Origin of the sequence: Marichromatium purpuratum 984, from assembly GCF_000224005.2 — a bacterium.
Classification (GTDB): Bacteria; Pseudomonadota; Gammaproteobacteria; order Chromatiales; family Chromatiaceae; genus Marichromatium; species Marichromatium purpuratum.
Genome location: NZ_CP007031.1, coordinates 2947828 through 3003094, shown reverse-complemented (window position 1 = coordinate 3003094; position 55267 = coordinate 2947828). Strand labels below are relative to the sequence as shown.

At 66.1% G+C, this 55267-nt stretch carries 55 protein-coding genes and 4 pseudogenes (2 of these 59 running past the window's edge); 38 read left to right on the top strand and 21 right to left on the bottom strand.

Annotated features, from left to right (window positions below):
* The 19 genes from crtD to MARPU_RS12965 all read left to right on the top strand — a co-directional run.
* Positions 1-1126: the 3' portion of a 1-hydroxycarotenoid 3,4-desaturase CrtD gene (gene crtD, locus MARPU_RS13050; protein ID WP_005221481.1), read on the top strand. 395 nt of this gene lie to the left of the window's left edge; 1126 of the gene's 1521 nt are visible here — the last part of the coding sequence; the start codon falls outside the window, past its left edge; the stop codon is at positions 1124-1126.
* A 102-nt stretch (positions 1127-1228) separates the two neighbouring features.
* The gene (locus MARPU_RS13045; RefSeq protein ID WP_005221483.1) at positions 1229-2227 is read left to right on the top strand and encodes a hypothetical protein; all 999 of its coding nucleotides are present in this window, start codon (positions 1229-1231) and stop codon (positions 2225-2227) included.
* Between the two features lie 184 nt (positions 2228-2411).
* Positions 2412-3383 (top strand): chlorophyll synthesis pathway protein BchC, encoded by a 972-nt coding sequence (gene bchC / locus MARPU_RS13040; RefSeq protein WP_005221484.1) that lies wholly within the window; start codon positions 2412-2414, stop codon positions 3381-3383.
* A complete protein-coding gene (locus MARPU_RS13035; protein WP_005221486.1) occupies positions 3380-4336 on the top strand; it encodes a chlorophyllide a reductase iron protein subunit X in 957 nt (318 codons plus the stop codon). Before bchC ends, MARPU_RS13035 begins: the two co-directional genes overlap by 4 nt.
* Positions 4329-5810, top strand: coding sequence for a chlorophyllide a reductase subunit Y (gene bchY / locus MARPU_RS13030; protein ID WP_005221488.1), 1482 nt, complete (start codon positions 4329-4331; stop codon positions 5808-5810). The genes MARPU_RS13035 and bchY overlap by 8 nt, the downstream gene beginning before the upstream one ends.
* 13 nt (positions 5811-5823) lie before the next feature.
* Complete coding sequence (gene bchZ, locus MARPU_RS13025) at positions 5824-7272, top strand: chlorophyllide a reductase subunit Z (RefSeq protein ID WP_005221489.1); 1449 nt, start codon at positions 5824-5826, stop codon at positions 7270-7272.
* 570 nt (positions 7273-7842) lie between these two features.
* Positions 7843-7986 (top strand): light-harvesting antenna LH1, beta subunit, encoded by a 144-nt coding sequence (gene pufB / locus MARPU_RS13020; RefSeq protein WP_005221491.1) that lies wholly within the window; start codon positions 7843-7845, stop codon positions 7984-7986.
* A gap of 86 nt (positions 7987-8072) precedes the next feature.
* Positions 8073-8276, top strand: coding sequence for a light-harvesting antenna LH1, alpha subunit (gene pufA / locus MARPU_RS13015; protein ID WP_005221493.1), 204 nt, complete (start codon positions 8073-8075; stop codon positions 8274-8276).
* 115 nt (positions 8277-8391) lie between these two features.
* The gene (gene pufL / locus MARPU_RS13010; protein WP_005221495.1) at positions 8392-9228 is read left to right on the top strand and encodes a photosynthetic reaction center subunit L; all 837 of its coding nucleotides are present in this window, start codon (positions 8392-8394) and stop codon (positions 9226-9228) included.
* 16 nt (positions 9229-9244) lie between these two features.
* Complete coding sequence (gene pufM, locus MARPU_RS13005) at positions 9245-10219, top strand: photosynthetic reaction center subunit M (RefSeq protein WP_005221497.1); 975 nt, start codon at positions 9245-9247, stop codon at positions 10217-10219.
* A complete protein-coding gene (gene pufC, locus MARPU_RS13000; RefSeq protein ID WP_005221500.1) occupies positions 10216-11403 on the top strand; it encodes a photosynthetic reaction center cytochrome PufC in 1188 nt (395 codons plus the stop codon). Before pufM ends, pufC begins: the two co-directional genes overlap by 4 nt.
* Before the next feature lie 166 nt (positions 11404-11569).
* Complete coding sequence (pufB, locus tag MARPU_RS12995; protein WP_005221502.1) at positions 11570-11716, top strand: light-harvesting antenna LH1, beta subunit; 147 nt, start codon at positions 11570-11572, stop codon at positions 11714-11716.
* 81 nt (positions 11717-11797) lie between these two features.
* Positions 11798-11932 carry a light-harvesting antenna LH1, alpha subunit gene (gene pufA, locus MARPU_RS17310; RefSeq protein WP_005221503.1) on the top strand — a complete coding sequence of 45 codons (135 nt, stop codon included), beginning with the start codon at positions 11798-11800 and terminating at the stop codon, positions 11930-11932.
* A gap of 333 nt (positions 11933-12265) precedes the next feature.
* Complete coding sequence (gene pufA, locus MARPU_RS12990) at positions 12266-12460, top strand: light-harvesting antenna LH1, alpha subunit (protein WP_005221504.1); 195 nt, start codon at positions 12266-12268, stop codon at positions 12458-12460.
* A gap of 78 nt (positions 12461-12538) precedes the next feature.
* Positions 12539-12967, top strand: coding sequence for a secondary thiamine-phosphate synthase enzyme YjbQ (locus MARPU_RS12985; protein WP_005221507.1), 429 nt, complete (start codon positions 12539-12541; stop codon positions 12965-12967).
* Between the two features lie 4 nt (positions 12968-12971).
* Positions 12972-14273 carry a RuBisCO large subunit C-terminal-like domain-containing protein gene (locus MARPU_RS12980; RefSeq protein ID WP_005221509.1) on the top strand — a complete coding sequence of 434 codons (1302 nt, stop codon included), beginning with the start codon at positions 12972-12974 and terminating at the stop codon, positions 14271-14273.
* A 94-nt stretch (positions 14274-14367) separates the two neighbouring features.
* The gene (idi, locus tag MARPU_RS12975; RefSeq protein WP_005221510.1) at positions 14368-14946 is read left to right on the top strand and encodes an isopentenyl-diphosphate Delta-isomerase; all 579 of its coding nucleotides are present in this window, start codon (positions 14368-14370) and stop codon (positions 14944-14946) included.
* Positions 14947-15076: 130 nt separating this feature from the next.
* On the top strand, positions 15077-16042 hold the full coding sequence (gene lipA, locus MARPU_RS12970) for a lipoyl synthase (protein ID WP_005221512.1): 966 nt from the start codon (positions 15077-15079) through the stop codon (positions 16040-16042).
* On the top strand, positions 16017-16853 hold the full coding sequence (locus MARPU_RS12965; RefSeq protein ID WP_232229470.1) for a YdcF family protein: 837 nt from the start codon (positions 16017-16019) through the stop codon (positions 16851-16853). Before lipA ends, MARPU_RS12965 begins: the two co-directional genes overlap by 26 nt.
* A gap of 6 nt (positions 16854-16859) precedes the next feature.
* On the opposite strand, the gene MARPU_RS12960 is transcribed toward MARPU_RS12965, so the two are convergent.
* Both MARPU_RS12960 and MARPU_RS12955 read right to left on the bottom strand, forming a co-directional pair.
* Positions 16860-17897 carry a M14 family metallopeptidase gene (locus tag MARPU_RS12960; RefSeq protein WP_005221516.1) on the bottom strand — a complete coding sequence of 346 codons (1038 nt, stop codon included), beginning with the start codon at positions 17895-17897 and terminating at the stop codon, positions 16860-16862.
* A gap of 39 nt (positions 17898-17936) precedes the next feature.
* Positions 17937-19358: a glutamate-cysteine ligase family protein gene (locus MARPU_RS12955; RefSeq protein ID WP_005221517.1), complete on the bottom strand. Its 1422-nt coding sequence runs from the start codon at positions 19356-19358 to the stop codon at positions 17937-17939.
* Positions 19359-19517: 159 nt separating this feature from the next.
* Between MARPU_RS12955 and MARPU_RS12950 the strand changes: the two genes are divergently transcribed.
* Positions 19518-20255 (top strand): PP2C family protein-serine/threonine phosphatase, encoded by a 738-nt coding sequence (locus MARPU_RS12950; protein ID WP_005221518.1) that lies wholly within the window; start codon positions 19518-19520, stop codon positions 20253-20255.
* Here MARPU_RS12950 and tadA read toward each other — a convergent pair.
* On the bottom strand, positions 20245-20757 hold the full coding sequence (gene tadA, locus MARPU_RS12945; RefSeq protein WP_005221519.1) for a tRNA adenosine(34) deaminase TadA: 513 nt from the start codon (positions 20755-20757) through the stop codon (positions 20245-20247). The two genes, MARPU_RS12950 and tadA, sit on opposite strands and share 11 nt — an antisense overlap.
* Positions 20758-20855: 98 nt before the next feature.
* On the opposite strand from tadA, the gene MARPU_RS12940 reads away from it, so the two are divergent.
* Positions 20856-21518, top strand: a complete 663-nt coding sequence (locus MARPU_RS12940) for a potassium channel family protein (RefSeq protein ID WP_025275338.1) — start codon at positions 20856-20858, stop codon at positions 21516-21518.
* A 10-nt stretch (positions 21519-21528) separates the two neighbouring features.
* On the opposite strand, the gene MARPU_RS12935 is transcribed toward MARPU_RS12940, so the two are convergent.
* A complete protein-coding gene (locus tag MARPU_RS12935; protein WP_005221521.1) occupies positions 21529-22461 on the bottom strand; it encodes an AraC family transcriptional regulator in 933 nt (310 codons plus the stop codon).
* Between the two features lie 198 nt (positions 22462-22659).
* Here MARPU_RS12935 and MARPU_RS12930 point away from each other — a divergent pair, with 198 nt between their 5' ends.
* The 9 genes and pseudogenes from MARPU_RS12930 to dksA all read left to right on the top strand — a co-directional run bounded on the left by MARPU_RS12930 (position 22660) and on the right by dksA (position 29337).
* The gene (locus tag MARPU_RS12930) at positions 22660-23814 is read left to right on the top strand and encodes an iron-containing alcohol dehydrogenase (RefSeq protein WP_005221522.1); all 1155 of its coding nucleotides are present in this window, start codon (positions 22660-22662) and stop codon (positions 23812-23814) included.
* A 294-nt stretch (positions 23815-24108) separates the two neighbouring features.
* Positions 24109-24657: pseudogene (locus tag MARPU_RS12920) on the top strand (IS5 family transposase); the annotation flags it as partial.
* Positions 24638-25639: a DNA topoisomerase gene (locus MARPU_RS12915; RefSeq protein ID WP_025275335.1), complete on the top strand. Its 1002-nt coding sequence runs from the start codon at positions 24638-24640 to the stop codon at positions 25637-25639. The pseudogene MARPU_RS12920 and the gene MARPU_RS12915, both read left to right, overlap by 20 nt.
* Positions 25640-25679: 40 nt before the next feature.
* Positions 25680-26063 carry a hypothetical protein gene (locus MARPU_RS12910; protein ID WP_005221527.1) on the top strand — a complete coding sequence of 128 codons (384 nt, stop codon included), beginning with the start codon at positions 25680-25682 and terminating at the stop codon, positions 26061-26063.
* 3 nt (positions 26064-26066) lie between these two features.
* A complete protein-coding gene (locus MARPU_RS12905) occupies positions 26067-26294 on the top strand; it encodes a hypothetical protein (protein ID WP_005221529.1) in 228 nt (75 codons plus the stop codon).
* 264 nt (positions 26295-26558) lie between these two features.
* Positions 26559-27191 (top strand): DUF1826 domain-containing protein, encoded by a 633-nt coding sequence (locus MARPU_RS12900; RefSeq protein ID WP_232229469.1) that lies wholly within the window; start codon positions 26559-26561, stop codon positions 27189-27191.
* 136 nt (positions 27192-27327) lie between these two features.
* Positions 27328-28554, top strand: coding sequence for a zinc metallochaperone GTPase ZigA (gene zigA / locus MARPU_RS12895; RefSeq protein ID WP_005221536.1), 1227 nt, complete (start codon positions 27328-27330; stop codon positions 28552-28554).
* A 4-nt stretch (positions 28555-28558) separates the two neighbouring features.
* Positions 28559-28795, top strand: a complete 237-nt coding sequence (locus MARPU_RS12890) for a hypothetical protein (protein ID WP_005221538.1) — start codon at positions 28559-28561, stop codon at positions 28793-28795.
* Positions 28796-28950: 155 nt separating this feature from the next.
* Positions 28951-29337 carry an RNA polymerase-binding protein DksA gene (gene dksA / locus MARPU_RS12885; RefSeq protein ID WP_005221540.1) on the top strand — a complete coding sequence of 129 codons (387 nt, stop codon included), beginning with the start codon at positions 28951-28953 and terminating at the stop codon, positions 29335-29337.
* Between the two features lie 201 nt (positions 29338-29538).
* Here the strand turns inward: dksA and MARPU_RS17740 are convergent, their stop codons facing one another.
* A complete protein-coding gene (locus MARPU_RS17740; RefSeq protein WP_005221542.1) occupies positions 29539-29676 on the bottom strand; it encodes a hypothetical protein in 138 nt (45 codons plus the stop codon).
* A gap of 259 nt (positions 29677-29935) precedes the next feature.
* Complete coding sequence (locus tag MARPU_RS12880; RefSeq protein ID WP_005221544.1) at positions 29936-31096, bottom strand: IS701 family transposase; 1161 nt, start codon at positions 31094-31096, stop codon at positions 29936-29938.
* 151 nt (positions 31097-31247) lie between these two features.
* Here MARPU_RS12880 and MARPU_RS12875 point away from each other — a divergent pair, with 151 nt between their 5' ends.
* Positions 31248-32345, top strand: coding sequence for a transporter substrate-binding domain-containing protein (locus MARPU_RS12875; RefSeq protein ID WP_005221546.1), 1098 nt, complete (start codon positions 31248-31250; stop codon positions 32343-32345).
* A gap of 88 nt (positions 32346-32433) precedes the next feature.
* On the opposite strand, the gene MARPU_RS12870 is transcribed toward MARPU_RS12875, so the two are convergent.
* The 5 genes and pseudogenes from MARPU_RS12870 to MARPU_RS12850 all read right to left on the bottom strand — a co-directional run bounded on the left by MARPU_RS12870 (position 32434) and on the right by MARPU_RS12850 (position 36261).
* Entirely contained in the window at positions 32434-33582 is a 1149-nt protein-coding gene (locus MARPU_RS12870) for a transposase (RefSeq protein ID WP_005221548.1), read from the bottom strand.
* 104 nt (positions 33583-33686) lie between these two features.
* A pseudogene (locus tag MARPU_RS12865) lies at positions 33687-34604 on the bottom strand (transposase); the annotation flags it as partial.
* A 272-nt stretch (positions 34605-34876) separates the two neighbouring features.
* Positions 34877-35140 (bottom strand): annotated as a pseudogene (locus tag MARPU_RS12860) (hypothetical protein); the annotation flags it as partial.
* Between the two features lie 78 nt (positions 35141-35218).
* Entirely contained in the window at positions 35219-35962 is a 744-nt protein-coding gene (locus tag MARPU_RS12855; protein ID WP_005221552.1) for a type II toxin-antitoxin system HipA family toxin, read from the bottom strand.
* Positions 35959-36261: a helix-turn-helix domain-containing protein gene (locus tag MARPU_RS12850; protein WP_005221553.1), complete on the bottom strand. Its 303-nt coding sequence runs from the start codon at positions 36259-36261 to the stop codon at positions 35959-35961. Before MARPU_RS12850 ends, MARPU_RS12855 begins: the two co-directional genes overlap by 4 nt.
* Before the next feature lie 373 nt (positions 36262-36634).
* Here MARPU_RS12850 and MARPU_RS12845 point away from each other — a divergent pair, with 373 nt between their 5' ends.
* Positions 36635-36910: a type 2 periplasmic-binding domain-containing protein gene (locus MARPU_RS12845; RefSeq protein WP_005221554.1), complete on the top strand. Its 276-nt coding sequence runs from the start codon at positions 36635-36637 to the stop codon at positions 36908-36910.
* 88 nt (positions 36911-36998) lie between these two features.
* On the opposite strand, the gene MARPU_RS12840 is transcribed toward MARPU_RS12845, so the two are convergent.
* Both MARPU_RS12840 and MARPU_RS12835 read right to left on the bottom strand, forming a co-directional pair.
* Positions 36999-38195, bottom strand: coding sequence for a transposase (locus MARPU_RS12840; RefSeq protein ID WP_005221555.1), 1197 nt, complete (start codon positions 38193-38195; stop codon positions 36999-37001).
* A 29-nt stretch (positions 38196-38224) separates the two neighbouring features.
* Positions 38225-38473 (bottom strand): annotated as a pseudogene (locus MARPU_RS12835) (hypothetical protein); the annotation flags it as partial.
* A gap of 281 nt (positions 38474-38754) precedes the next feature.
* Between MARPU_RS12835 and MARPU_RS12830 the strand changes: the two are divergent.
* Entirely contained in the window at positions 38755-39045 is a 291-nt protein-coding gene (locus MARPU_RS12830) for an integrase core domain-containing protein (protein WP_005221559.1), read from the top strand.
* Between the two features lie 459 nt (positions 39046-39504).
* Here MARPU_RS12830 and MARPU_RS17735 read toward each other — a convergent pair whose 3' ends face one another.
* From MARPU_RS17735 to guaB, 3 genes are all read right to left on the bottom strand, one after another.
* Complete coding sequence (locus tag MARPU_RS17735; protein ID WP_005221561.1) at positions 39505-40443, bottom strand: hypothetical protein; 939 nt, start codon at positions 40441-40443, stop codon at positions 39505-39507.
* Between the two features lie 367 nt (positions 40444-40810).
* Positions 40811-42397, bottom strand: coding sequence for a glutamine-hydrolyzing GMP synthase (guaA, locus tag MARPU_RS12825; RefSeq protein WP_005221563.1), 1587 nt, complete (start codon positions 42395-42397; stop codon positions 40811-40813).
* Between the two features lie 123 nt (positions 42398-42520).
* Positions 42521-43987 carry an IMP dehydrogenase gene (gene guaB / locus MARPU_RS12820; RefSeq protein WP_005221565.1) on the bottom strand — a complete coding sequence of 489 codons (1467 nt, stop codon included), beginning with the start codon at positions 43985-43987 and terminating at the stop codon, positions 42521-42523.
* A gap of 108 nt (positions 43988-44095) precedes the next feature.
* Here guaB and xseA point away from each other — a divergent pair, with 108 nt between their 5' ends.
* A complete protein-coding gene (gene xseA / locus MARPU_RS12815; RefSeq protein ID WP_005221567.1) occupies positions 44096-45448 on the top strand; it encodes an exodeoxyribonuclease VII large subunit in 1353 nt (450 codons plus the stop codon).
* Between the two features lie 6 nt (positions 45449-45454).
* On the opposite strand, the gene MARPU_RS17300 is transcribed toward xseA, so the two are convergent.
* From MARPU_RS17300 to MARPU_RS12785, 5 genes are all read right to left on the bottom strand, one after another.
* Positions 45455-46852, bottom strand: a complete 1398-nt coding sequence (locus tag MARPU_RS17300) for a peptidoglycan-binding protein (protein WP_005221568.1) — start codon at positions 46850-46852, stop codon at positions 45455-45457.
* 65 nt (positions 46853-46917) lie between these two features.
* A complete protein-coding gene (locus MARPU_RS12800) occupies positions 46918-47814 on the bottom strand; it encodes a hypothetical protein (protein WP_005221577.1) in 897 nt (298 codons plus the stop codon).
* 153 nt (positions 47815-47967) lie between these two features.
* On the bottom strand, positions 47968-48261 hold the full coding sequence (locus tag MARPU_RS12795) for an ATP dependent RNA helicase (RefSeq protein WP_232229468.1): 294 nt from the start codon (positions 48259-48261) through the stop codon (positions 47968-47970).
* A 268-nt stretch (positions 48262-48529) separates the two neighbouring features.
* A complete protein-coding gene (gene hemP, locus MARPU_RS18025; protein WP_232229467.1) occupies positions 48530-48649 on the bottom strand; it encodes a hemin uptake protein HemP in 120 nt (39 codons plus the stop codon).
* Between the two features lie 182 nt (positions 48650-48831).
* Positions 48832-49584 carry a substrate-binding periplasmic protein gene (locus MARPU_RS12785; RefSeq protein ID WP_198015479.1) on the bottom strand — a complete coding sequence of 251 codons (753 nt, stop codon included), beginning with the start codon at positions 49582-49584 and terminating at the stop codon, positions 48832-48834.
* A 485-nt stretch (positions 49585-50069) separates the two neighbouring features.
* Between MARPU_RS12785 and MARPU_RS12780 the strand changes: the two genes are divergently transcribed.
* From MARPU_RS12780 to MARPU_RS12765, 4 genes are all read left to right on the top strand, one after another.
* Positions 50070-52622 carry a methyl-accepting chemotaxis protein gene (locus MARPU_RS12780; RefSeq protein ID WP_005221585.1) on the top strand — a complete coding sequence of 851 codons (2553 nt, stop codon included), beginning with the start codon at positions 50070-50072 and terminating at the stop codon, positions 52620-52622.
* 437 nt (positions 52623-53059) lie between these two features.
* Complete coding sequence (locus MARPU_RS12775) at positions 53060-53731, top strand: CerR family C-terminal domain-containing protein (protein ID WP_043763708.1); 672 nt, start codon at positions 53060-53062, stop codon at positions 53729-53731.
* A complete protein-coding gene (locus MARPU_RS12770; protein ID WP_005221589.1) occupies positions 53722-55041 on the top strand; it encodes an efflux RND transporter periplasmic adaptor subunit in 1320 nt (439 codons plus the stop codon). Before MARPU_RS12775 ends, MARPU_RS12770 begins: the two co-directional genes overlap by 10 nt.
* Positions 55038-55267: the start of an efflux RND transporter permease subunit gene (locus tag MARPU_RS12765; RefSeq protein WP_005221591.1), read on the top strand. It continues 2875 nt past the right edge of the window; 230 of the gene's 3105 nt are visible here — the first part of the coding sequence; it begins with the start codon at positions 55038-55040; its stop codon lies off the right edge, out of view. The genes MARPU_RS12770 and MARPU_RS12765 overlap by 4 nt, the downstream gene beginning before the upstream one ends.

Below are 55267 nucleotides of genomic sequence, written 5' to 3'. Positions count from 1 at the left end.
GCGTGTCTTCAGTGCGCTCTATGGTCCCTTCATGCGTTCCTCGCAGCCGACGCCGATCTCGATCTTCGGTCGCTTCGGTTGGCGGGGCATGGGTGAGCTGGCACGTATCAAGGCGGTGTTCACCCTGTGGCAGGCCCTCAGCAGTTACTTCAAGGACGAGCGCCTGCGTCAGCTGTTTGGCCGTTACTCCACCTATGTCGGGGCCTCGCCCTATCAGGCGCCGGCGACCCTGATGCTGGTGACCGACGTCGAGCGACGTGGTGTCTATGCCGTCGACGGTGGTATCCACAACCTGCCCGAGGCGGTGGCCAAGCTCGCCGAGGAGCGTGGGGTCAAGTTCCGCTTCGGCGAGAACGTCTCCGAGGTGCTGGTCGAGAACGGTCGCGCCCGTGGCGTGCTGCTCGACAACGGCGAGCGTCTGGAGGCCGATGCCGTGGTCTACAACGGCGATGCCGCGGCGCTGGGTGCCGGGATGTTCGGCAAGGCGGCGAGCAAGGCCGTGGCCAAGGTCGCGCCGCGCAAGCGTTCGCACTCGGTGGTCACCTGGAACCTGGTAGCCAAGCCCAAGGGCTTCCCGCTGCAGTACCACAACGTGTTCTTCCCGCGCGACTACAAGCTCGAGTTCCGTCAGGTCTTCGATGATCTGACCCTGCCCTCCGAGCCGAGCGTCTACATCTGCGCCCAGGATCGTGGCAACCCCGAGGCCCCCGAGCCGACCGATGCCGAGCGTCTGCTGGTGATGGTCAATGCACCGGCGCGCGGTGACACTCAGGTCCTGCCGGAGGCCGATATCCGCACCTGCGAGGCACGGGTGATGGAGCTGCTCGAGCATTGCGGCCTGACCTTCGAGGACAGCCAGGAAGTGGCGGTGACCACGCCGGCCTACTTCGATCGAACCTATCCGGGTTCCGGTGGCGCGGTGTTCGGCCGTGTGACCCACGGCCTGTTCGGCTCCTTCGACCGCGCCAAGGCCGAGACCCGGGTCCCGGGTCTGTTCATGGCCGGTGGCTCGGTGCATCCGGGCGCGGGGATTCCGATGGCCTCGATCTCCGGGCGACTGGCGGCGTTCTCGTTGCTCCAGGACCTGGAGATCCAGCAGCCGCGCTCGGTCGTCGTTCCGCGCTGACCCCGTCCGATCCGGTGCTCTCCATCGGGTCGGATATCCGACGGCGGGGTGGGGCGGTGTGCCGCCATTCTCAATTCCATTGATGCTGGAGATTTGCGCAAGATGCGAGCAGCAGAGCCACGGGGCGCCGACGCGGCGCAGCCCATCGAGACCCAGGGGCCGGCACCTGATTTCAACATCGACGTACCGCCGCGTGGCTACGCCTGGTGGTATGTCGATGCACTCAGCGACGACGGACGTCATGGGCTGACGATCATCGCCTTCATCGGCAGCGTCTTCTCGCCCTACTACTTCAAGGGTCGCCATCGCGGCAAGCTCGATCCGCGCGAGTACTGCGCGGTCAACGCCTGCCTGTACGGCGAGCAGCGGCGCTGGGCGATGACCGAGCGTGGCGCCGACGCGTTGACCCAGAGCGACGACGCCCTGACCATCGGGCCGAGCTCGGTGCGCTGGAACCCGGACCAGACCCTGACCGTCGAACTCGATGAAATGGGCATGCCCTTCCCGCAGCGGGTGGTGCCGCAGCGCATCCGCGGACGCATCCACGTCAAGCCCAACTTCATCAATCAGCGGGTGTTCACACTCGATGCCAATGGTCGCCACCACTGGCGTCCGATCGCGCCGACCGCGCGTGTCGAGGTCGAGCTGGACCGTCCCGATCTGAAGTGGAGCGGCCACGCCTACCTCGATCGCAACTGGGGCGCCGAGCCGCTCGAGGACGCCTTCGCCTATTGGGACTGGTGTCGTGCCACGCTGGGCGAGGACGAGTCTGCGGTGCTCTACAACATGGATCGTCGCGACGGCACGCCGTTCTCGCTGGCGCTCAATTTCGCCGCCGACGGCACCATCAGCGAGTTCGATCCGCCGCCCAACCACAAGTTGCCGCGCGGCACCGTCTGGCGCTCGCCGCGCAGCATGCAGGCCGACGAGCCGCCGCGGATCGTCGAGACCCTGGAAGACACGCCCTTCTACACCCGCTCGGTGGTCTCCGCCAAGCTGCAGGGGCGTCAGGCCGAAGCGGTGCACGAGAGCGTCTCGCTCGATCGCTTCACCTCGCCCTGGGTCCAGCCACTGCTTCCCTACCGGATGCCCAAGCGCTGATCGAGCGCCCTGTCAGCAACGTCGGCCCCATGTCGTGACTCCAGTCGCGACCCGGTGGCGACGCTGCTGGCGGACCGGGATTCCCCTTTACCGCAGAGGTTTTACCGGGTTCCCCCCGCCTGGACGGGTCGGTAACTTTGGTTAAACTGACGCACCCATCAATATTCATCGTCCGAGTCGCGCCTTGAATTCCGATACATCGAAACTCGATACCCTCGCCGTGGTGCTCGAGCAGCCCAAGCAGCTCTCGCTGCAGCGCCTGCCGCTCACTCCGCCGGGAGATGCCGACGCCGTCGTCGAGATCGACTGGAGCGGTATCAGCACGGGCACCGAACGCCTGCTGTGGTCCGGGCGGATGCCGCCTTTCCCGGGCATGGGTTACCCCCTGGTGCCCGGCTACGAGTCGGTTGGCCGTGTCGTCCACGCCGGACCCGACGCCGGTGTCGCCGTCGGCGACTATGTCTTCGTGCCCGGTGCCCTGTGCTATGGCGAGGTGCGCGGCCTGTTCGGCGGCGCCTCTGCCCGGGTGGTGGTTCCAGGCGCGCGCCTGACCGTGGTCGACGAGGCGCTCGGCGAGCAGACGGTGCTGTTCGCGCTGGCGGCGACCGCCTATCACGCCATCGCCACGCCCGACGGTGGTGCCCATGCCGAGCTGATCATCGGTCACGGTGTACTGGGGCGCTTGCTCGCGCGCATCGCTGCGCTCGGTGAGGGCGACGCCCCGGTGGTGTGGGAGGTCAACCCCGACCGCGCCGCGGGTGCCGAGGGCTTCGGCTACAGTGTGGTGGCGCCGGACGATGATCCACGCCGCGACTATCGCCGGATCTGTGATGTCAGCGGCGATCCGGCGATCCTCGACACCCTGGTCGGGCGGCTTGCGCCGCAGGGCGAGATCGTGCTCGCCGGCTTCTACAGCCAGCCGCTGTCGTTCGACTTCCCGCCGGCGTTCATGCGCGAGGCGCGGTTCAAGGTGGCGGCGCAGTGGCATCCCGCCGACCTGGTCGCGGTCAAGGAACTGGTCGAGTCCGGCCGGTTGTCCCTGGACGGGCTCATTACGCATCGGGAGCCGGCCACCGAGGCCGATCGTGCCTACCGCACCGCCTTCGGTGACCCGATGTGCCTGAAGATGATTCTGGATTGGAGAGCGATTTCGTGAGCGTATCCGTCAATACCCCCGCGCCGGTCTGCGCGGCATCCGCGGCCAAGGAGACGCAGATCATCGCCATCTACGGCAAGGGTGGCATCGGCAAGAGCTTCACGCTGGCCAACCTGTCGTACATGCTGGCACAGCAGGGCAAAAAGGTGCTGCTGATCGGCTGCGACCCGAAGAGCGATACCGCCACGCTGCTGTTCGGTGGGCGCTCCTGCCCGACCATTCTCGGGACCTCGGCGGCGAAGAAGCGCGCCGGCGAGGAGGTCGTGATCAGTGATGTCTGCTTCAAGCGCGACGGCGTGTTCGCGATGGAACTCGGCGGTCCCGAGGTCGGGCGTGGCTGTGGTGGGCGCGGCATCATCCACGGCTTCGAGCTGCTCGAGCGTCTCGGCTTCAATGACTGGGACTTCGACTACGTGCTGCTCGACTTCCTCGGTGACGTGGTCTGCGGCGGCTTCGGTCTGCCGATCGCCCGCGACCTCTGTCAGAAGGTGATCGTGGTCGGCTCCAACGACCTGCAGTCGCTCTACGTCGCCAACAACGTCTGCTCGGCGGTCGAGTACTTCGCCGGGCTCGGTGGCAACGTCGGCGTCGCCGGCATGGTGATCAACAAGGACGACGGCACCGGCGAGGCCCAGGCCTTTGCCAGCTCGGTCGACATCCCGATCCTCGCCACCATCCCGGCGCACGAGGAGATCCGCCGCAAGAGCGCCAATTACGAGATCATCGGTCGTCCCGGCGAACGTTGGGGGCCGCTGTTCGAGGAGCTGGCGAGCAATGTCGCCGAGGCACCGCCGCGCCGTCCCAAGCCGCTCGATCACGAGGGGCTGCTCGGTCTGTTCAAGGGCGATGAGGTGGGTCGCAACGTGGTGCTCGATCCGGCACAGCCGACCGACATGTGCAGCACCGCCGCGATCGAGCGGCCCTCGCTCGAGGTGGTCTACGACGATGTCTGATCAGCACCAGGACGGCCCCCGCGGCTCGCAGCTCGTCGCCGCTCCTGGCGATGGTGTCTGTCAGCACCGCGACGTGCTGCGTCACGCCGCCGAGACCGCCGGCGACAGCGCGCTGATCGCGCGGCTCGACGCCAACGCGGTCGCCGCCCCGCACGACCAGCCGCAGACCATGTGTCCCTCGTTCGGCGCGCTGCGCGTCGGGTTGCGGATGCGTCGTACCGCGATGCTGATGGTCGGCTCCGGCTGCTGTGTCTACGGTCTGAGCTTCACCGCTCACTTCTATGGCGCGCGTCGCTCGATCGGCTACATCCCGTTCGACTCCGAGAGCCTGGTCTCCGGCCAGCTCTACGAGGATGTGCGCGAGGCCGTCGACACGCTTGCCGATCCCGAGCGTTACGACACCATCGTGGTGATCAATCTGTGCGTGCCGACCGCCTCCGGTGTGCCGCTGCGGCTGCTGCCCAAGGAGCACAACGGGGTGCGTGTGCTCGGCATCGACATCCCCGGCTTCGGTGTGCCGACCCATGCCGAGGCCAAGGACGTGCTCGCCGGGGCGATGCTCAACTACGCCCGCCGCGAGGCCGAGCAGGGGCCGGTACAGGCGCCGCGCGGTGGTCGCAGCGAGCGTCCCACGGTCACCCTGCTCGGCGAGATGTTCCCGGCCGATCCGGTCGGCATCGGCATGTTGCTCGAGCCGCTCGGGCTGGCCGCCGGTCCGGTGATTCCGACCCGCGAGTGGCGTGAACTCTATGCCGCGCTCGATTGCGCTGCCGCCGCCGCGATCCATCCGCATTACGCCGACAGCGCGCGCGAGTTCATCGCCGCCGGACGCTCGGTGGTGGGATCGGCCCCGGTCGGGGTCGAGGGCACCGCCGCCTGGCTCGACGCCATCGGCGAGGCTTGCGGGGTTGCGCGTGATGCGGTCGACGCGGCGAAGAACCGTTTCCTGCCGGCGATCAAGGGCGCGCTCTCCGGTGCGCCGATCAAGGGGCGGGTGCTGGTCTCCGGTTACGAGGGTTCGGAGCTGCTGGTCGCGCGCCTGTTGATCGAATCCGGTGCCGAGGTGCCCTATGTCGGCACCGCCTGTCCGCGTACGCCTTGGTCGGAGGCCGATCTGGCCTGGCTCGAGGAGCGCGGCGTGCCGGTGCAGTTCCGCGCCTCGCTGGAGCAGGACCTGGCTGCGGTGAAGGCACTCGAGCCGGATCTGGCCATCGGCACCACGCCGGTGGTGCAGGCGGCCAAGGAGATGACCATCCCCGCGCTCTATTTCACCAATCTGATCTCGGCACGCCCGCTGATGGGGCCTGCCGGGGCCGGCTCGTTGGCGCAGGTGATCAACGCTGCGCTGGGCAACCGTGCCCGCTTCGACACCATGAAGGCGTTCTTCGCCGGGGTCGGGGAGGGGGCCACGAGCGGGGTCTGGCCCGTGGCGCCCGGCACGCGTCGCGCTAAGTCGGCCCGAGCCGCGCACTGAGGACGTCCTACCGATGCTGATCAACGACCTCGACCGCGCTGGCGGTTACTGGGGCTCTGTCTACGTCTTCACCGCCGTCAAGGGTCTGCAGGTGATCATCGACGGCCCGGTGGGCTGCGAGAACCTGCCGGTGACGGCGGTGCTGCACTACACCGACGGTCTGCCGCCGCACGAGCTGCCGGTGGCGGTGACCGGGCTGGGTGAGGAGGAGCTGGGGCAGGAGGGGACCGAGCAGGCGATGCGCCGAGCCTTCGAGAGCCTCGATCCGAAACTGCCGACAGTGGTGGTGACCGGTTCGATCGCCGAGATGATCGGCGGTGGCGTGACCCCCGCAGGCACCAATATCCAGCGCTTCCTGCCGCGCACCATCGACGAGGACCAGTGGCAGAGCGCCAATCGCGCGATGTACTGGTTGTGGACCCAGTACGGACCGAAGAAGGGCAAGGCGGCGAAGCGCCGCGAGCGCGGCCCGGACGAGAAGCCGAAGGTGAACATCATCGGTCCGATGTATGGCACCTTCAACATGCCCTCGGATCTGGCCGAGATCCAGCGGCTGATCGAGGGGATCGGCGCCGAGGTCAACCTGACCTTTCCGCTCGGCTGCGAACTCTCGGAGATCCCCAGGCTCGCCGACGCCGACGTCAACGTGTGCCTGTATCGCGAGAGCGGTCGGGCGCTGTGCGAGGCGCTGGATCGACCCTATTTGCAGGCGCCGATCGGGCTGCACAGCACCACCAAGTTCCTGCGTACTCTCGGTGAGCTGCTCGGGCTCGACCCCGAGCCCTTCATCGAGCGCGAGAAGCACACCACCATCAAGCCGATCTGGGATCTGTGGCGCTCGGTCACCCAGGACTTCTTCGGTACCGCGAGTTTCGGCATCTCGGCCAGCGAGACCTATGCCCGTGGAGTGCGCCACTTCCTCGAGGACGAGCTGGGGCTGCCGTGCAACTTCGCCTTCTCGCGCCGCGCCGGGGTGAAGATCGACAACGATGCGATCCGCACCGCGGTGCAGGAGAAGACCCCGCTGATCGTCTTCGGCAGCTACAACGAGCGCATGTATCTCGCCGAGATCGGTGCCCGCGCGACCTATATCCCGGCCTCCTTCCCGGGGACCGTGATCCGGCGTCATACCGGCACCCCCTTCATGGGCTATGCCGGGGCGACCTATCTGGTCCAGGAGGTGTGCAACGCACTGTTCGACACGCTGTTCAACATCCTGCCGCTGGGCAGTGATCTCGATCGCGTCGATCCGACGCCGGCGCGGATGCACCGCGAGCTGCCCTGGGCGCCCGAGGCGCGCGCGCTGTTCGACCAGATCGTCGAGGCGCAGCCGGTGTTGGTGCGCATCTCGGCGGCCAAGCGGTTGCGTGACGCCGCCGAGCGTGCCGCACGTACCGCCGGCCTCGAGCAGGTCGAAGTCGCGCAGGTGGAGCAGTCGCGCACGGTCGTCTCCAGCGCTTGAGTCCTGCTCCAGAGGCGCCGAGGCGGGGTGACTGGCCTCGTCTCGGTGTCTGTGTCCGACCCTGTCGTTCGCGCTCCGCCCGCCTTGGGGCGCGACTTCTCTCTCCTCCCGTGGCGCGTCCGTCGCCGTCATTTCAATGCTTACACCACGCCTCGTCGTCCCGGGGTGGATCGAATCCTGATCCGGGGCATGGTTGGGCGAAAAACTGGTGTAAATGTAGATTGACATCTGTGTCAGTCAAGCTAGACTGACACCCAAAATCCAGCCAGCCCGTAGGGCCATCGTACTTTCGAGTCCGCGCTGTTGTGAGTCATCCGTGAGCCATGCGCACGACGCCAACCTCGATCGATCTCCGAGCAAGGAGCGAACGGAATCGGGGTACAAGAGGTATCCGGGGGTGGTGTATCGGATTGCCAATCGCCCTCCAGGGGGAGATCGGCACGATGGGACTTCGCCCGACTGGCCTTGGGTGCCTTATCAGCCGTGGCGGACAGTCTCACGGCCCCCGTCGCCGCACGGGGCAAGTGCGGCGTAATTGAGGTTTAGCTCCAAATTCGGAGGATTTATCCAATGGCTGACAACCCCAGCCTGAGCGGTCTGACCGAGCAGGAAGCGCAGGAGTTCCACGGCATCTTCGTACAGAGCATGATGGCCTTTTTCGGCATCGTGGTCGTGGCGCACATCCTCGCTTGGCTGTGGCGTCCCTGGCTCTGATCCGAGTGTAGGTGCACAGGCATCGCCTGGGCGGCCTGCGCGGCAACTGCTGCACGACCCTTACGATTTTTTGAGGAGAATTGACTATGTTCCCGACTGAAACCATGTGGAAGATCTGGATGCTCATCGATCCGCGTCGTGTCCTGATCGCCATCTTCGCCTTCCTGCTCGTGCTGGCTCTCGCCATCCACATGATTCTGCTGAGCACCACTGAGTTCAACTGGCTCGAGGACGGTATCCCGGCCTCGCCGGTCCAGCAGGTGACGCCGGTTGTGCCCCAGAACCAGTAAGGTTTTCAACGGGGGCGACGGGCGTGACCCGACCCTGGTGGTCGAGTCCACCTGTCGTGCGACAGGCTAAGAGGAGGCAACCGGCTCGGGGCCTCCCCAGCAGAGGATTTTTACGATGGCCATGCTCAGTTTTGAGAGAAAATACCGCGTCCGTGGCGGGACGCTGATAGGGGGAGACCTATTCGACTTCTGGGTGGGGCCGTTCTATGTCGGCTTCTTCGGAGTGACGGGCTTCTTCTTCGCATTGTTGGGTGTGCTCCTGATCGTCTGGGGCGCCACCATCGGTCCCAACGCCGAACTTCAGACTTACAACCTCTGGCAGATCAGCATCGCGCCGCCGGACCTGAGTTATGGTCTAGGCATGGCACCGCTGACCGAAGGTGGGTTGTGGCAAATCATCACCATCTGCGCCATCGGCGCCTTCGTGTCCTGGGCGCTACGCGAGGTGGAGATCTGCCGCAAGCTCGGTATCGGGTTCCACATTCCCTTCGCATTCGCGTTCGCGATCGGTGCCTACCTGACGCTGGTGGTCGTTCGTCCGGTGCTGATGGGTGCCTGGGGGCACGGCTTCCCCTACGGGATCCTGAGTCACCTCGACTGGGTGTCGAACGTGGGGTACCAGTTCCTCCACTTCCACTACAACCCGGCGCACATGCTCGGCATCACCTTCTTCTTCACCACCTGCTTGGCGCTGTCGATGCACGGCTCGCTGATCCTGTCGGTGACCAATCCTCAGAAGGGTGAGCCGGTCAAGACCGGTGAGCACGAGAACACCTTCTTCCGTGATCTCGTCGGCTACTCCATCGGCGCACTCGGCATCCACCGCCTGGGTCTGTTCCTGGCGCTGGCCGCCGTCTTCTGGAGCGCGGTGTGTATCGTCATCAGTGGCCCCTTCTGGACCCGCGGTTGGCCGGAATGGTGGAACTGGTGGCTCGAGCTTCCGCTCTGGTAGGATCTAGGAGACTACAATGCCTGAATATCAGAACATCTTTACGAGCGTGCAAGTGCGCTGCCCGGCCTATCCGGGTGTGCCGCTGCCGAAGGGTAAGCTACCACGTCTCGGAAAGCCTATTTTCTCCTACTGGCTCGGGAAGATCGGTGACGCACAGTTCGGTCCCATCTATCTCGGATTCACCGGCACTCTGTCGCTGATCTTCGGCACCATCGCGCTGCTGATCATCGGCTTCAACATGCTGGCCAGCGTCGACTGGAGCCCGATCGAGTTCGTCAAGAACTTCTTCTGGCTCGCACTCGAGCCGCCGGCTCCGGAGTACGGTCTGACCATTCCGCCGCTCACCGAAGGTGGCTGGTGGCTGGCGACCGGGTTCTTCCTGACCACCTCGATCATCCTGTGGTGGATTCGCACCTACAAGCGTGCGGCCGACCTGGGTATGAGCCAGTACCTCTCCTGGGCGTTCGCGGCGGCCATCTTCTTCTATCTCAGCCTGGGCTTCATTCGCCCGGTGATGATGGGAAGTTGGGCCGAGGCCGTGCCCTTCGGCATCTTCCCCCACCTGGACTGGACGGCTGCCTTCTCGATCCGTTACGGGAACCTGTACTACAACCCGTTCCACATGGTCTCGATCGCCTTCCTCTACGGTTCGGCGCTGCTCTTCGCCATGCACGGCGCGACCATCCTGGCGGTGAGCCGCTTCGGTGGCGACCGTGAGATCGACCAGGTGGTGGATCGTGGTACCGCCGCCGAGCGTGCCGCACTGTTCTGGCGTTGGACCATGGGCTTCAACGCGACCATGGAGTCGATCCACCGCTGGGCCTGGTGGTGTGCGGTCCTGACCGTGATCACCGCTGGTATCGGCATCCTGCTCACCGGCACCGTTGTCGACAACTGGTACCTCTGGGCGGTCAAGCACGGCGTCGCGCCGAGCTATCCGATCGAAACCACCGTGCAAGACCCGTTGATGCTGCAGGGGGTGTCGCAATGAATATTGGCAAGCAAGCATCCATCCCAGCTGTAGCACTGGTTGCTTCGGTGGTGTTGCTCGGGTGCGAGCGTCCGCCACCAGAGGTCGTGCAGGGCGGCTACCGCGGTCTGGCCATGGAGCACGTCAAGAATCCTCGGCTGCTCGAGGCCAGCATCAAGGAGAACCTGCCTCCCCAGGTGATCCCGGCGGCGGCTCCCGGTGGCCCGATGGCGACCGATATCTACCAGAACGTGCAGGTGCTCGACGACCTCACCATGGCCGAGTTCACTCGCACCATGGTGGCGGTGACCATGTGGGTCTCTCCGGAAGAGGGCTGTAACTACTGCCACGTCCCCGGTGACTTCGCCTCCGACGACATCTACACCAAGGTGGTGTCGCGGCGGATGTTCGAGCTGACCCGTCGTGCCAACAGCGCCTGGAAGGACCACGTCGCCGACACGGGTGTGACTTGCTACACCTGTCACCGCGGCAACCCGGTGCCGGAGTACGTCTGGACCAGCGATCCGGGTCCGGATCAGCCCTCGGGCGTGGTGCCGACCGGTCAGAACATCTCCGGGGTGTCGACCGTCGCCTACTCGTCGCTGCCGTTTGATCCGCTGACCCCGTTCCTCGATCAGGAGAACGAGATCCGCGTCATCGGCAACACCGCCCTGCCGTCGGGGAACGCCAACTCGATCAAGCAGGCCGAGTGGACCTATGGTCTGATGATGCACATCTCGGATGCGCTGGGCGTGAACTGCACCTACTGCCACAACAGCCGGTCGTTCTTCGCCTGGGATCAGAGCACGCCCAAGCGGACCACCGCCTGGTATGCGATCCGCCATGTGCGCGAGATCAACCAGGACTACCTGTGGCCGCTCAACGAGGCGCTGCCCGATTCGCGCCGGGGCCCTTATGGCGACCCCTACCGCGTCAGCTGTAAGACTTGTCACCAGGGCGCTTACAAGCCGCTCTATGGTGCGAAGATGCTGAAGGACTATCCGGGTCTCATCCCGCAGGCCGACCTCGTCGCCCAGGCCGAGCAAGAGGCCGCCGCCGCTGCCGAGCAGGAGACCGTCGTGGTCGCCGAGCAGGAAGCTGCACCGGTCGAGGAGCAGGAGACTGCACCGGCTGAGGAGCAGGAGACTGCACCGGTCGAGGAGCAGGAGACTGCGCCTGTCGAGGCGGATACTCAGCAGCTGTAACGGGCGGACTCGGACTTCGCTCGTGATCGGGGCAGGGACGCCCTAGACGGCACCGGAGTGTGCGCACTTCGGTAACGTCGCAGCCCAGGGAGCCATGCGCCCCCCCGGGACGTTGAGCACCGGCGAAGTCGATCGCTTAAGGTGACGATCGAGAGGAAAGCATTCAATGGCTCATGAAAACCGCTCGATGTCTGGACTGACCGAAGACGAAGCCAGGGAATTTCACGGCATCTTCGTGTCCAGTTTCGTCGCGTTCACGGGGATCGTCGTCGTTGCACACATCCTCGTGTGGTTGTGGCGTCCCTGGCTGTAACAGTCCAGGGGTTTTTGGTCGAAGACCGATCGGGTGCCCGAAGATCCGGATCCACCCACCTGTAAGACACTGGAGAGAACCATGCATAAGATTTGGCAGATCTTTGATCCGCGTAGAACCCTGGTCGCACTGCTCGGCTTCCTGTTCGTGCTGGCCCTGCTGATCCACTTCATCCTGCTCAGCAGCCCGGCATTCAACTGGGTGAGCGGCGCGTAATCGTTCGCGTGGTACGGAGTGCGCTCCGCTGGTTGCCTGGCGGCCAGCGGAGCGCCTCGAAACCCTTATCGATGTGGGGGAAAACACGTCGATGGCGGATCGGTCTCTACATGAAGTCGCCGTCTTTGCTCCCGGTAAAGTTCCATACGGTCTTTATGTCTGTCGTGAGCCGTCGCTGCTCATCCGATCTCGGCAGGGGACAGTCTTCGTCCATTCTCGTGCGTAGTTGCGGTGTCCTCGACCCAGAACGAAGGGTTCAACCGCATGGCGGATATTGACGGGAGATGGCCCGCGACTTGGAGCCCTTCCAGTCATGTCTCATGGAGATACTCAATGAACAAGATTTGGCAGATCTGGCAGATCGTTGATCCGCGCATGATCATCATCGCCGTGGTCGGGTCCTTCGCGACTTGTGCGCTGGTGTTCCATCTGCTGCTGCTCAGTGTTCCGGATTACAGCTGGTTCAAGGGAGAGGCAATCGGCTACTCGGCCGTCGGCGACATGTCGCCCCTGCCGACCCTGCGCTGATTCCCGGTTGCGGACGAGGGGACCCCGGTCTCCCTCGCTCCGTCACGCCTCATTTCCCGAGCTACGTCAGCCTTCCCAATGCATTTCCACAGCCGCCGCCTGTCGCTGCGGACCACCGCCCCTATCGAAATCATCGATATCACCGCCGAGGTTCAAGCAACCTTCGCGCGCGAATCGATCCGGGCGGGTACGGTCACCCTTCATTCTCCGCACACCACTGCCTTCGTCTCCCTCAACGAGCGTGAGACCATGCTGCAGCAGGACATGCTGGAATTTCTCACCCGTCTGGCGCCCAAGGGTGCGGGATATGGGCACGACCGGGCGCCGGTCGACGGTCGCGAGAATGCCCATGCCCATCTCATCGGGTTGTTCATGAATGCCTCCGAGAGTATCCCCGTCGACAACGGCGAGCTGCTGCTCGGTCGCTGGCAGTCGATCTTCTTCGTCGAACTCGACGGTCCGCGCGAGGCGCGCACCCTCAATATCCAGATCTCCGGAGTCCGCTGATCCCATGACCCCTGCCGATTGCGAGGGCTTCTTCGCCACGCTCGACGAGCTGGTGGCCGACGACTACATCCTGCTCGACTACTACCTCGAATGCAGCGGCGATCCGCGCGAGGCGGTCGCGCACTTCTGCGCTGAGCAGTCCACCGCGCAGTGGCGCCGCGTCGGCAGCGACGAGGACCTGCGCCCGCGCTTCGGCGCGCGCGCGGTCGAACTCGAGGTGCTGGAGCGAGACCGTCCGGGCTTCAGCTATGGCCTCGAACCCGAGGTCACCGCCGGCGTCTCCGCCTGCCGGGTGCGCATCGCCCATCCCCATCGCAACTTCGGCCCGCGCATCCCCAACCTGCTGAGCGCGGTGTGCGGCGAGGGCACCTTCTTCTCGCCCGGCGCGCCGGTGGTCAAGCTGCTCGACATCCATTTCCCGGCGGCCTATCTGGCCCAGTTCCCCGGACCCAAGTTCGGCGTCCAGGGGCTGCGCGATCGGCTCCAGGCCTATGATCGGCCGATCTTCTTCGGTGTCATCAAACCCAACATCGGTCTGCCGCCCGAGGCCTTCAGCGAACTCGGCTACCAGGGCTGGCTCGGTGGGCTCGACATCGCCAAGGACGACGAGATGCTCGCCGACACCGACTGGTGTCCGCTCGAGCGTCGCGCCGAGCTGCTCGGCACCGCGCGGCGTCGCGCCGAGGCCGAGACCGGCACCCCCAAGATCTATCTCGCCAATGTCACCGACGAGGTCGAGAACCTGATCGAGCTGCACGATCGTGCCGTTGCCCGCGGCGCCAACGCGCTGCTGGTCAACGCCATGCCGGTGGGCCTGAGCGCGGTGCGTATGCTGCGCGAGCACACCCAGGTGCCGCTGGTTGCCCACTTCCCCTTCATCGCGCCCTTCAGTCGCATGGAGCGCTTCGGCATCCACTCGCGGGTGTTTGCCAAGCTGCAGCGTCTGGCCGGGTTCGACGTCGTCATCATGCCCGGCTTCGGTTCGCGCATGTTCACCTCCGACGACGAGGTGCGCGCCAACGCCGCTGCCTGTCTCGAGCCCATGGGCGAGCTGTTGCCAAGTCTGCCGGTCCCGGGCGGCAGCGACAACGCGCTCACCCTTGCAAGGGTCCACGACAAGCTCGGCACCGTCGACTTCGGCTTCGTGCCGGGGCGCGGCGTGTTCGGCCATCCGCATGGCCCGCGTGGTGGTGCGGCGAGCATTCGTCAGGCCTGGGAGGCGATCGCCCAGGGCGTTCCCCTGCTAGACTATGCCGCCGAGCACGTCGAGCTGCGCGCGGCCATCGACGCCTTCGGGACGCGCTGAGTCGTCGGCGCCCCGATCCGACCCTGAATCCGAACGACGTCTCCCGCACCCCGTCGCGCGCCTGGTGGGGCGGGAGCGCGCTGGAGGTGAGACCTTGACCGCCCAAGTCCTTCCGCCCCTGAATGCCGCCGAACTCGAGCAGGTCGCCCGACGCGACGCCAGCGAGCAGCTGATCGTCGTCGACCGCGAGGATCGCGAGATCGGTCCGGCCGGCAAGCTGGAGGTGCACGTCGACGGCCGACTCCATCGCGCCTTCTCGATCCTGGTGTTCAACGCCCGTGGCGAGCTGTTGCTGCAGCGCCGCGCCGATGCCAAGTATCACTTCGCCAACCGCTGGTCGAACACCTGTTGCGGCCACCCGCGCCCGGGCGAGACCACGGTCGCCGGCGCCGGTCGGCGGCTCAAGGAAGAATTCGGCTTCCGCGTCCCGCTCACCGAGCGCAACGAGCTGATCTATCGCGCCGAGGATCAGGCCTCGGGCCTGATCGAGCACGAATACCTGCATATCTACCACGGTCACTTCACCGAGACCCCACAGCCCGACCCCGCCGAGGTCGGCGCCTGGCGGTGGATGTCGGTGGCGGCGATCCGTCGCGCCCTGCGCATGCACCCGGAGTGGTTCACTCCCTGGTTTGCGATCCTCGTCGATCGGTTGCTGCCGCCCGAGGACTGATTCCCGTCCTCCGTTGGCCGGCGCGACCTGACTCTGGTCGCGCTTGTTTCGCCGTCTCGTCTCCCCGATGATGATGCGGATGTCGTCAACCGCAACAGCCTCGTGTGAGCGCGAGGCCGGGAACCCGTCCATGTCAGATCAGGATCCGCTGCGCGCGCCCTCGCGCGCGACCCCAGAGACCCACCAGCGCGGCCGCGACAAGCTCGCCCGCATCCCGGTCAAGGTCGCGACCGATGCCCCGGTGCTGCGCAAGCCCGCCTGGATCCGCGCGCGCGCCCCGCTCGGCGCCGAGGTGCGGCGCATCAAGGCGCTGATGCGCGAGCACAAGCTCGCCACCGTGTGCGAGGAGGCGATGTGCCCGAACCTCGGTGAGTGCTTCAACCACGGCACCGCCACCTTCATGATCCTCGGCGATGTCTGCACCCGCCGTTGTCCCTTCTGCGACGTCGCCCACGGTCGTCCCGAGCCGCCCGATCCCGCCGAGCCCGAGCACCTGGCCAGTTCGATCGCGGCGATGGGGCTGCGCTATGCGGTCATCACCTCGGTCGATCGCGATGACCTGCGCGATGGCGGCGCGGCTCACTTCGCCGCCTGCGTGCGCGCGGTGCGCGCCCAGGAGGCGGGGATCCGCGTCGAGGTGCTGGTGCCGGACTTCCGCGGTCGCGAGTCGGTCGCGCTCGACTGCTTCGTCGACGACGCGGTGCCCGACGTCTTCAACCACAACCTCGAGACCGTGCCCAGGCTCTATCGCGAGGCCCGGCCCGGTGCCGACTATGCCGGCTCGCTGCGACTGCTTGAGGCGTTCAAGGCGCGCCACCCCGATGTGCTCACCAAGTCGGGGTTGATGCTCGGGCTCGGCGAGACCCGCGACGAGGTGCTGGAGGTGATGCGCGCGCTGCGCGAGCACGGCTGCGACATGCTCACCCTCGGACAGTATCTGCAGCCCTCGCGCGCGCACCTGCCGGTGCGTCGTTACTGGACCCCGGAGGAGTTCGACGCCCTGCGCGAAGATGGCGAGGCGATGGGGTTTCGCAATGTCGCCAGCGGCGCCATGGTCCGCTCCTCCTATCATGCCGACCTGCAGGCGCCGCTGTGAGGCGCCGCCCCCGGCGCGCATGAGCGTGCTCTACAGCGTACTCAAGAGCCTGCTGATGCCGCCCGGCATCCTGGTGCTGGCGTTGTTGCTGGCCGCGCTGCTGGTGCAGGGCGGGGTGGGGCGGGTGCTGCTGCTGACCGCCACCCTGGCGCTCGCGGCGATGAGCCTGCCGGCCGTCGGCGCCTGGCTGATGGCGCCGCTGGAGCGACATGCGCCGCTCGCCACCCCCGGTCACCCGATCCCGACCGATGCCGAGGCGATCCTGGTGCTCAGCGCCGGGCGTACGAGCGCGGCCCCGGAGTACGGCGGCGAGAGCGTCGACAGCGCCACCCTGCGTCGTCTGCGCTACGCCGCGCATCTGCAGCGCGCCACCGGGTTGCCGCTCTATGTCAGCGGCGGTAGCCCGCCGCCGGAGGACCCACCGATTGCCCGGCTGATGGCCGAGGTGTTGCTCGAGGAGTACGGCATCACGGTCGCCGGGATCGAAGCGCGGAGCCTCAACACCTGGGAGAACGCCGCCTATTCGGCGCCGATGCTCGCGCACGACGGCCATCGACGCATCCTGCTGGTCTCCGATGCCTGGCACCTGAGACGCGCGTTGCGGGTGTTCGAGGAGGTCGGTCTGGCGCCGATCGCCGCGCCCACCGGGTTTCTCCACGACCCCGACCCGGATGACTGGAACTATCGTGACTGGCTGCCCTCGGCGCGCGGCTTCGTGGTCAGCTACTACGCGCTCCACGAACATCTCGGCTGGCTGTGGTATCGGTTGCGCCGCCTGGTCACGGGCTCGCCGCGTCCGGCCTCGGGTTGAGCCCGCTCAATCGTCGCGTACGGCCAGCGGCGGTTCGCGACGGATCATCAGATAACAGAGACAGTCCTGGCGGATCACCACCTCGTTGCGGGTGAGCATCGAGGGCATCGCCGGGCGGCGCAGCAACAGCGCATCGCCATCGAGCCTGAAGAACTGCGCGCTCAGGTCTCGGCCCTCGGCGTCGTGCACCTCGACACAGAGCCCCTTGCCGGGGCGCACCCGACCGAAGGCCATGCCCGCCGGCAGCTCGCAGAAGTTGAGCTGTTCGAGCGCGGGGTCGAGCACCAGGTCGGCCTGCTCGGGGGGGAAGCCGAAGTGTACCTCGGGCGGGACGCGGGCGCGGGCGACGGTCTCGAACAGGTCGAACTCACGTGCCGGCGGCGGGCGTGCCGGCAGCTCGGTGAGCTGGAGCAGGGCGCCGACGAACTCGCGCGCGTGGTCGATACCACTCTGCTCGCCGACCTTGCCGCACTCCACCGTGACCGCCGGACAGATGCCGATGAAGGCCTGTGACTGCACCCCGGTGGGGCTGGTGAAATAGACCAGGGTGCGGGCGAACAGGTTCGCCAACTGCAGTGTCCGAGGTTCGAGCACGTTGACGCAGCCATAGTGCGGGTTGCGCCCGGTGTTGTTGTGCAGGTCGACGCTGGCGAAGGGCGCGCGTGCACGCATGGTCTCGACCACCTGGGCCATCATCAGCTGCTCCGGGCCATGGTCGGGCGCGGCACCGGGCCACACCCGGTTGTAGTCCGGTTGTCCGGGCAGCCGCCGGACGCCGTGGGCGGCGGCGGCGACATTGCCGATGAACAGGCTCAGCGCACGGGGCAGGCGCAGCGCGCCGTAGCGGGTCAGACGCGCGGCGAGCAGGGCGCGCACCGCCTCCCAGCCGACGGTCTCGTTGCCGTGGAGCAGCACCGAGACGAATAGCGGCGCCTGGCGCTGTCCCGGAAGATGGATCAGGGTCGGGCCGCCGAGCAGGGCCTCGAGTCCGGGCGCCGGGGTCTCGAGCAGTCCCTCCGGCAGGTGGTCGAGCTGTTGCAGCATGGCGATGGTCTCTGCGTCCTCGGGATGGTCGTCCCTGGTTCAGTCGATGCTCCATTGGTGCACCGGGTGACCGGCGCGCTGGCGTGCCAGATAGGCGGCGGTCAACCCATGCATGTCGTGGCCGTGGCGCGCCACCCAGGCGCGTTGCCAGGCCGCGCCGGTGCGTCGCCGGGCGAGACGCTGGGCGATGATGTCGAGCCAGTGTCGGCGCTCGTCTGCGCCCATCCCCAACGCCTCCAGCCCGCGATGGGCGCGCGGCAGCAGGTCGTCGCGGAGGATGGTGGCGACCTCGTGCTCGCGCCCGTCGAGCCAGCGGATGCGCGCGCCGAGCCCGGCGCGGGCGCAGTCGTAGAAACCGGCCATCGCCAGGGGGAAGGGCAGTCGCTGCTCCGGTGGTCGCGGGTCGTGGCTGAGCGCGTGCACCGCGCCGAGATAGAGCGCGGTGTTGGCGATGGCGTCTGCAACCGTGGGACCGGCGGGGATCACCCGATGCTCGATGCGCAGATGCGGGCGGCCGGCGTCGTCGAAGCCGATCAGTGGCCGGTTCCAGCGCCAGATGGTGCCGTTGTGCAGGCGCAGGTGGGCGAGCGCCTCGGGCGGCTCGTCGCTGCACTGCGGCAGCAGGACCGGATAACGCGCGAGATTCGCCTCGAAGGTCTCGAGGATCGAGTGCGCGGCATAGCGCTGGCCGAAGTTGACCCGTTCCTGGAGGATCGCGCCGCCGACCGAGACCGCCTGCTCGAACAGCGCGATCCGCGTCTCCTCCCACAGCGCATGACCGAACAGGAAGGGCGAGTTGGCGCTGATCGCCACCAGCGGGCCGCTGAGGATCTTGGAGGCGTTGTAGACCCGGGCGGCGTGCTCGGGGGCGACCTGCAGATGGATCTGGAAGGAGGTCCCGGCGGCCTCGAGCATGACGTCGTGCCAGTGCAGCTCGAGCGGTTCGTCGCCGTCGATGATCAGCGACAGCGCTCGCCCCTGGCGCAGCGCGAAGATACGGGCGTTGAGCGCGCGATAGCGCGCCAGCGGCGACATCGCCTCGATGTCGAGCTGCTCGGCGCCGATCGTCGGCAGGGTGCCGATGGTGACCACCCGCAGCCCGAGTTCCTCGCCCACCCGCTGGGCGCGCTCGAGCGGCTCGCCGAGCGTCGTGGCGAGCTGTGAGAGGGTCGTCGCGCCGAGTGCGAGCGGGGTGCCGTTGAACTCGATGTTGAACACCGAAAGCTCCGGGACCACCCGGGGATCGGCGAGCGCATCGAGCAGCGCCGGGGCGCGCGGGGCCGGGTGCATCGCGGTGTCGACCAGCCAGGCCTCGAGCTCAAAGCCGAGCATCGGGGGCGCGCGCGCGATCCGCCCCTCGGCGAACCAGCGCCCGAGCAGTGCGGTCTCCTCGCGCAACCGGGTGGTGAAGCGCGCGAGATCGGCCTCGCTGAACCGGTCGCTGGCGATCTCCTGGCCCATCCGCTGCCTCCACGGGTCGCAATCGTACATCCGCGTTGACGTCATGGCGTTCGCTATACAGTCTATGCGGCTTGATCGTCGTCGACGCAATGTGGGTCGGCGGCAGCACAATGGAAGATCGAAACCGCCATGGTCGGCGGACGAGAGGTGGATCGAATCATGGCACCCTGGTCGAAGGGCTTGTGTTGGAACTCGGGCGGCATCAGCGATGCCGGTCGGGTGCGGCGGGACAATCAGGACGCCTATCTGGATCGTCCGGAGCTGGGGCTCTGGGCGGTGGCTGATGGCATGGGCGGGCATCGCGACGGCGCTGAGGCGAGCCGGCTGATCGTCAGTCGGTTGGGACGGCTGGAGCGCGCACTCGAGCTGGAGTCGGGGCTGGAGACGCTGGAGCGGACGCTGCGTGCGGTCAACCGCGAGCTGGTGGCGAGCGCCGAGGGCGTGCTCGAGGCGCTCTGCGGCAGCACGGTCGCGGCCTTGCTCGCTGTTGGTGATCGCGCTGCGCTGTGCTGGGCCGGCGACAGCCGTATCTATCGGTTGCGCGCCGGCGTGCTCGAGCAGCTCAGCCGCGATCACTCCCAGGTCCAGGCGCTGGTCGATATGGGGCTGCTCTCGCCCGAGGAGGCCGAGCTGCACCCGCTCTCGAGCGTGCTGGTGCGCGCCGTCGGCGCCGACGCCCGGCTCGAGTTCGAGCGGCGCACCGAGTCGCTGTGCGCGGGCGATCGATACCTATTGTGCAGCGACGGGCTGAATCGCGACCTTGCCGGCGACGAGATCGCCCGTATCCTCTCACAGATCCATCCCGCCGAGATCGCCGCCCAGGCGCTGGTACGGGCCGCCTGCGAGGCCGGCGGTCACGACAACGTCACTGCGGTGGTGGTCGACTTCACGGCCTGAGCGCGTCGCGGGCGGCGCGGGCGGCGCGCGCGGCCCGGCGTCGGGTGCGGAAGAAGTCACGCAACAGCTCGCCGCAGTCCGCAGCGAGCACCCCGCCGCGACACTCGGTGCGATGGTTGAAGCGTGCATCCGAGGGCAGCAGGTCGAAGACGCTGCCGCAGGCCCCGGCCTTGGGGTCGGTTGCGCCATAGACCACCGCGCCGACACGGGCATGGATGATGGCCCCGGCGCACATCACGCAGGGTTCCAGGGTGACGTAGAGCGTGGTCTCGGGCAGGCGATAATTGGCGAGCCGGCGTCCGGCGTCGCGCAGCGCCTGGATCTCGGCGTGGGCGCTGGGGTCGCTGTCGGCGATCGGGCGGTTCCAGCCCTCGCCGATGCACTGTCCGTCGCGCACCACCACCGCGCCGACCGGGACCTCGCCCTGTTGTGCCGCACGCTCGGCCAGACGCAGCGCGTGGCGTATCCAGTATTCATCGGGGCTGTCGACGGCGGGTTCCACTCGGGGGCTCCTGTGGTGAGGATGCGCAGGCGCGCGAAAAGGGATCGATGCTAGTCGCCGTCCGGGCATGGGGCAAGGCGCGCACCTTTGGAGAGAACATGAGACGACGACTCACCGAGCACGACAACTTCGGCTATCTCACCGTCGCCCTGGTGGTGTTGCTGTTCGGCACCGCGTTGGCCGACGAACTCGGGCTGAAACTCGGGCAGCTGCTGGTGCAGCTGGCAATCGTCGCCACGCTGGCGATCGGGGTCTGGGGGACCAACCGGCGCACCCACTGGTTCCGTACCCGGCTGGGGCTGATCCTCGCCAGCCTGGTGGTGATCCTGCTCGGGCGCTGGCTGGAGACCGCGCTGCTGTGGCTACTGCTCCTGCTCGGTTATCTCATCCTCACCAGCTGGCTGGCGATGGAGCAGGTGCTGCGCGGCGACTCGGTCGACTGGAACAAGATCGTCGGTGCGGTTTGCGTCTATCTGCTGATGGGACTGATCTGGGCGACGCTCTACATGCTGATCGCCTTGATCGAGCCGAGCGCCTTCGCCGGTCTGCGCCCCGGTCCCTGGTACCAGGGCTTTCCCGAACTGGTCTATTTCAGCTTCATCACCCTGACCACGGTCGGGTACGGCGACATCGCACCGGTGTCCTCGCTGGCGCGTTTCTTCGCCTTTATCGAGGCGGTGGTGGGACAGTTCTATCTCGCCATCCTGGTGGCCAGCCTGGTCGGTATCCGCCTCGCCGACTGGCGCGGCAACGGCGACTGAGCGGGTCCGCTCAGGGCCGCGAGTCGTCGGGGACCGGGCCGGCGACGCTCGCCGTGGCATGTCGCACCTCCGCCGGCGAGACCCGGAAGTGACGCTTGAACTCGCGGCTGAACTGCGAGGCGCTCTGGTAGCCGACCCGGGTGGCGGCGACGCTCGCGCGCACCCCCTGGGCGGCGATCAGCGCCCGGGCCCGGTCGAGCCGGATGCGCTTGAGATAGCGCAGCGGGGTCTCGCCGGTGATCTGCTTGAAGGCGCGATGGAAGGTCGAGGCGCCCATGTGCGCCTCGGCGGCCAGCGACTCGACGCTCAGCGCCTTGGCATAGTCACGATGGATGCGCGCCAGTGCCCGGGCGATGCGTGCATCGGCATCCTGGTGCTGGGTGAGCGCACACAGCGCCGGACCATGGGGACCGAGCAGGGCACGGTAGTGCAGCTCGCGCACCAGCGCCCGGCCCAGCACCTGCGACTCCAGCGGCGAGTCGAGCGCGTGCAGCAGTCGGCCGGTGGTGGCGATCATCTCGGCATCGAGCGCCACCGGCGCGAGTCCGCGCGGCAGTCCGGCGGCCTGCGGCCGCTGCGGCGCGAGTCCGCCGCAGACCAGCGCGACCAACTCGTGAAGCAGGGTCCAGTCGATGGCGATGAACAACCCGAGCAGGGGATCGCTCGGACTGGCGTGGGTCTCGCATTCGAGCGGCAAGGGTACGCTGACGATCAGATAGTGATTGGGGTCGTAACCGAAGCGGGTGCGCCCGAGATAGACGGTCTTGTGGCCGCCGGCGATGATCACGATCCCGGGCTCGTAGATCATCGGGGTGCGAGCCGCAGAGGTGTCGGTCCAGAACACGCGGACCCCGGGGATCTCGGTGTCGAAGGTGCCACTGCGCGCACGTGCCTGGTGTGCGGCGCGCAGCCGCGCGAGCGGTTGCTGAAGTCCTGGCGGCATGCTGGTGTCTTTTCATGTGATGGCCCGGAAGCAGGATCTTATCCTTTATTGGGCATAATTTGTGGGAGATTCGCCCGGATTGAGCAGGATAAGGCAAGTAATCGGCAGGATCGACGGTTCAGGCTGCGATAGCCGCAGGGTAGGCTGATAGGGTCACGGGCAACGCATGCCCCTTGTACCGAATCCACAGGAGTCGCGATGGACAACTTCGTCTACGAGAACCCAACCCGCATCCACTTCGGCAGCGGCCAGATCGCCGCGCTGGCCGAGGCCATCCCCACTGGGGCGCGGGTGCTGATGCTCTATGGCGGTGGCTCGATCAAGTCCAATGGGGTCTATGATCAGGTGGCAGCGGCGCTCGCCGGCTTCGACTGGGAAGCCTTCGGTGGCATCGAGCCCAACCCGCGCTACGACACGCTGATGCGCGCGGTCGAGCGGGTGCGCGCCGGTGGCTTCGACTATCTGCTCGCCGTTGGCGGCGGCTCGGTGATCGATGGCAGCAAGTTCGTCGCCGCCGCCGCGTGCTATGCGGGTGACGACCCCTGGGCGATCCTCGCCGAGCAGGCGCCGGTGCGTGAGGCGCTGCCGCTGGGTTGCGTGCTCACCCTCCCGGCGACCGGCTCGGAGACCAATATCAACGCGGTGGTGACCCGAGCGGAGCGCAAGCTCGCCTTCTACAGCCCGCTGGTGCGCCCGCGTTTTGCCATCCTCGACCCCGCCACCACCCTCAGCCTGGCGCCGCGCCAGATCGCCAACGGGGTGGTCGACGCCTTCGTCCACGTCATCGAGCAGTATCTCACCTATCCCGCCGATGCCCGGGTGCAGGATCGCTTCGCTGAGGGCTTGCTGCTGACCCTGATCGAGACCGGCCCCAAGGCGCTCGACGACCCCAATGATCTGACGCTGCGCGCCGACATCATGTGGGCCGCCTCGCTCGCGCTCAATGGCCTGATCGGCTGTGGCGTGCCGCAGGACTGGGCCACCCACCGCATCGGTCACGAGCTGACCGCGCACTTCGGCATCGACCACGGGCGCAGCCTGACCATCGTGCTCCCTGCGCTGATGCAGGCCCGCCGCGCGGCCAAGCGCGACAAGCTGCTGCAGTACGCAGAACGGGTCTTCGGGATCGACCAGGGCGAGCCGGAGGCGCGTATCGATCAGGCGATCGCGCAAACCCGAGCGTTCTTCCAGCGCATGGGTGTCGAGACCTCGCTCGCCGACGCCGGGCTCGACGCCACCGCGATCGACACCTTGGTCGCCGGCCTGGAGGACAACCACCTGCTGCCGCTCGGTGAGCGCGGCGACATCGGTTCGGCCGAGGTGCGGGCGATCCTCGAGGGCGCGCTGCGCTGAGCCTTGACGGCGTACGCGTTCGGCAGGGATGCCGGCGCGCTCTCCACTCAGGCGCTCGAGGACGACACCCGGGCGCACCGCAGCTCTTTCGCTGCGCCGCCGTCATCCGCAGCCCTTGAGCAGGAAATCGGCGCACGCGACGAGGCGCTCTGGGGCGATGCTGGAGCGCGGGCGGGGATAGCCTGCAGATCCCTGACGGTCAGGTCGCCGAGGTAAAGGTAAATGGGTGTCCCTTTTCGGTCCTTTCGGTACTCCGAGGTAAATGGGTGTCCCTTAATTTCAATTTCTTACAAGCTGCTCGAGCGACTTGAGGCCAGCGATCGCATCGACTGGTCGCGAGCGTTGGTCGACAGCGCCTCGATTCGCGCCGTCGGCGGCGGTGAGTGCACCGGCCCCAACCCGACCGATCGCGCTCGCCCGGGAAGCAAGCACCATCTGATCACTGACGCCCGGGGCATTCCGCTGCATGCCGTGCTCACCGGCGCCAACGCCTACGATGTCACGCAACTCATCGCCCTGGTCGATGGCATCACACCCGTGCGTAGCGGACGGCGTGGCCGCCCCCGCCATCGACCCGAACGCGTGCAGGGCGATCGCGCTTATGACTCCAAGGCCCACTGCGCGGCACTGCGCACGCGCAACATCCAACCGCAGCTCGCGCGACGCAACACCCCACATGGCAGCGGGCTGGGAACGACCCGCTGGGTCGTCGAACGCTCGCTGGCGTGGCTGCATCAGTTCCGCCGATTGCGGATGCGCTTCGAGCGCCGGGCCGATATTCACGAGGCGTTTCTCTTCCTGGGACTCGCACTCATTTGCTGGAATGCCTTGGAGTGGGCATAGGGCTTTTGATAGAGCCTCTAAGTCCAAGACCTGGAACGACGAGAAGATCACTGCTCACCACGGCATCGTGCCGACGATGCAGAAGGGCAACAAGGATGGCCTCAACGAGCGCGAACGCAACATCTACGAGCTGATCGTTCGGGCCTACTTGGCGCAGTTCTACCCGCTGCATGAATTCATGCAGACGACCGTGGGCGTGGAGATCGCCGGCGAGACGTTCGCGGCTACCGGCAAGGTGGTCACGCGCAACGGCTGGCGTGACGTGTACGATCAGGGCGACGACGATGCCGACAAGAACCAGGGCGAGGACGGCGGTAGCCAGAACCTGCCTGCGATGAAACAGGGTGACGAAGTTGCCTGCATCGACGCCACCCGCCGCGATGCGAAAACAAAGCCGCCGGCCAGATTCACGGAAGGTACGTTGATTCGGGCGATGGAGAACATCCACAAGTTCGTCAGCGACCCGGAGCACAAGAATATGCTGCGCGACGGTGACGGCATCGGCACGTCCGCTACTCGCGCTTCCATCATTTCGGAGTTGAAACGCCGCGAGTTCCTGGCCGTCAAGGGCAAGCAGATCGTCAGCAAGACCCTGGGGCGCAGCATGATCGACGCGCTGCCCGAGGTTGTGAAAAGCCCCGTCCTCACCGCCCTGTACGAGCGCATGTTGAAGGGCATCGAGCAGGGCACCGCCGAGCTGTTGGCATTCGTTGCCAAGCAGGAGGCTTTCATCCGGGACCAGGTGGCGAAGGCCAACAGCGGTGCCGTGACCATCGCCGGCGGCAAGGAGGCCGCCCCGGTTTCGTCCCTGCATAAGTGCATGGCCTGCGGTAGCGGCCTTTCCCGCCGCCCGAGCCGGAAGAAGGGGCAATTCTGGTGGGGGTGCAGCAATTTCCCGACATGCAAGCAGACCTATCCCGACCTGAAAGGCCGGCCCGACTACAGCAAGGGACGCAACGGTCCCGCCGCTGCGGCCGAGTAACCACGATCACGACCGAGCAACTACGAAAGGAGCAACAACCATGACCGCGAACGACAACACCCGTACCGCCGACGATGCGCTGTCCGAGCTGCCCGCCATCGACGACACCGCCGCCGCCAACGAGGCTATGCGCGAGAAGCTGGCCGACGCCGGCACGCCTGGCTACCAGGCCGAGTTCGATCCCGATGAAGCCGAGCGCGCCGGCGCTTTCGTGGAGGACGCCTTGAGCGAGCAGGACGCGGCCGAGAGCACCGACGACCTGGCCGAGCTGGGCGGCGATGAAGAGCCGGTTTTCCTGGATGATGACGGCCCGAGCAGCGACTTGCCGCCGGTCCCGACAACGACCAATGCCCGCGAGCTGTATGGGCTTCGGCCCGGCGAAACCGTGCCGGCGGCTATCGAGCGTAAGGCCAAGGAGGGCTAAACCATGCCCTTGACGAAAGCCGAAGCGCAGGGAGTGACGTGGGCTTTCGTCCGCGATTACCCCGGCGCGCTTGAGCTGGTCTACAAGTTCCGGGAAAGCACGGCCGAGTTGTATGGGCCGCGAGCGGCCGAAGTGCCGAAGGACATGATGGGCGGCTACATCTCGAAACCGACAGAGCACAACGGCCACATGTACCGAGGCCAGGTTCACGTTGAGGTAAATGCGAGGTAAATGGGTGTCCCTGGTAAATGGGTGTCCCTTAATTTGGAGGTAAATGGGTGTCCTTTAATTTCGTTAATTTCGGTGATTTTTTGTTGGTGACTGACTGATCTTTTGGGGGATCCGGTTTCCCGACTTCAGTGTCGCCAGTTGGCTGACTGAAGTGGGTTTTTCCTCTATTGAATAAGGGTTTACTGATCTATGCGACGGTAAAAAGTAATGATATAACATATTTTACTTTCCTCGTTGCGAGCGGGCCTGATGCCAAGCACTCCTTTGGCTACCCCCGAGACTCCTCGGCACCTCATCAGTGAGCAACCTTGCGATCTACGCTATGTCACCGCGCCTGAACTCAATCTGAGTCTGTGGCGGCGCCGCCCGATCGAGACCGTCGAGCGTGAGGTCGCGTGTCTGCGGGCGACTGATCTGCCGGATATCCGTTGCCGGACGTCGCCGCCGACCTTCGACGAGGATATCGGTGCGCTTCTGAGTGCACAGGGGCTGAATCCGAGCGCCTTCAGTGCCTGGCTCGCCGACCTGCGACGGCTGGCGGATCTGTTCTTCGCCGTTTGCGCGGGGCGCGAGGTGAGCGTGCGACTGGAGACGACCGACGCTGATGGTTGTCCGCGTTTCCATGTCGATCGCACTTATCTACGTCTGTTGTGCACGTATCGCGGACCGGGCACCGAGTGGTTGACCGACGAGCAGGTCGATCGCGACGCCCAGGCCAGCGGTGCGCCAAATGCGCGCATTGTCCGAATCGGCGAGCCGTGTCGGTTCCTGCCCTTCTGGGTGGGCATCCTGAAGGGCGATGCCTATCCCGGCAACGCTGGTCGGGGGCTGGTGCATCGCTCTCCGCCGACTGCCGGCTCGGGGCAGACCCGTGTTCTGTTCTGCCTGGATTGCTGAGCCATGGAGGCGCTCAGCACCGCGCCAAGATCGGCGAGCCGCCTTCTTGCCGATGGGTGATCCGTTTCACTGACCGCCTTGGCGTGCGTGAGACCGCGTCTCAAACCGTTCGATGTACGCACACAGGAGAGCCCGCATGCACTCGCAACCCACCGTCGAACAGACACTGCCGGTCACGGTGTTGTCCGGTTTTCTCGGTGCCGGCAAGACCACACTGCTCAACCACATTCTCAACAACCGGGAGGGGCAACGCGTTGCGGTCATCGTTAACGATCTGTCCGAGGTCAACGTCGACGCCGACCTGGTCAACAGGGAGGTCCAGCTCAATCGCGCCGAGGAGAAACTGGTCGAAATGAGCAATGGCTGCATCTGCTGCACGCTGCGCGAGGATCTGCTGGTCGAGGTCAGCCGGTTGGCGAAGGAAGGGCGTTTCGATTATCTGGTGATCGAGTCCACCGGCATTTCCGAGCCGCTGCCGGTGGCCGAGACCTTCACCTTCCGGGACCAAGAGGACACCAGCCTGTCCGACATCGCCCGCCTGGACACCATGGTCACGGTGGTCGACGCGGTGAACTTCGATGTCGATCTCGAGCATGCCGAAAGCCTCCAAGCTCGCGGTGAGTCGCTCGGCGAGGACGACAGGCGTACCGTCTCGGATCTGTTGATCGACCAGGTCGAGTTCGCCGATGTCATCCTCCTCAACAAGATTGACCTCATCACGGCTGCCGAGCGTGAACGACTCCGACATGCCTTGCGCCAGCTCAATCGGCATGCGCGTATCCTCGACGCCAGCTTTGGCAAGGTTCCGCTTGACCAGGTGATCGGCACCGGGCGGTTCGACTTCGCTCGTGCCGCGCGATCGCCGGGCTGGCTCGCCGAGATGCGTGGTGAACATACACCGGAAACTGAGGAGTACGGCATCGGCAGCTTCGTTTATCGCGCGCGCCGTCCGTTTCATCCCACTCGGTTCGCGGCTGCGCTGCAGACCGATTGGCCTGGTAACGTGCTGCGCTCGAAGGGCTTCTTCTGGCTGGCCTCGCGCCCCGACGCGGCTGGCGAGTGGTCGCAGGCCGGAGGCATCGTGCGCCATGGGCCGGCCGGGATCTGGTGGGCCGCCGCACCCCGTGAGCATTGGCCGACGGACCCCGAGCAGCGCGCAAGGATTATGGCCGAGTTCGACGGTGAGTACGGCGATCGCCGCCAAGAAATCGTGTTCATCGGCCAGAATCTCGAGCCTGAACAAACCCGTGAAATCCTCGATCGTTGTCTCCTCAGCGACGAGGAAATGGCTGGAGGGGCGGCTCTCTGGAAGTCATTCGAAGACCCATTTCCCCGCTGGTTTGCCGAGCATGACGAGGACTGATGCCATGGTCGATGACAGCGAACGTTACGCCGCAGAGCTGATACCCAGCGACTACGCCAGCTGGCGTTATTGCATCGAGGTCAAGTGTGCGTTGGCGCTGACCCCGGCTTTTCTCAAGGCGCGCATTGCCGTCTTGAGCGACCTGGGCAACGAGGAGACGCAACGCTTCGCGCGTCTCTATGGTGAGGCACACCTGAACCGAGTACTGGCCTGGTTTCGCCGGGCCGAGCGCGAGGCATGACCTGGAGGTTTGTCGTGTGGCGCTGCCAATGGCTGTACTCTCGCCGGTTGCGGCGGTCTCGGCTTTCAATCCACTGAAGCGGTGACGATGCGATGCAAGACACTGAGCACATGCGGCATGCGCCGCCCTCTGATGTCGCCGACGGCGGACCACCTATGGACGACGGCTATATGGGACCGCGTCAATTGGCCTATTTCAGGCGAAAGCTTCTGGACTGGCAATCAGCGTTACTCGCCGAGACCGAGGCGACTCTCGCAGAGTTGGGGCACGACAGTCATCATGAGGTCGGCGATGAATTGGACCGCGCCAGCCGCGAGGCTGCCCAGGCCTTGGAGCTGCGCACCCGTGATCGCTATCGCAAGCTCTTGGGCAAGATCGCTGCGGCAATTGCCCGCATCGATGACGGCAGCTATGGGTGGTGCGAAGAAACCGGCGAGCCCATTGGCTTGGCGCGGCTCGATGCCCGTCCGGTCGCAACGCTTTGTGTGGAAGCGCAGGAGCGGCGCGAGCTGAGAGAGCGACAGACCCGGCCGGATCTCTGAGCGGCGGCCCAACCACCTCGGGCTCGATGCTGGCGGGCTTGGCGGATGGACTGGGTGCTGAATGACCGCCATCTGCTGTCGCTCGGCGAGTGTGGGACATCGGTTCGGCCGAGGTGCGGGCGGTCGCTCTGCGTTGAGGTCCGGCGCCGTTCTCGCCCGGCAGCGACGTCTCTCTCAGACGTTCTAGAGTCACACCTCTCGCTAGATAGTGACACTCCCGCCGATCGAGGTTATCCGTTCCGGTGCGTCGATCATCGACCCGAAACCCTTGAGCAGGAGATCCGCGTGCTCGACGAAGCGCTCGGGCACGATGCCGAGATGGGTGAGAGGGGAGGGCATCAGGCGGATCCCCAACTGTCAGTGCACCAGTGCGTGTCCTTTCATTCGTTCATTCGGGTATCAGGCAACCGCTGCAGCGCTCCTGTTACTACTACAGCCGCACATCATTATGGCGGCCCAGCCCCTCGCGCTCGATAATGACAGACCCTGGCCCGCGCCTGATGTCGTCGTCGCCAATCCGACCAGGCGATGACAGCATCAGGCGGGGCGCGTTCGCGCCACAACAGCGCCTCGAGCAGGTGCCGGATCTCAGGGGCGGTCAGTGCGATCCGCCCGGCGACAGCGCCCCCTTTTTCGCCCGTCGTTGCAGCACGACGAGGCAGGCATGGGCCAGCAGCGCAAGGGTGATATGGCGATGCCAAGCCGGCCAGCGGCGCACCTCATACTCGTCGAGCCCACACTGCTGCTTGGCCAGCTCGAAGCCGACCTCGATCGCCCAGCGCTGCCCGGCGACCTTGGCCAGGCGCTCGAGTGTGGCCTCGGCGCGGGGCGCGAAGGCGATGTAGTAGGCCCGCTCCTCGGGGCGGTTGCAGTTGCGCCGCACCACCAGCCAATGCCCCCAGGCGCGCTCCTCGGCGCTGAGCTGCAGGCGCCACAGCGGCACCCAGGCCCACTCGAAGGTGCGCGCGCCCTTGCTCCCGGCGCCGACGGCGTGGCGCTGCCAGGCCGTCTCTGGCAGCGCCTTGGCCAGTGCCGCGACACGATGGGTCTGCGGGCCATCGAACCACACCGGTTCATTGCCCGCCACGGCGAGCACGAAGGGCTGTTGGCGCGCCTCGAGCCACAGGCGCAGCTTGCGATCCTTACCGTAGACGGCATCGCCCGTCACCCAGCCACAAGGTACCCCGGCATCGAGTGCGCGCTCGAGCATCGTACGCGCCAGGGCTGGTTTGGTCTGGAAGCGGCGTGCCTGCTCCGGGACGCCGGCCTCGGCGCAGCGTGCGGGGTCATTCGCCCAACATTTGGGCAGGTACAGCGCCCGATCGATGAAGGCCGCGCCGTGCCGGCTGGCGTAACACAGAAACACCCCGATCTGACTGTTCTCGACCCGGCCCGCCGTGCCGCTGTACTGGCGCTGCACCCCCACCGAGTGCGTGCCCTTCTTCAAGAAACCGGTCTCATCGACGATCAGCACCGCCTCGGCGTCGCCCAGCGCCTCGACGACATAGGCACGCAGCACCTCGCGCGCCGCCTCGGCGTCCCAGCGTGCCGTGTTGAGCAGGCGCTGCACCCCGTCCGGGCGCCGTTCGCCCAAGGTTTCGGCCAGCTGCCAACCGTTCTTGCGTGGCACTGTCGTCAGCAGCCCTTGCAGATAACCCCGCGCTCGGGCGCGCGGCTCAGGACGACGAAAACACGCCGCCAGGCGCTGATGGATCCTGTCCAGTTCCGTCTCCCAGCCAGAGACCTCGCTGTACTTCATGTTGTTTGAAAACCAAGCCGTTGAGTCCACATATCACAACACAAAAAATATGCGGCTGTAGTAGTAGTAGTATGGCTGCTGTTTGATAGCTGCACCGCTGGCGCATGGCCGGTTCGCGGCGGACGAGACAGGCGTGCGAGGAGTATCCGCCATGAAGAGCGTAGGGCGTCAATCACCGCTGATCTTGATTGCCTTGAGCGTGTTGTTGTCGCTCATGACGCCAGCAGAGGGCAGGGCCGACGAGCCGTCGGGCGAGCGCGAACTCGTCATCGCCACGCGCGATGCGCCGCCCTTCGCCATCAAGCGGGAGAAGAGCTGGGATGGCATCACCATCGAGCTGATCCGGCGTATCGCCGACGAGGAAGGGTTCCGGGTCCAGTTCAAGGAAATGGGACTCGACGAGATGTTGGATGCGGTTGCCGCTGGAGAGGTCGATGCGGCCGCCGCCGCCCTGACCATCACCGCCGAGCGCGAGCAGCGGGTCGACTTCACGCATCCCTTCTTCACCTCCGGGCTCGGGGTGGCGGTCCCGCAGCGCCCCGAGCTGACCTGGTTCTCCGCGCTCAGGCGCGTCGCTTCGGGTGCCTTTTTGCAGTCCTTGGCGGCCTTGCTGGGTGTCCTCACCTTGCTCGGCGCCCTGGTCTGGCTCGCCGAGCGTCGCCGCAACGAACAGTTCTCCGGCAAACCGGCCAAGGGGATCGGCTCGGGCATCTGGTGGTCCGCCGTCACCATGACCACCGTCGGCTATGGCGACAAGGCCCCCGTGACCTTCGCCGGGCGGCTGATCGGACTGGTCTGGATGTTCACCAGTGTGGTGGTCGTCTCCAGCTTCACAGCAGCCATTGCAAGCTCGCTGACCGTGGGCGAGCTGGGGCAGAACGTGAGCGGGCTCAGCGACCTCTACGGCAAGCGGGTGGTGACGGCCGAGGACAGCACCAGCGCCCGTTTCCTCGACCAGAAGCTGGTGCGCTACAGATCGGTTGCGGATGTCTCCGAGGCACTGGACGCGCTCGCCGCCGGGCAGGCGGATGCCGTCGTCTATGACCTGCCCATCCTGAGACACCTGGTCAGCTCGGAGCATGCCGGTGAACTCCGTGTGCTGCCGGGCATTCTGCTGCGGCAGGATTACGGCATCGCGCTTCCGCCGGAGACCGAGCTACGCGAGACCGTCAACCGGTGGATTCTGCGCATGATCCAGAGCCCGGAATGGACACCCATGATCGAGGGCTACCTCGGTCACGCGGGCTGAACGGGCGCGTTCCCCATCGAATGATACCGGCCTTGAGCGGAAGACGGTCCGCTGCGAGTCTTCCCTGAGACGCTGGGGTGACCTTCCTTCAAGCGGCCGAGAACAACAGCCGGGCGCGCCGCAATCCCCGCAGATAACGACACTCGCGCTGTGCGGCGAGTGCGGTCAGTCGCTCTGGCGCACCGATCGCGGCACCGAACCCCTTGAGCAGGAAACCGGCGTGCTCGACGAAGCGCTCCGGCGCGATGCCGAGCCGGGTGAGAATCTCGGGCAGCTCCGCCGGGATCGCCCCGCGCTTGCGCGGATGCAGGGCGCGGCCGAGCGAGTCGACGAGGGTCAGATAGTCGCCGAAGGTGAAGGGGATTGCTGCAGGGACCTCGGCGGGGTTGCCGAAGGGCAGTAGTGGGGCAGGGGGCAGGCGATCGAGGACAGTCTCCCAGAGGTGAGTGCTGCGGGCATCTGGTGAGCTGTCGGCGTGGTTGGTCTCGGGCGCTGCGGCGGTGCACGCCGTTGGCGGGGCCTCGCCAACCTCAGGTGTCGATCGCTCTATGACTGCGAACGATCGTCCTGCCGTGTCACCTTCGTTCGCGCGCAAGTCGGCGATCCGCGCCGCGATCCCGGTATGCGCACTCCCCTCCGGCGTCTCCGCGATCCCCGCCCGAATCGGGTTGAGATCGACATAGGCCATCACCGCCAACAGCGCCGTCTCATCGAGGATCGCCTGCGAGCGAAAGCGTCCCTCCCAGAACCGCCCCCGCACCCCATCCTCCCGATTCGCCGCCCGCGCGATCGACTCGTTCAACACCCGCATGAACCACGACAGATCCGCCAGCCGCGCCCGGTAAGTCTCGACCAAGCCCGCGACCCCATCCAGCTCCGTCTCAGTCATCTCTGCCCGCGTTGCAGGCGACAGAAACCGCTCCACCACCACCGGTCCCCGGAACAGACACCGCCAGCGCCGCAACACCTCGGCATCCGACCACCCCGCCGCCCGATCGGCATCCACCCGCACCACCAGATGCACGTGATTGCTCATCACCGCATAGGCCGCCACATCGATCGCGAACACCCCGGCGAGCTGCCGTAGCCGCAGCTCCACCCAGCCGCGTCGATGCTCGAAACTCCGTCCGGTCAGTCGATCGAAGCCACAGAGATACGCCCGGCGTACGCAACGCGTGACGACGTGATACCAGGGCGTATCGGACAAGGAGACGAGCGAGGCGCGGGGACGAGTCATGGGGCATCTCCGCTGGAGGTGTTGAGAGAAGCGTAGGAGAGCGCCTTGGGAGCGTCAACGGTAAGTGGGTGTCCTTTTACCCCGCCGGTGTCCTTTTACCCCGCCGCCGGGACCTCGGCGGGGTTGCCGAAGGGGAGTAGTGGGGCAGGGGGGAGGCGGTTGAGGGCCGCTTCCCAGAGGTTGGTGCTGCGGACGTTCGGTGAGGCGTCGTTCTCGGGTTCGGGTGGTGTGGGTGCGTGGCTGGCTGGTGTCTTGCGCTGGTGGGGAATCGGTCGTTGCGAATCGGGAGAGATCTCTGGTGATGTCTCCGGCCCGACATTCGGGCGGTACGCCACGTCGAGGTGCTGCCCGATCGCCGTACCCTCATCGCCCGCACGCAAGGCGGCGATCCGCGCCGCAATCCCGGTATGCGCACTCTCCTCCGGCGTCTCCGCGATCCCGGCGCGGATCGGGTTGAGATCGACATAGGCCATCACCGCCAACAGCGCCGTCTCGTCGAGGATCGCCTGCGAGCGAAAGCGCCCCTCCCAGAACCGTCCCCGCACCCCGTCCTCCCGGTTCGCCGCCCGCGCGATCGACTCGTTCAACACCCGCATGAACCACGAGAGATCCGCCAGCCGCGCCCGATAGATCGCGACCAACCCCGCGACCCCATCCAGCTCCGCCTCGGTCATCCCCGCCCGCGTCGCCGGCGACAAGAACCGCTCCACCACCACAGGCCCGCGGAACAGACACCGCCAGCGCCGCAGCACCTCATCATCCGACCACCCCGCCGCCCGATCGGCATCCACCCGCACCACCAGATGCACGTGATTGCTCATCACTGCATAGGCCGCCACATCGATCGCGAACACCCCGGCGAGCTGACGCAACCGCAACTCCACCCAGCCGCGTCGATGCTCGAAACTCCGCCCGGTCAACCGATCGAAGCCGCAGAGATAGGCGCGTCGCACGCAGCGCGTGACGAGGTGATACCAGGGCGTATCGGACAAGGAGACGAGCGAGGCGCGGGGACGGGTCATGGGGCATCTCCGCTGGAGGTGTTGGATGAAGCGTAGGAGAGCGCCTTGGGAGCGTCAACGGTAAATGGGTGTCCCTTTACTTCCGTCCCGATCGAAGCCGCAGAGATACGCCCGGCGCACGCAACGCGTGACGACGTGATACCAGGGCGTATCGGACAAGGAGACGAGCGCGGCGCGGGGACGAGTCATGGGGCATCTCCGCTGGGGGTGTTGGGAGAAGCGTAGGAGAGCGCCTTGGGGGCGTCAACGGTAAGTGGGTGTCCCTTTATTTCTTCCGACCACCCCGCCGCCCGATTGGCATCGACCCGCACCACCAGATGCACGTGATTGCTCATCACCGCATAGGCCGCGACATCGATCGCGAACATCCCCGCGAGCTGACGCAACCGCAACTCCACCCACCCGCGCCGATGCTCGAAACTACGCCCCGTCAGCCGATCGAAGCCGCAGAGATACGCCCGGCGCACGCACCGCGTGACGACGTGATACCAAGGCGTATCGGACAAGGAGACGAGCACGGCGCGGGGACGAGTCATGGGGCATCTCCGCTGGGGGTGTTGGAGGAAGCGTAGGAGAGGGCCTCGAGAGCGTCAACGGTAAGTGGGTGTCCCTTTCTATGCAGCCAGGGTCATGGCCGAGGCGAACGGAACCCTTCCTCCTTGTTGTCGATCAAACCGTTCCACCAACAGCACAGGTCGCTCACCGCTCGCGTTGAGCAATCGATGCTTCGCCACGCGCAGGCCCGCTGCTCCCGCGAGATCCAGCATAGTCGCCTCCCAGGCCCCTACCCGCTCGGTATCGAGCCGGGATTGAAATTTGGCGATATAGAGCTTGCCCTTGTCCTCGATCGCCGCCTTGGGATGGGCGCCGCCGAGGGATGAGCCCGGCTGGGCGAGGAGCGCGAGGTCGGCACCGGTCGGTACGCCTTGTTCCAGGCGTGCGATCGCCGCTTCCAGTGCCCGTAGATGGACCAGCTTCGGAACGTTCGTGGTTAGGGCTAGGAATTCTCCGGGAGCCTCCGCGCGACTCAATCGCAAGGCACCCATCCGCATGTGATCGGAGACCCCCAGGAGGTAATCGCTTTCGCTCAGGTAGTGGTCGAAAACCCGGTCCTGGACGAGCCGTCCCCAGCGGTCGGGGGCGATGTCCTGGAAGGCGCCCCACAGCTTGCTCGCCTGAAAGGGCATCCCTGGCAAGAGGTCCAAGTCGGGATCGATGGCGAAGCCCGTCCGGCACCAGTCTCGATCATAGGTGAACTGATAGCGCTCGGTTCCCCGCTGGCTGGTGAAGATATCGAGCTGGCCGACCGTCAGACGCTCACCCAGCCAATCCAAAGTGACAACCAGGGACGTGCTCACCGCACCCGGCCTCCGCGAATGCGCTGCGGCAACTGCTCCTCGAGGAGATCCAGCCCGAGCGGGTCTTTCGTCCGGTCGATCAGCTCCGCGAGCGCATCGAGCTTACCGAGAATCATCAGGGCCGAGGCCCAGGCGCTGATCGCGACGTTTGGATTGCCAGCTTCGAGGCGGTTGAGCGTTCCGCGCGAAACGCCCATGCGCTCGGCCATCAGCTCGGTACTGATGCGCCGGCGCCGCCGTGCATCGCGGATGTCGGCGCCCAGCTTCTTGAGGGCGCGCTCGACACGGATGGATTTCATGGGGAACCTTCAGGTGCACATGGATGACAGTTGTCTTTGATCGACCCTCCAAAGCGGCCCGCCCAGGGCCTCCTCTGGCGTCGGCTCGTGGCAAATCCACGCCTCTCACTGACCGAGAGTGGCGCCCGTGACCTCATCGATTCTCAGTCGTGGGGAAGGCCAGCTTGTCATGTTAGTGATCTTTAAGAAGGCCGGATGAGATTATAGCGTTCTTTGCGTGAGACGTTATGGCGTTCAGCACCTAGCTCGCTGCCTCGGCGTTCCAGCGTGCCATGTTGAGCAGTTGCTGCACCCCGTCCGGACGCCGCTCGCCTAATATCTCGGCCAACTGCCAACCGTTCTTGCGCGGCGCCGTCGTCAGCAGCTCTGATAAATGGGTGTCTTTTTACTTGTGTTTTTTACTTGTGTTTACTTGGCCGGGCGGGCCGATGCCGTCGTCTATGACCTGCCTATCCTGAGACACCTGGTCAGCTCGGAGCATGCCGGTGAACTCCGTGTGCTGCCGGGCATTCTGCTGCGGCAGGATTACGGCATCGCGCTTCCGCCGGAGACCGAGCTACGCGAGCCCGTCAATCGGTGGATTCTGCGCATGATCCAGAGCCCGGAATGGACGCCCATGATCGAGGGCTACCTCGGTCACGCGGGCTGAACGGGCGCGTTCCCCATCGAATGATACCGGCCTTGAGCGGAAGACGGTCCGCTACGAGTCTTCCCTGAGACGCTGGGGTGACCTTCCTTCAAGCAGCCGAGAACAACAGTCGGGCGCGCCGCAATCCCCGCAGATAACGACACTCGCGCTGTGCGGCGAGTGCGGTCAGTCGCTCTGGCGCACCGATCGCGGCACCGAACCCCTTGAGCAGGAAGCCCGCGTGCTCGACGAAGCGCTCCGGCGCGATTCCGAGCCGGGTGAGGATGTCGGGCAGCTCCGCCGGGATCGCCCCGCGCTTGCGTGGATGCAGGGCGCGACCGAGCGAGTCGACCAGGGTCAGATAGTCGCCGAAGGTGAAGGGGATCGCCGCCGGGACCTCGGCGGGGTTGCCGAAGGGTAGTAGTGGGGCAGGGGGGAGGCGGTTGAGGGCCGCTTCCCAGAGGTTGGTGCTGCGGGCGTCCGGTGAGGCGTCGTTCTCGGGTTCGGGCGGTGTGGGTGCGTGGCTGGCTGGTGTCTTGCGCTGGTAGGGAATCGGTCGTTGCGAATCGGGAGAGATCTCTGGTGATGTCTCCGGCCCGACATTCGGGCGGTACGCCACGTCGAGGTGCTGCCCGATCGCCGTACCCTCATCGCCCGCACGCAAGGCGGCGATCCGTGCCGCAATCCCGGTATGCGCACTCTCCTCCGGCGCCTCCGCAATCCCCGCCCGAATCGGGTTGAGATCGACATAGGCCATCACCGCCAACAGCGCCGTCTCGTCGAGGATCGCCTGCGAACGGAAGCGTCCCTCCCAGAACCGTCCCCGCACCCCGTCCTCCCGGTTCGCCGCCCGCGCGATCGACTCGTTCAACACCCGCATGAACCACGAGAGATCCGCCAGCCGCGCCCGATAGATCGCGACCAACCCCGCGACCCCATCCAGCTCCGCCTCGGTCATCCCCGCCCGCGTCGCCGGCGACAAGAACCGCTCCACCACCACAGGCCCGCGGAACAGACACCGCCAGCGCCGCAGCACCTCATCATCCGACCACCCCGCCGCCCGATCGGCATCCACCCGCACTACCAGATGCACGTGATTGCTCATCACCGCATAGGCCGCCACATCGATCGCGAACACCCCGGCGAGCTGCCGTAGCCGCAACTCCACCCACCCGCGTCGATGCTCGAAACTCCGCCCGGTCAACCGATCGAAGCCACACAGATACGCCCGGCGCACGCAGCGCGTGACGACGTGATACCAGGGCGTATCGGACAAGGAGACGAGCGAGGCGCGGGGACGAGTCATGGGGCATCTCCGCTGGAGGTGTTGAGAGAAGCGTAGGAGAGCGCCTTGGGAGCGTCAACGGTAAGTGGGTGTCCTTTTACCCCGTAGGCCGCCACATCGATCGCGAACACCCCGGCGAGCTGACGCAACCGCAACTCCACCCACCCGCGCCGATGCTCGAAACTACGCCCCGTCAGCCGATCGAAGCCGCAGAGATACGCCCGGCGCACGCACCGCGTGACGACGTGATACCAGGGCGTATCGGACAAGGAGACGAGCACGGCGCGGGGACGGGTCATGGGGCATCTCCGCTGGGGATCTTGAGAGAAGCGTAGGAGAGCGCCTTGGGAGCGTCAACGGTAAATGGGTGTCCCTTTATTTCAACGGTAAGTGGGTGTCCTTTTATACTGCTTTTATACTGCGCAGATACGCCCGGCGCACGCAGCGCGTGACGACGTGATACCAAGGCGTATTAGACAAGGAGACGAGCGAGGCGCGGGGACGAGTCATGGGGCATCTCCGCTGGAGGTGTTGGAGGAAGCGTAGGAGAGCGCCTTGGGAGCGGGAGCGTCAACGGTAAATGGGTGTCCCTTTACTACTTTGGGCCACCGAACGTGGCATCGCCCTCGACTTCATCAGCCCCGGGAAACCGACCCAGAACGGCTTCATCGAGCGTTTCAACGGCAGCTTCCGCCGCGAGGTCCTCGATGCCTGGCTCTTCAACACCCTCGAGGAGGTTCGCCAACAGGCAGACGACTGGCTCGACGAATACAACCTACGCCGACCGCACGAATCGCTCGGCGATCTTTCACCCATCGAGTTTCTCAACCGCCGCGGACATACCGCAGTGTCTATTTATGGATGGACCTAAAAAGGGGGAGTTGACAGTTTTACCTGTTTGATAAGACCCGTAAATGGTTGTCGGTGCCCCTTACAAGACCCGGGCGAATCGGGGCAAGAAGGCTGTCGCCGAGCGCAGTCACTTTGGGACAGGGATGCCCCAAAATGTATCACGAGTACGGCGACACTTCGGGATGGCGATTCTTCAAGGCCCCCTTGAGTTGACAGTACTGGTTACTGGCGTTCCTCCCTGCTCCATTCGTTTGGCTGATGCTCAAACGGGGGATTTTCCCTTAGTCTCTCTCTGCTCTCGACGAGATTGCTCTCCCTGAGCAGCCCTGGAATGCCGATCGGCTATCTCCAGTAGACCTCTATCCAGTTTTTGTACAATGCCGCTTGGCCCCTCGTTTGACGGCCAATCCTCACGCATCTCAAGCAACTTCTCAAACCTGTTCAAAGCGGCGGTTTTTTTCATTCTGATCCTCGACATTTATATGCTGTCTAAGTTGCTGCCCCGATTCCGGTGATACTGCAGCAGCCCTGGCATTAGAGTGTCAGCCAAGATTCCTCCGACATGGAAAAAAGTTTTCGACCAAAGCGCATCCCGATACTTGATCGGATCTGCAAAATTGAAGATATCAGGGTACGCCCCAAACGCGCCGAAAACCGCATGTTTGGCATCGAACGTCAGAAAGCCAACCACAATCGGTTGCCTGGTTACATGATGTGTATATCTTATCGGGAAGACCGCTGCCGCCAAGTAATGGTCTTGCCAATAAACCCCAGAGTTCGCATATTTCTCAAGTTTAGCGAGTTCTGTCAGTCTGTTTTCGACAAAGCAATTGCAGGCCTTTCTCCGCCAATCATTGTACTTGTCTTTCACCCCCAAAATAGACGCGAAACTCGAGTTCTCTCTAACTAAATGAAAATGATTGCTGCCGACATCAAACGGCCTGCCCGACCAATAGTTGCTAGAATCTGTAGAACGCGCAAGCGTGTATACTTTAAGTTCTCCGATTCTATCGATCAGCTTTTCGTGCTCCTCCGCGTTCATGCCGCCGCCATCGTTGGGGCCGATGATGGCTTCGTGGCAATCATCCTCAGCGAATATTTTTATTGTTGCATGTAGTTGCTCTGGCGACACTTCGAGCGTATTGGCCATTACGTCTCTACAAGAATCTGCGACTCTTTCGAAATGCTCATAAGCAAGCTCCTTATTTTCCGCAAGCGTCAATTGGGCAGTCGTAAGAGAACGAATGTCGTGTATCGCCTTTTGGTGTAACTCCGCAAAAAGGAATAAATCGAGCCGATTGCGGAAATGGAAAGCAAAATATCTTCCAAGGCTTGTCTTGCGAAAAAACCTCAGAAGATAGATGGGAAGACGAAGCCACCATGGAGCGGGGATGTCGGAGGGAAAGATGCCAATCATAATCGGTAATCCAGTTGCAACTAGCAAGTGCGTCTTGGGTCTGTTAGTGCTGAATTCGTCACAAAATTGTCATCCCGAACCATATCCGAGAGCTTGCCAGCTAGTCAATTCCGCCCGCGCATTAGCTGCGCGCTGCGCCGGCGCACGGCAAGCCGTGCAGGTCGCGGCTTAGGTGTTGCATCCCGTGTGATCATATTCCCCGCAAGAAAAAGGACACCCAGATTCCAGACTCCAATTCCCCCAACCACCAAATCCTACACTTCCCCCTCCTGCAGAAACAAAAAAAGCCCGCTCACGCGGGCTTCTTCCTCTCTTCCTGATCTCTAGCTGCCGCCAGCAACACACTCCGGCGACAGCCCTCCCGACCTCACTCCCACTCGATGGTCCCCGGCGGCTTGCCGGTGATGTCGTAGACCACGCGTGAGACGCCATTGACCTCGTTGACGATGCGCAGGCAGACGCGTTCGAGGAAGTCGTAGGGCAGGTGGGCCCAGCGGGCGGTCATGAAGTCGATGGTCTCGACCGCGCGCAGCGCGATGACGTGGGCGTAGAGACGGTTGTCGCCGACGACGCCGACCGAGCGCACCGGCAGGAACACGGCGAAGGCCTGCGAGACCTGGTCATAGAGGTTGGCCGCGCGCAGCTCCTCGATGAAGATGTGGTCGGCCTGACGCAGGGTCTCGGCATAGTCCTTCTCGACCTCGCCGAGGATGCGCACGCCCAGCCCGGGGCCGGGGAAGGGGTGGCGGTAGACCATCTCCGAGGGCAGGCCCAGCTCGACGCCGATCTTGCGCACCTCGTCCTTGAACAGCTCGCGCAGCGGCTCGACCAGCGAGAGGTTCATCTCCTCGGGCAGGCCGCCGACGTTGTGGTGCGACTTGATGACCTTGGCCTTGCCGGTCTTGGCGCCGGCCGACTCGATCACGTCGGGGTAGATGGTGCCCTGGGCGAGCCACTTGACGTCCTCGATGCGGCTGGCCTCGTCGTCGAACACCTCGATGAAGGTGTTGCCGATGATCTTGCGCTTCTGCTCGGGGTCGGAGACGCCCTTGAGCCGACCGAGGAAGCGTTCCTCGGCGTCGACGCGGATCACCTTCACGCCCATGTGGTTGGCGAAGGTGCGCATCACCTGATCGCCCTCGCCGAGACGCAGCAGGCCGTTGTCGACGAACACGCAGGTGAGCTGATCGCCGATGGCGCGGTGGAGCAGCGCCGCGACCACGCTGGAGTCGACCCCGCCGGAGAGTCCGAGCAGCACCTTGTCGCCGCCGACCTGCTCGCGGATGCGGGCGATGCTGTCGTCGATGATGTTGCTCGGGGTCCACAGGCTGGCGCAGCCGCAGATGTCGTGGACGAAGCGCTCGATGATGCGCTTGCCCTGACGGGTGTGGGTGACCTCGGGGTGGAACTGCACGCCGTAGAAGCCGCGGCTCTCGTCGGCGATGCCGGCGAGCGGGGCGTTGTCGGTCTCGGCGATGACGGTGAAGCCCTCGGGCAGGCTCTCGACGCGGTCGCCGTGGCTCATCCACACGTCGAGCAGACCGAAGCCGTCCGCGCTGGTGTGGTCCTCGATGTCGCGCAGCAGGCGCGAGTGACCGCGTGCGCGCACCTGGGCGTAGCCGTACTCGCGGTGGTTGGCGGCGTTGACGCTGCCGCCGAGCTGGGCGGCCATGGTCTGCATGCCGTAGCAGATGCCGAACACCGGTACGCCGAGCTCGAAGACCAGCGGATCGGCGCGCGGGGTCTCGGCCTCGTGCACCGACTGCGGGCCGCCGGAGAGGATGATGCCGCGCGGGGCGAAGTCGCGGATCGCCTGCGCGTCCATGTCGCACGGGTGGAGTTCGCAATAGACGCCGGCCTCGCGCACGCGGCGCGCGATCAGCTGGGTGTACTGGGAGCCGAAGTCCAGGATCAGGACGCGGTCGGCGTGGATGTTGGAGGTGTGGCTGGACATTGGTGATCTGCTGCTAGGGGTTGGCGCCACCCCGGTCGCCGCCGCGCGGGTCCGACCGACCCGACCGCGCCCGGAGCATCGGCGCAAAGCGCATCGCGGCGCCCTCGGGCGCCGCGATGGGGCTTAGTTGTCGATGCGGTAGTTGGGCGCTTCCTTGGTGATCTGCACGTCGTGGACGTGCGACTCACGCATGCCCGCGGCGCTCACCCGCACGAACTGCGGCTTGGTGCGCATCTCGTCGATGGTGGCGCAGCCGGTGTAGCCCATGCTCGAGCCGAGACCGCCGACGAGCTGGTGGACCACGTTGCGCAGGCTGCCCTTGTAGGGGACGCGGCCCTCGATGCCCTCGGGCACCAGCTTCTCCTTGTCGGTGTTCTCCTGGAAGTAGCGATCGCTGGAGCCCTCGGTGGCGCCCATGGCGCCGAGCGAGCCCATGCCGCGATACGACTTGTAGGAGCGACCCTGGTAGATCTCGACCTCGCCCGGTGCCTCGTCGGTACCGGCGAACATGCCGCCGATCATCACGCTGTTGGCGCCGGCGGCGATCACCTTGGCGACGTCGCCGGAGAAGCGCAGGCCGCCGTCGGCGATCACCGGCACGCCGCTGTCCTTGAGTTCTTCGGTGACATTGGCCACTGCGGTGATCTGCGGCACGCCGACACCGGCGACGATGCGGGTGGTGCAGATCGAGCCCGGGCCGATGCCGACCTTGACCGCGTCGGCGCCGGCCTCGACCAGCGCGCGCGCCGCCTCGGCGGTGGCGATGTTGCCGCCGATCACCTGCACGTCGGGGTAGTGCTGCTTGACCCAGCGCACCCGGTCGAGCACGCCCTTGGAGTGGCCGTGGGCGGTGTCGACCACCACCACGTCGACGCCGGCCTCGACCAGCGCCGCGACCCGCTCCTCGGTGCCCTTGCCGACGCCGACGGCGGCGCCGCAGCGCAGCCGGCCCTGGCTGTCACGCGAGGCCTTGGGGAAGTCCTTGGCCTTCTGGATGTCCTTGACGGTGATCAGGCCGCGCAGCTCGAAGCGGTCGTTGACCACCAGTACCTTCTCGATGCGGTGCTTGTGCAGCAGGTTCATGACATCCTGACGGTCGGCGCCCTCGCGCACCGTGACCAGTCGCTCCTTGGGGGTCATGATGGCCGAGACCGGGGCGTCCATCCGCTTCTCGAAGCGCAGGTCGCGACCGGTGACGATGCCGACCAGCTCGCCGTTGTCGGTGACCGGCACGCCGGAGATGTTGTTGGCGTGGGTGATCTGCACCACCTCGCCGATGCTCAGGTGCGGCGAGACGGTGATCGGGTTGCGGATGATGCCGCTCTCGTACTTCTTGACCGTCAGTACCTCGCGGGCCTGGTGCTCGATGGTCATGTTCTTGTGGATGATGCCGATGCCGCCCTCGAGCGCCATCGAGATCGCCAGCCGTGCCTCGGTCACCGTATCCATGGCCGCCGACACCAACGGGATGCGCAACTCGATCTCGCGGGTGAGCTTGGTCTGGAAGTCGACCTCACTCGGGATCACGGTGGAGTGAGCCGGGACGAGGAGGACGTCATCGAAGGTAAGGGCTTCCTGGATCAGACGCATGGGTGAAAGGGCTCCGGGGATGGCGCAGGGTGGAAGGTAACCTGAAATTATAAAACTTATATTTGTTTTTGTAAACTAGCGTTTTCCCTTGGTCGTGGGGTTTGATTGATGTCTGCAGTGTTCGATCCCGAGGTCTATACGGTTTCGCGACTCAATCGCGAGGTGCGCGCGGTGCTCGACGGCGCCTTCCCTCCGCTGCGAGTGCGTGGCGAGGTCTCGAATCTCGCCGCGCCGGCCTCGGGACATCTCTATTTCACTCTCAAGGACAGCGGCGCGGCGGTGCGCTGCGCGCTGTTCCGCGGCCGCGGGCGGTCGCTCGCGATGCGTCCGGCCAATGGTCAGCAGGTGGTGGTGCGCGCGCGTGTCGGGCTCTACGAGCCGCGCGGTGACTTCCAGCTCATCGTCGAGTCGGTCGAGGCCGACGGCGAGGGCGCCGCGCGGTTGGCCTTCGAGCGCCTGGCCGCGCGGCTCGAGGCCGAGGGCCTGTGCGCGCCCGAGCGCAAGCGCGCGCCGCCGGCTTTTCCGTGTCAGGTCGGGCTGATCACCTCGCCGAGCGGGGCGGCGCTGCACGATCTGCTGGTGGTGCTGCGACGGCGTCAGCCGGGGCTGGCGGTACTGATCTACCCGGCCCAGGTGCAGGGCGAGGGTGCCGCGGCCTCGCTGCTCGCGGCGCTGGCGCAGGCCAATGCCCGTGCCGAGTGCGACGCGCTGATCCTCGCCCGTGGCGGCGGCGCGCGCGAGGACCTGGAGGCGTTCAACGACGAGACCCTGGCGCGCGCCGTCGCCGCCTCGTCGATCCCGGTGGTGAGCGGGGTGGGGCACGAGACCGACCTCAGCATCGTCGATTTGGTCGCCGATCGGCGCGCGCCCACGCCCTCGGCAGCGGCCGAGCTGGTCGCCCCGGCACGCGAGCCGCTGCTCGCCCGGCTCGATCGGCTCGAGGGTCGGCTGGCGCTGGCGTTGCGCCAACGCATTGAGACCGAACGGCGGCGGGTGCAGGGGCTGGAGCGTGGGTTGCGGCTGCTCCACCCGCGCGCCCGGCTCGAACAGCGCGCCCAGCAGCTCGATCGTCTGGAGGCGCGGCTGCGCGCGGCGCTGGCGGTGCGGTTGCGGCACGAGACGCAGCGTCTGGACGCGCTCGCCAATCGTCTCGAGCGCTGTCATCCGGGGCGGCGCCTGACGCCGGCGCGGGTACGGTTGGCGGCCCTGGAGCGGCGGCTGCATCAGGGGCAGGCGGCGCAGCTCGAGCGCCAGCGCGCGCGACTGGCGCGCGCGGTCGCCGGGTTGGACGCGCGCGGTCCGCTGGCGACCCTGGCGCGTGGCTATGCTCTGGTCACCCAGCCGCCGGGCGGCGCCCCGGTGCGCGATCCGAGTGTGCTCGCCCCGGGGCAGCGGGTCGGGGTGCGGGTGAGCGGTGGGCGCTTCACCGCCCGGGTCGAGTCGGTGGCGGAGCCCGACTGAGCGCGCTCAGCCGTTGTTGGCGTAGTCGATGAAGCCCTTGTTGATGCTGTTGATCTTGCGGCCGTGTCGGCGCAGCACGCCGATCTCGCGCCCGCCGGCGACATTGGTGTTGCCCTCGATGGTCACCAGCCGCACGCCCTCGATGCGCTCGACCAATCCGGTGTGACCGGCGCCGCCGGGGTCGCCGGTGTCGATCACGAAGATCGCGCCGGGCTGGACCCGTGCCGGGTCGGCGCTCGCCTCGGCCTGGGTGATGCGGCGCACCCCCTCGTGTCCGGCCCGGTTCCAGTGATCGAGCACCCCGGCGGTGTTGATGCAGGGGTTGTCGATGCCGAGGCCGTGCGCGGCCTCGGCGAAGCACCAGTGGACGAAGGCCGCGCACCAGGGGTGGCCGCCGTCGAGTCCGGTGCTGGCGAGATAGGCCTCGACCCGGGGGCCGCGATTCGACCCCAATGGTTCCTCGCGCACCCCGATCTCGCCGCGGGCGATCTCCAGCACCTTGGTCAGCAGCCTGTCGGCGGCGCGCCTGCGGGGCGGCTCGGCGCCGAACAGCGCCGCCCAGGTCAGCGGCCCGAGGATGCCGTCGACCACCAGCGGCTCGCCGCGCGGGTCCTCGCTGCGTGCCTGGAACAGTCGCAACGCCGCTTCGGTCTTGCTGCCGAAGTCGCCATCGATCACCAGTGCCGGAGTCGCGCAGCCGAGGACATTGAGTCGCGTCTGTACCCGGCGCACCAGCGCGCTGTCGCGCACGCCCTGGCGCAGCATCACTCCGGGGTAGTCGAGTGTGGCGGGCGCGCCGGTCGTCTCCGCCGTCGCCGGCTCGTCGAAGACCTCGACGCCGTGCGTCTCGAGCGCCTTGAGGAGGGTCGCTGCGCCGCACTGGCGCGAGACCAGCTCGGGGTCGAAGCGGCCGTCGGCGGCATATTTGCCCTTGCCGTAGTGCCCCGAGAAGGACCACAGGTAGGGCGATCGCACCTCCGGGTGGTACTTGCGATAGCCCCAGCCGTTGTAGGCCTCGAGCCGGAACAGGGTGCCGGCCAGTCCCCAGTCGTGCCAGCCGGCAAGCCCGCTCAGGTGCAACGCGTCGAGCGCCGAGCGCTCCCAGCTGAACGGCGGCTCGCCTGGTGGTCGACCGGCGGGGACGCGACGGGTGCGGGCGTGCAGCGGGTCGCCGTTGTGCAGATGACGGTCGAAGCGCAGCCCGGACTCGAGCGCGTGGATGACGGCGATCACCGGCCAGGGGACCGCGGCGATGGCGCCGAGCGCGCGATAGCGCTCCTGCTGGGCGAGGATACGCGTGACCAATCGTGCGACGGCGCCGGCGTGATCCGGGACGGTCGTACAGCTGTTGAAGAGCTGGGTGTACTCCTCGCGCAACGCCTCGAGACGGATCGGTGTCGACATGGTGGTGTGCTCCTGTTGTCGGCCGGGGTGGCGCGCCAACAAGTTAACACGTTATGTGTTTTCAGTCAGTCCGAGAGCGCGTTGATCAAGGTGCGCCAGATCGGGTCCTCGCTGCCGTCGAGTGCCGGATGATCCTCGATGATCGCCAGTGCGCGACCGCTGTCGTCATACAGGCGTAGCTGGCGCCTGGAGGTGCCGGTGCGCTGGAACACCCAGGCGCTGTCGACCGCCGCGGTGTCGAGACGCATCCGCGCGCCGTCGCCGATGAGTTGCAGCCAGGGGCCGGAGCGGCGGTGATGGGTATGGAAGACGCCGCTGAAGCGCTGGGCGACGCCGCGGGTGCCGGTGAGCACGCGCAGTGCGCGCCCCTGGTCGGCGAGGGCCTCGAACAGACACCCGACCAGCTCGTGATCGACCAAGGTGAGCCGGCCGTGATCGCGCAGCCGGGGCGGGTGGAGCCTCAACCAGCCGCAGGCCTCGGCCAGGTCGTGCCGGATGGCCGGATCTTCCGGGCCTTGCCAGGTGGACGGCGACGTGTGCAGGCGGCCGGGACTCGACGCGTGCGGTCGCTCATCCGTCACGGTGGCGTGGGTGTGGAGGAGGGTGCGCAGGGCGAAGTCGCTGGCATCGCGCGCGAGCGAGAGTTCGAGCAGCGCGCTGCCGCTGGCGTCCTCGATGCGCAGCCCGCGCGGTTGGGCGCGCAGGCGTTGCCAATGCGCGAGGAAGCCGTGCAGGGCGAAACCGCGTCCTTCCAGCCAGGCGTAATGATCACGCACTCGGATGCCCTGTAGCCGCGCCTGTTGGGTCAGCCGCACGCCGGGCAGCTCGGTTTCGATCCACAGCTGCTCGAGACACCCCAGGTCCCAGAGTAGTTCGGGCCAGGTTCGCCGTGCTGGCGGTGTGCCCGGGTGCAGTGGAATGACCGAGGCGAAGGTGGCGGGGCGGGTGGCGTTGGCGTGCATCTGCGGCTCCTGTCGATCAGGCTGGAGGCGGTCCGTGTCCGGGCGCGGACAGGGCGCGGGTATCACTGGCCGGGAAGGTGCGGCTGGCGGGCGTCGGCGGGCTGGCGCGGCCTGGTTTCGTGCCCGGAGGTCGCGGGCGACGGTGGTGGTCGTTCAGTGGCTATGCGCCAGGGTGCCGGTACGCTGCTCGGCCAGCCAGCGCCAGTGCCGGGCGAAGCGGCGCAGATGGCTCTGTTGGTCGGGATCGCGGCTGCCGGCAGGGTGCAGATAGAGGGCTTCGATGTGCTGGATCACGGCCCGGGCATGGCGCGTCGAGCCTTCGCGCGCATAGCGACGGATGAGTTCGCGCAATCGCGATTCCAGCTCGCCGGGCGCGAGTCGGGAGAGATCCTGGGCGGCGAGTTGGTCGGTGATGTCCTGCATGTCCTGTACCTCTGAGGTCGTCATCGGAGACACGCTCTCGGTAGCGGTGGGGCGAGGGTGTTCGCGTGCCGCTGGGGAGGTGTCGACAGGGTGCCGCATCCGTGCGGCGCAGCGATGCCCCTGGGTCAGGGCTGGCGGGGGTGTCCGGGGTGGCGTTGCCGCCCCGGTTGACGCGGGTTCTGGTGTGGCGATGTCCATGTCGGGAATCTGTATGTTCCTGGTCCTGTCGGCGGGGCCGCGCGGCGAACGGGACTGGCTGTGGGGGCCAGAGTCGGCGCCGCGCCGGCCGGGACTATTTGGTCAGGATCAGCTTGTTGTTGCGAGTCATCCTGAGGAAGTAGCGCTCACCGGCATGGTCGATGAGCAGCAGGTGTTGACCACCGAGCAGGGTACGGCTGTCGATACTGCGCATCTGCGGCGGGCTCTTGCGGCAGATGTGGCCCTGGCGGTGGCTGTCTGTCGAGGGAACGGATGGCATGGTCACGGCGCTCGGTCTCCAGTCTCGCGTTGGTGAAGTCTTACAAATGACAATCGTTATCGTTTGCGATAACGCTAGTCTCTCGCGTGCTGGATGTCAACCCCCACATGCCTCGCTCAGTGTGTCTGGCCCTTGCCGAGATAGTCCCGCAGGAGTTGCTGGTACTCAGGTTCTTGCTTGAAACGGTCGAGTTCGACGGAGAAACGCTCGACCAGTTCGGGAGAGACGCGCGCCTTGCTGAAGATGATGTAAAGCCCGTCGGTCTTGATCGGGTGAGCGGTGATCGGCTCGACACTGTCGAGCATCCCCAGTTGCTCAATGATGTGGTGGGCGTTGCCGTGCTCGGCGATCACGAAGTCGAGCCGCCCGGCCTGGAGCTTGCGGAAGTTCTGCTCGTCGCTCTCGGCCGCCTCGTAGACCCGGTGGCGCTCGACGAATGCCCAGAACTCCGGCGTGTAGCTGTAGCCGCGGACCACGCCGACCTTGCGCCCTCGCAGGTCGTCGAGTCCCTGGTAGGTCGCCGCCAACTCGCGGGAGGTCCAGAGTTCCCAGGGGCTTTCCACCAGCGGTTGTCCGGGATAGAGGGCGAATTCGTCGCGCGCGTCGGTGTGATTGGCCGAGAAGAGCGCATCGGCGGCACCGCGTTCGAGCATGATGATGGCGCGCTTCCAGGGGTAGATCCGGGTCTCGCGGACGGCCACGTCGAGCCGCTCGAAGATGCGGCGCACCACCTGGGTGCTGAAGCCGTCGAGCCTGCCGTCGACGACCATCTGGTAGGGCGCCCAGAGGTCACAGATCACGTTGAGCGGTGGGGTTTCGGTCGTCGCCCTGGCCGGCTGGGCCAGGGTGGCCGCGCCGCACAGCAGCATCAGCGCTGTCACCTGTATGAGGCGTGCGATGAGCCTGTGCCGGGCGAGAGAGGCGGGGTTGGGTTGGCGCATGGTGAGATCCTGGCGGGACATTGGGCGGGCCTGTCTGGAGCAGTGGATGGGGACGGCTTGACGACTCGCCAAGGTGGTCGATGGTGCGTTGAGGCTGTGTGTCGAGAGCGTCGTCGCGATGCCGGTCTTGCGATGTCTGGTGGCGGTTGCTCCAACGCGCGCGCGTGCGAGTTGATGGTATCGTGCCGTCGGGCTTGCTGATCGGTCTCCCGCCAGCGGCTGCGATTCGCATGACGGACTTGAGCCGCTTTCATCAAAAAGCTTGATCTGACACACACTGTCTGTCACTCGACATGGACTGGCGCGGAAAAGGCTGATCTCTTGCCCGGGTTCGCGCTGGATGCGACGAGCGGTCCGGGGGGACGTGTCAACGCAGGCGCGAGCGTCCGACAGTGAAGTGAGGAGATATTAGTGTGACGCTACTCAATCGACATTCGATTGGCTTCAAGATCGCCCTGTGGTCGGGGCTGACACTGATCGTGCTCGGCGGAGGGATTACCGCCTACGCCCTGCATCAGATGAAACAGATGACCGAGCAGCAGCGCGAAGACGCGCTGGACAACGGTCGTGCCTTCATCGTCAACGCCGCGCGTGAGCAGGCCGCGATCATCAAGGGCGATGCCGATCGCGCCTTCGGTGTGGTACGCAGCCTGGCCCAGGCCTTCGCCTCGGCCGCGTACAAAGAGGGCGAGGCACTGAGTGAATCGGACTGGACGCGGCTGCGTGCACGCTACAAGCGCATGGAGGTTGTCTCCGATCTGGCCGCTTCGGCGATCGCTCCCCTGGTTGGCGCGGCCGAGCGCGGCGAGATGCCGCTGGCCGAGGCCCAGGATCGCGCCATCGAGCTGGTGCGCAGCATGCGCTATGACGGCGACAATTATCTGTGGATCCAGGATCTGGGAACGCCCTATCCGCGCATGCTCATGCACCCTCATCAACCCCAGCTCGAGGGGCTGGTGATGGACGATCCGCGTTACAACACCGCGATGGGACGGAACGAGAACTTCTTCGTCGCGCTCAGTGATCAAGCTCGCGCGGAGGGGGGCGGCTATATCTATTACGATTGGACCCGGCCGGGTGAGGGTGGCACCACGCCCAAGTTGTCCTATGGTCGTCTGGTACCCGAGTGGGGCTGGGTGCTCGCCTCCGGGCTCTGGTCCGACGACATGTCCTTTTACAGTCGCGACGACATCAACCAGATGCTGCGTTCGGTGCTGCAGAACAACCCCGGCTTCGCCGGTCTCTACAGCGTCTGGGAGCCGAACGCCTTCGACGGCATGGATGCCGAATTCGCCAACACCTCTGGGACCGACGCCAGTGGTCGCTTCATTCCTTACTGGACGCGTGGGCGCAATGGCGAGCTGGTGCTCGAGGCGGCGCATGATTACGACGTGGCGGGGATTGGGGATTATTACCTGATCCCCAAGCGCACCGGCAAGGAGCGGGTGATCGATCCCTATCTCTACGAGATACAGGGACGTGAGCAACTGATCACCTCCGTGGTGGTGCCGATCACCAGCGACGATCGCTTCCGTGGCGTGGTCAGCGTCGATATCGCGCTGTCGCATCTGCAGCGCCTGATCGAGGAGGTCGCCTCAACCCTCTATGAGGGCAGGGGCAAGATCGCCCTGGTTTCCTATGAGGGGACGCTGGTGGCTTCCAGCCGGCGACCGGATCTGGTCGGCAAGCCCTTCTCTGAGCTGCACCCCGAGTCGGCGCGGATCATCGACGACATTCAGGCCGGCAAGACCACGGTGAGCGAGGTGGACGGTGAGCTGCTGGCCTTCGTGCCGATCCGCCTCGGCGAGGACGAGCACCCCTGGTCGGTCGGCGTGGCCGTGCCCATGGACGTGGTCACCGCCGCAGCCGACCAGGCCGAGGCCAGCGCCAAGCGGGCCGCGACGGTGATGCTCGGCGTGGCGGTGCTGTGCATCGCCGTCGGCGTCGGGGTGATGCTGTTGGTGGCGCGGGTCATCGTCAGCCGGATCCATGGTGTCTCGGAGACGATGCGCGACATCGCCGAGGGCGAGGGCGACCTCACCCGCGAGATCGAGACCCTCGGCAAGGATGAGCTGGCCGAACTGGCCGTCGCCTTCAACCTGTTCCAGGCCAAGGTCCGCGAGCTGGTCTCCCAGGTCGCCGGGGGAGGGGAGCGGCTGGCCGCCGCTGCCGAGGAACTCTCGGCCACCAGTGAGCAGACCGACGAGCAGGTCCGTCGTCAGCAGGCCGAACTCGATCAGGTCGCCACCGCGATGAACGAGATGACCGCCACCGTCGCCGAGGTCGCGCGCCATGCGACCGAGGCGGCCGAGGCGACGCGCCAGGCCGATCAGGACGCGGGCGCCGGTCGTGAGGTGGTCGCTCGCGCGGTCGGCTCGATCGAGGCGCTGTCGCGGCAGGTCGAGGAGGCGACCGGGGTGATCGGCCGGCTCTCGGCCGACTCCGAGGAGATCGGTAAGGTGCTCGATGTCATTCGCGGCATCGCCGAACAGACCAACCTGCTCGCGCTCAACGCCGCGATCGAGGCCGCGCGCGCCGGCGAGCAGGGGCGCGGCTTCGCGGTGGTCGCCGACGAGGTCCGCACCCTGGCCAGTCGCACCCAGGCCTCGACCACCGAGATCCAGGAGATGATCGAGCGCTTGCAGTCCGGTGCCGGACAGGCGGTGACGGTGATGGAGCAGGGTCGCAGTCAGGCTCAGGAGAGTGTCGAGATGGCCGCCGAGGCGGGCAACTCGCTCGATCAGATCACCCAGGCGGTGAGCGCGATCAAGGATATGAACACCCAGATCGCCAGCGCCGCCGAGGAGCAGTCGGCCGTCTCCCAGGAGGTCGATCGCAACCTGATCAACAGCACCCAGGCGGTCGAGAGCATTGCTGCCGGCTCGACCCAGATCAACCATGCTGCGAGTGAGCTGGCACAGCTCGCGGCCGAACAGCAGGAGCGTGTCGGGCGGTTCAAGTTCTAGACCGTCCATGCCAGTCGGGCGCCGGGTAATCCGGCGCCTGGGTCGTTCAGTTGCCAGTTTTCAGCTTTCAGCCTCCAGCCTCCAGCCTCCAGCCTCCAGGAAATTGAACTGCAATGGCGCGAAGGACGCGAAGGGTTTGAAGGGGGTGGTGGGCGGTTTTTTCGCGAGTCGTCAGCCGTCAGCCGTCAGCCATCAGCCGTCAGCCGTCAGCCATCAGTCTCCACCCTCCACCCTCCAGAAGTTGAACCGTAGTGGTGTGAAGGGGACGAGGGCGTTGAGGGGAGTCGGCGAAAGCTTCCCCACTGGTGGCTGGAGACTGACTCAACCGCCGCCAGCGATTTGGCCGTGTCTCTGTGGGGATAAATTTCAAACGATCGTTTGAATTAAACGTTCGTTTGAACTATGTTTCTGGCATGTTCCTGATCAGCGAGCCCGTGATGACCACCAGACCCTCTACCCAGGAGACCCGCGAGCGTCTGCTCGCGGCTGCGCTCGAGGCCTTCGGCCAGCGTGACTACGATGCGGTCAGTATCCGCGAGCTGGCCACTGCCGCCGGGGTCAACCTCGCCGCCATCTCCTACCACTTCGGCGGTAAGCACGGGCTCTATCTGGCCACTGCACGGCTGCTCGGCGAGCGCATGCGTGCGCTGCTGCACGAGGACCTGTCGTGGATCCGCACCGCCTATGCCGACGCCAGCCCCGAGGAATGTCGACGACTGGTCGGCGACCTGATCGGGCGTCTGGCCTCGCGTCTGCTCGGCGACGAGTTCGGCCGTCACGTGCCGGGCCTGATCATCCGCGAGCAGGGGCGACCGACCGAGGCCTTCGAGATCCTCTACGAGACCCTGTTCGGTCCCGTTCATCACGTGCTCGGTGAGTTGATCGGACGCGCGCGCGGTCGCCCGGCGGACGACGACGAGATCCGGGTGATCGCCCATGCGCTGATCGGCCAGGCGGTGATCTTCCGCGCCGGTCGTACCGCATTGCTGCGTTACATGGGTCGCGAGGGTTTCGACGAGTGCGACCTCGTCCACATTCGCCGGGTGGTTGCCGCGCTCGCCGAGAGCGCCCTCGCCGGTCATATTGAGGGAGACGAGTCATGCCTTTAGCACCGCCGCGTCATTGGCGTCGACTGCTGCTCTTGCCCCCGATCATGCTGGGTGTCCTGACCCTGGTGCTGATGGTGCGTGGGCGCGAGCCGCCGGCGTTGGTCGAGCCGACCGAGCCGGTACGCGCGGCGCGGGTGGTCGAGGCCAGCCTGGTGGCGCTCGCGCCGACCGCCCAGGGTTATGGCTCGGTGCGGCCCGAACGGGTGTGGGCGGCGGTGAGCCAGGTCGCCGGGCGGGTGGTGTGGATCCACCCGAGGTTGCGCGAGGGCGAGATCCATGCTGCCGGCGGTGAGCTGTTGCGCATCGACCCGGTCGATTACGAGCTGCTGCTGGCGCAGGCGCGCGCCGAACTCGCCGATCTGGAGGTGCAGCGCGGCAACGCCGAGGCGTTGTTGGTGATCGAGCGGCGCAATCTCGAGCTGGCCGAGGCGGCGCTGGTCCGTAACCAGCGGCTGATCCGCCAGGGCACCACCTCGCAGAGCGTGGTCGATGACTCGGAGCGGGCGTTGCTCGCCAGTCGTGCCGAGGTGCGACGACTCGACAACACCCTGGCGCTGATCCCCGCCCAGCAGGCCCTGCTCGAGGCCAAGGCACGGCGCGCCGAGCGCGATCTCGCCCATACTCGCATCACCGCACCCTTCGAGCTGCGGGTGGCCGATCTCGCGGTCGAGGCCGAGCAGTACGTCGGCGTCGGGCAGCGGTTGTTCGTCGGCGACATGGTCGAGCGCATGGAGATCGAGGCGCAGGTGCCGCTGGCGGCGCTGCGTCGGCTGTTCCTCGATCGACCCGCGATCGAGGTCGATGTCACCCGGCTCGGCGAGCTGGTCGAGTCGGTCACCGGGGTCGAGGCCCGCGTGCGGCTCGATCTCGGCAACCATGTCGCCGAGTGGCGGGCCGAGTTCGTGCGTTTCGACGACACCGTCGACCCGCGCACCCGCACCATGGGCGTGGTGGTTGCGGTCGATCGCCCCTTCGACAAGATCCGCCCCGGCTATCGCCCGCCGCTGTCGAAGAACATGTTCGTCGAGGTGGTGCTGCGCGGTCGTCCGGCCGGCGAGCAGCTGGTGGTGCCGCGCCTGGCGGTGCGCGACGGTGCGGTGTTGGTGGCCGACGCCGAGGATCGGTTGCGCCGTCGTCCGGTCGAGGTGCGCTACACCCAGGGCGAGCTGAGCGTGATCGCCGCAGGGCTGGAGCCGGGGGCGCGGGTGGTGGTTTCCGATCTGGTGCCGGTGGTCGAGGGCATGCGTCTGGCCGTTGAGCCCGACGAGCGCCTGAGGCGGATGCTGCGCGCCCAGGCGGTGCAACCATGATCGCCTGGTTCGCCCGTCACCAGACCGCGGCCAACCTGCTGATGGCCGCGATCATGATCCTCGGCCTGGCGAGTCTGCCGGGTCTGCAGCGCGAGACCCTGCCCGAGGTTGCCAACGACGAGGTTGAGGTGCGGGTGGTCTATCGCGGCGCCACCCCGGACGAGGTCGAGGATGCGATCTGTCGTCGTGTCGAGGACGCGCTCGAGGCGGTCACCGATCTCGACGA

Excerpts from the sequence above, each read along its gene's own strand:
- MARPU_RS13045 (WP_005221483.1), top strand. The coding sequence starts at position 1,229 with ATGCGAGCAGCAGAGCCACGGGGCGCCGACGCGGCGCAGCCCATCGAG.
- bchY (WP_005221488.1), top strand. The coding sequence starts at position 4,329 with ATGTCTGATCAGCACCAGGACGGCCCCCGCGGCTCGCAGCTCGTCGCC.
- bchZ (WP_005221489.1), top strand. The coding sequence starts at position 5,824 with ATGCTGATCAACGACCTCGACCGCGCTGGCGGTTACTGGGGCTCTGTC.
- pufB (WP_005221491.1), top strand. The coding sequence starts at position 7,843 with ATGGCTGACAACCCCAGCCTGAGCGGTCTGACCGAGCAGGAAGCGCAG.
- pufA (WP_005221493.1), top strand. The coding sequence starts at position 8,073 with ATGTTCCCGACTGAAACCATGTGGAAGATCTGGATGCTCATCGATCCG.
- pufL (WP_005221495.1), top strand. The coding sequence starts at position 8,392 with ATGGCCATGCTCAGTTTTGAGAGAAAATACCGCGTCCGTGGCGGGACG.
- pufM (WP_005221497.1), top strand. The coding sequence starts at position 9,245 with ATGCCTGAATATCAGAACATCTTTACGAGCGTGCAAGTGCGCTGCCCG.
- pufC (WP_005221500.1), top strand. The coding sequence starts at position 10,216 with ATGAATATTGGCAAGCAAGCATCCATCCCAGCTGTAGCACTGGTTGCT.
- pufB (WP_005221502.1), top strand. The coding sequence starts at position 11,570 with ATGGCTCATGAAAACCGCTCGATGTCTGGACTGACCGAAGACGAAGCC.
- pufA (WP_005221503.1), top strand. The coding sequence starts at position 11,798 with ATGCATAAGATTTGGCAGATCTTTGATCCGCGTAGAACCCTGGTCGCA.
- pufA (WP_005221504.1), top strand. The coding sequence starts at position 12,266 with ATGAACAAGATTTGGCAGATCTGGCAGATCGTTGATCCGCGCATGATC.
- MARPU_RS12985 (WP_005221507.1), top strand. The coding sequence starts at position 12,539 with ATGCATTTCCACAGCCGCCGCCTGTCGCTGCGGACCACCGCCCCTATC.
- MARPU_RS12980 (WP_005221509.1), top strand. The coding sequence starts at position 12,972 with ATGACCCCTGCCGATTGCGAGGGCTTCTTCGCCACGCTCGACGAGCTG.
- lipA (WP_005221512.1), top strand. The coding sequence starts at position 15,077 with ATGTCAGATCAGGATCCGCTGCGCGCGCCCTCGCGCGCGACCCCAGAG.
- MARPU_RS12965 (WP_232229470.1), top strand. The coding sequence starts at position 16,017 with ATGCCGACCTGCAGGCGCCGCTGTGAGGCGCCGCCCCCGGCGCGCATG.
- MARPU_RS12960 (WP_005221516.1), bottom strand. The coding sequence starts at position 17,897 with ATGCTGCAACAGCTCGACCACCTGCCGGAGGGACTGCTCGAGACCCCG.
- MARPU_RS12955 (WP_005221517.1), bottom strand. The coding sequence starts at position 19,358 with ATGGGCCAGGAGATCGCCAGCGACCGGTTCAGCGAGGCCGATCTCGCG.
- MARPU_RS12950 (WP_005221518.1), top strand. The coding sequence starts at position 19,518 with ATGGCACCCTGGTCGAAGGGCTTGTGTTGGAACTCGGGCGGCATCAGC.
- MARPU_RS12940 (WP_025275338.1), top strand. The coding sequence starts at position 20,856 with ATGAGACGACGACTCACCGAGCACGACAACTTCGGCTATCTCACCGTC.
- MARPU_RS12935 (WP_005221521.1), bottom strand. The coding sequence starts at position 22,461 with ATGCCGCCAGGACTTCAGCAACCGCTCGCGCGGCTGCGCGCCGCACAC.
- MARPU_RS12930 (WP_005221522.1), top strand. The coding sequence starts at position 22,660 with ATGGACAACTTCGTCTACGAGAACCCAACCCGCATCCACTTCGGCAGC.
- MARPU_RS12915 (WP_025275335.1), top strand. The coding sequence starts at position 24,638 with ATGCCTTGGAGTGGGCATAGGGCTTTTGATAGAGCCTCTAAGTCCAAG.
- MARPU_RS12910 (WP_005221527.1), top strand. The coding sequence starts at position 25,680 with ATGACCGCGAACGACAACACCCGTACCGCCGACGATGCGCTGTCCGAG.
- MARPU_RS12905 (WP_005221529.1), top strand. The coding sequence starts at position 26,067 with ATGCCCTTGACGAAAGCCGAAGCGCAGGGAGTGACGTGGGCTTTCGTC.
- zigA (WP_005221536.1), top strand. The coding sequence starts at position 27,328 with ATGCACTCGCAACCCACCGTCGAACAGACACTGCCGGTCACGGTGTTG.
- MARPU_RS12890 (WP_005221538.1), top strand. The coding sequence starts at position 28,559 with ATGGTCGATGACAGCGAACGTTACGCCGCAGAGCTGATACCCAGCGAC.
- dksA (WP_005221540.1), top strand. The coding sequence starts at position 28,951 with ATGGACGACGGCTATATGGGACCGCGTCAATTGGCCTATTTCAGGCGA.
- MARPU_RS17740 (WP_005221542.1), bottom strand. The coding sequence starts at position 29,676 with ATGCCCTCCCCTCTCACCCATCTCGGCATCGTGCCCGAGCGCTTCGTC.
- MARPU_RS12880 (WP_005221544.1), bottom strand. The coding sequence starts at position 31,096 with ATGAAGTACAGCGAGGTCTCTGGCTGGGAGACGGAACTGGACAGGATC.
- MARPU_RS12875 (WP_005221546.1), top strand. The coding sequence starts at position 31,248 with ATGAAGAGCGTAGGGCGTCAATCACCGCTGATCTTGATTGCCTTGAGC.
- MARPU_RS12870 (WP_005221548.1), bottom strand. The coding sequence starts at position 33,582 with ATGACTCGTCCCCGCGCCTCGCTCGTCTCCTTGTCCGATACGCCCTGG.
- MARPU_RS12850 (WP_005221553.1), bottom strand. The coding sequence starts at position 36,261 with ATGAAATCCATCCGTGTCGAGCGCGCCCTCAAGAAGCTGGGCGCCGAC.
- MARPU_RS12845 (WP_005221554.1), top strand. The coding sequence starts at position 36,635 with ATGGGTGTCTTTTTACTTGTGTTTTTTACTTGTGTTTACTTGGCCGGG.
- MARPU_RS12840 (WP_005221555.1), bottom strand. The coding sequence starts at position 38,195 with ATGACTCGTCCCCGCGCCTCGCTCGTCTCCTTGTCCGATACGCCCTGG.
- MARPU_RS12830 (WP_005221559.1), top strand. The coding sequence starts at position 38,755 with ATGGGTGTCCCTTTACTACTTTGGGCCACCGAACGTGGCATCGCCCTC.
- MARPU_RS17735 (WP_005221561.1), bottom strand. The coding sequence starts at position 40,443 with ATGATTGGCATCTTTCCCTCCGACATCCCCGCTCCATGGTGGCTTCGT.
- guaA (WP_005221563.1), bottom strand. The coding sequence starts at position 42,397 with ATGTCCAGCCACACCTCCAACATCCACGCCGACCGCGTCCTGATCCTG.
- guaB (WP_005221565.1), bottom strand. The coding sequence starts at position 43,987 with ATGCGTCTGATCCAGGAAGCCCTTACCTTCGATGACGTCCTCCTCGTC.
- xseA (WP_005221567.1), top strand. The coding sequence starts at position 44,096 with ATGTCTGCAGTGTTCGATCCCGAGGTCTATACGGTTTCGCGACTCAAT.
- MARPU_RS17300 (WP_005221568.1), bottom strand. The coding sequence starts at position 46,852 with ATGTCGACACCGATCCGTCTCGAGGCGTTGCGCGAGGAGTACACCCAG.
- MARPU_RS12800 (WP_005221577.1), bottom strand. The coding sequence starts at position 47,814 with ATGCACGCCAACGCCACCCGCCCCGCCACCTTCGCCTCGGTCATTCCA.
- MARPU_RS12795 (WP_232229468.1), bottom strand. The coding sequence starts at position 48,261 with ATGACGACCTCAGAGGTACAGGACATGCAGGACATCACCGACCAACTC.
- hemP (WP_232229467.1), bottom strand. The coding sequence starts at position 48,649 with ATGCGCAGTATCGACAGCCGTACCCTGCTCGGTGGTCAACACCTGCTG.
- MARPU_RS12785 (WP_198015479.1), bottom strand. The coding sequence starts at position 49,584 with ATGCTGCTGTGCGGCGCGGCCACCCTGGCCCAGCCGGCCAGGGCGACG.
- MARPU_RS12775 (WP_043763708.1), top strand. The coding sequence starts at position 53,060 with ATGACCACCAGACCCTCTACCCAGGAGACCCGCGAGCGTCTGCTCGCG.
- MARPU_RS12770 (WP_005221589.1), top strand. The coding sequence starts at position 53,722 with ATGCCTTTAGCACCGCCGCGTCATTGGCGTCGACTGCTGCTCTTGCCC.